The 56,694-nt window shown below is 69.1% G+C and carries 51 protein-coding genes, 3 tRNA genes and 1 riboswitch (2 of these 55 cut by a window edge); of the genes, 42 read left to right on the forward strand and 12 right to left on the reverse strand.

Features of this window, described 5'->3' with window-relative positions:
- Positions 1-786 carry the 5' portion of an alpha/beta hydrolase gene (locus A4W93_RS12820; RefSeq protein ID WP_085750973.1) on the reverse strand. 45 nt of this gene lie to the left of the window's left edge, so only the first 786 of its 831 coding nucleotides appear in the window; it begins with the start codon at positions 784-786; its stop codon lies beyond the left edge, outside the window.
- Positions 787-910: 124 nt separating this feature from the next.
- On the opposite strand from A4W93_RS12820, the gene A4W93_RS12825 reads away from it, so the two are divergent.
- A complete protein-coding gene (locus A4W93_RS12825) occupies positions 911-1,897 on the forward strand; it encodes a LysR family transcriptional regulator (protein ID WP_085750974.1) in 987 nt (328 codons plus the stop codon).
- Positions 1,898-1,981: 84 nt separating this feature from the next.
- Complete coding sequence (locus A4W93_RS29650) at positions 1,982-2,155, forward strand: hypothetical protein (RefSeq protein WP_157131648.1); 174 nt, start codon at positions 1,982-1,984, stop codon at positions 2,153-2,155.
- Positions 2,156-2,255: 100 nt separating this feature from the next.
- Here the strand turns inward: A4W93_RS29650 and A4W93_RS12830 are convergent.
- Both A4W93_RS12830 and A4W93_RS12835 read right to left on the reverse strand, forming a co-directional pair.
- Positions 2,256-2,331, reverse strand: a tRNA-Asn gene (locus A4W93_RS12830).
- 51 nt (positions 2,332-2,382) lie between these two features.
- A complete protein-coding gene (locus A4W93_RS12835) occupies positions 2,383-4,521 on the reverse strand; it encodes a TonB-dependent siderophore receptor (protein WP_085750975.1) in 2,139 nt (712 codons plus the stop codon).
- A 56-nt stretch (positions 4,522-4,577) separates the two neighbouring features.
- A riboswitch (TPP riboswitch) is annotated at positions 4,578-4,682 on the reverse strand.
- Positions 4,683-4,744: 62 nt separating this feature from the next.
- Between A4W93_RS12835 and A4W93_RS12840 the strand changes: the two genes are divergently transcribed.
- A tRNA-Leu gene (locus tag A4W93_RS12840) sits at positions 4,745-4,829 on the forward strand.
- A gap of 22 nt (positions 4,830-4,851) precedes the next feature.
- On the opposite strand, the gene A4W93_RS12845 is transcribed toward A4W93_RS12840, so the two are convergent.
- Positions 4,852-5,064 carry a hypothetical protein gene (locus A4W93_RS12845; RefSeq protein WP_085750976.1) on the reverse strand — a complete coding sequence of 71 codons (213 nt, stop codon included), beginning with the start codon at positions 5,062-5,064 and terminating at the stop codon, positions 4,852-4,854.
- 66 nt (positions 5,065-5,130) lie between these two features.
- Positions 5,131-5,952: a glutamate racemase gene (gene murI / locus A4W93_RS12850; RefSeq protein ID WP_085750977.1), complete on the reverse strand. Its 822-nt coding sequence runs from the start codon at positions 5,950-5,952 to the stop codon at positions 5,131-5,133.
- 181 nt (positions 5,953-6,133) lie between these two features.
- On the opposite strand from murI, the gene A4W93_RS12855 reads away from it, so the two are divergent.
- The 4 genes from A4W93_RS12855 (at position 6,134) to A4W93_RS12870 (ending at position 10,699) form a co-directional block, all read left to right on the forward strand.
- Complete coding sequence (locus A4W93_RS12855; protein WP_085750978.1) at positions 6,134-6,883, forward strand: electron transfer flavoprotein subunit beta/FixA family protein; 750 nt, start codon at positions 6,134-6,136, stop codon at positions 6,881-6,883.
- An 18-nt stretch (positions 6,884-6,901) separates the two neighbouring features.
- Positions 6,902-7,834 (forward strand): electron transfer flavoprotein subunit alpha/FixB family protein, encoded by a 933-nt coding sequence (locus A4W93_RS12860; RefSeq protein WP_085750979.1) that lies wholly within the window; start codon positions 6,902-6,904, stop codon positions 7,832-7,834.
- Between the two features lie 85 nt (positions 7,835-7,919).
- Positions 7,920-9,713, forward strand: a complete 1,794-nt coding sequence (locus A4W93_RS12865; protein WP_085750980.1) for an acyl-CoA dehydrogenase — start codon at positions 7,920-7,922, stop codon at positions 9,711-9,713.
- A gap of 29 nt (positions 9,714-9,742) precedes the next feature.
- Complete coding sequence (locus tag A4W93_RS12870) at positions 9,743-10,699, forward strand: NAD(P)H-dependent flavin oxidoreductase (RefSeq protein WP_085750981.1); 957 nt, start codon at positions 9,743-9,745, stop codon at positions 10,697-10,699.
- Between the two features lie 15 nt (positions 10,700-10,714).
- On the opposite strand, the gene A4W93_RS12875 is transcribed toward A4W93_RS12870, so the two are convergent.
- The gene (locus A4W93_RS12875) at positions 10,715-11,041 is read right to left on the reverse strand and encodes a hypothetical protein (RefSeq protein ID WP_085750982.1); all 327 of its coding nucleotides are present in this window, start codon (positions 11,039-11,041) and stop codon (positions 10,715-10,717) included.
- A 229-nt stretch (positions 11,042-11,270) separates the two neighbouring features.
- Here A4W93_RS12875 and A4W93_RS12880 point away from each other — a divergent pair, with 229 nt between their 5' ends.
- From A4W93_RS12880 to zapE, 4 genes are all read left to right on the forward strand, one after another.
- Entirely contained in the window at positions 11,271-14,129 is a 2,859-nt protein-coding gene (locus A4W93_RS12880) for a 2-oxoglutarate dehydrogenase E1 component (protein ID WP_085750983.1), read from the forward strand.
- A gap of 95 nt (positions 14,130-14,224) precedes the next feature.
- A complete protein-coding gene (odhB, locus tag A4W93_RS12885; protein ID WP_085750984.1) occupies positions 14,225-15,487 on the forward strand; it encodes a 2-oxoglutarate dehydrogenase complex dihydrolipoyllysine-residue succinyltransferase in 1,263 nt (420 codons plus the stop codon).
- A 10-nt stretch (positions 15,488-15,497) separates the two neighbouring features.
- Positions 15,498-16,925, forward strand: coding sequence for a dihydrolipoyl dehydrogenase (gene lpdA, locus A4W93_RS12890; protein ID WP_085750985.1), 1,428 nt, complete (start codon positions 15,498-15,500; stop codon positions 16,923-16,925).
- A gap of 14 nt (positions 16,926-16,939) precedes the next feature.
- On the forward strand, positions 16,940-18,037 hold the full coding sequence (gene zapE / locus A4W93_RS12895; protein ID WP_085750986.1) for a cell division protein ZapE: 1,098 nt from the start codon (positions 16,940-16,942) through the stop codon (positions 18,035-18,037).
- A gap of 18 nt (positions 18,038-18,055) precedes the next feature.
- Here zapE and A4W93_RS12900 read toward each other — a convergent pair whose 3' ends face one another.
- The gene (locus tag A4W93_RS12900; protein ID WP_085750987.1) at positions 18,056-18,820 is read right to left on the reverse strand and encodes a PP2C family protein-serine/threonine phosphatase; all 765 of its coding nucleotides are present in this window, start codon (positions 18,818-18,820) and stop codon (positions 18,056-18,058) included.
- A gap of 50 nt (positions 18,821-18,870) precedes the next feature.
- Here A4W93_RS12900 and A4W93_RS12905 point away from each other — a divergent pair, with 50 nt between their 5' ends.
- Complete coding sequence (locus tag A4W93_RS12905; RefSeq protein WP_085750988.1) at positions 18,871-19,074, forward strand: YdcH family protein; 204 nt, start codon at positions 18,871-18,873, stop codon at positions 19,072-19,074.
- Complete coding sequence (locus A4W93_RS12910; protein ID WP_085750989.1) at positions 19,071-21,050, forward strand: DNA repair helicase YoaA; 1,980 nt, start codon at positions 19,071-19,073, stop codon at positions 21,048-21,050. Before A4W93_RS12905 ends, A4W93_RS12910 begins: the two co-directional genes overlap by 4 nt.
- Before the next feature lie 64 nt (positions 21,051-21,114).
- On the opposite strand, the gene A4W93_RS12915 is transcribed toward A4W93_RS12910, so the two are convergent.
- On the reverse strand, positions 21,115-21,927 hold the full coding sequence (locus A4W93_RS12915) for an outer membrane protein assembly factor BamD (protein WP_099960058.1): 813 nt from the start codon (positions 21,925-21,927) through the stop codon (positions 21,115-21,117).
- A gap of 54 nt (positions 21,928-21,981) precedes the next feature.
- On the opposite strand from A4W93_RS12915, the gene A4W93_RS12920 reads away from it, so the two are divergent.
- The 19 genes from A4W93_RS12920 (at position 21,982) to A4W93_RS13010 (ending at position 41,931) form a co-directional block, all read left to right on the forward strand.
- A complete protein-coding gene (locus tag A4W93_RS12920; RefSeq protein ID WP_085750991.1) occupies positions 21,982-23,004 on the forward strand; it encodes an RluA family pseudouridine synthase in 1,023 nt (340 codons plus the stop codon).
- A gap of 425 nt (positions 23,005-23,429) precedes the next feature.
- Positions 23,430-24,314 (forward strand): SMC-Scp complex subunit ScpB, encoded by an 885-nt coding sequence (scpB, locus tag A4W93_RS12925; RefSeq protein WP_085750992.1) that lies wholly within the window; start codon positions 23,430-23,432, stop codon positions 24,312-24,314.
- Complete coding sequence (locus tag A4W93_RS30615) at positions 24,311-26,491, forward strand: pseudouridine synthase (RefSeq protein ID WP_085750993.1); 2,181 nt, start codon at positions 24,311-24,313, stop codon at positions 26,489-26,491. Before scpB ends, A4W93_RS30615 begins: the two co-directional genes overlap by 4 nt.
- Positions 26,492-26,507: 16 nt before the next feature.
- On the forward strand, positions 26,508-26,933 hold the full coding sequence (gene ndk / locus A4W93_RS12935; RefSeq protein WP_085750994.1) for a nucleoside-diphosphate kinase: 426 nt from the start codon (positions 26,508-26,510) through the stop codon (positions 26,931-26,933).
- Between the two features lie 61 nt (positions 26,934-26,994).
- Entirely contained in the window at positions 26,995-28,155 is a 1,161-nt protein-coding gene (rlmN, locus tag A4W93_RS12940; protein ID WP_085750995.1) for a dual-specificity RNA methyltransferase RlmN, read from the forward strand.
- Entirely contained in the window at positions 28,152-29,000 is an 849-nt protein-coding gene (gene pilW, locus A4W93_RS12945; RefSeq protein ID WP_085750996.1) for a type IV pilus biogenesis/stability protein PilW, read from the forward strand. Before rlmN ends, pilW begins: the two co-directional genes overlap by 4 nt.
- The gene (locus A4W93_RS12950; RefSeq protein ID WP_085750997.1) at positions 28,993-29,946 is read left to right on the forward strand and encodes a helix-turn-helix domain-containing protein; all 954 of its coding nucleotides are present in this window, start codon (positions 28,993-28,995) and stop codon (positions 29,944-29,946) included. Before pilW ends, A4W93_RS12950 begins: the two co-directional genes overlap by 8 nt.
- A gap of 42 nt (positions 29,947-29,988) precedes the next feature.
- Complete coding sequence (ispG, locus tag A4W93_RS12955; RefSeq protein ID WP_085750998.1) at positions 29,989-31,287, forward strand: flavodoxin-dependent (E)-4-hydroxy-3-methylbut-2-enyl-diphosphate synthase; 1,299 nt, start codon at positions 29,989-29,991, stop codon at positions 31,285-31,287.
- 81 nt (positions 31,288-31,368) lie between these two features.
- On the forward strand, positions 31,369-32,040 hold the full coding sequence (locus A4W93_RS12960) for a YfgM family protein (RefSeq protein WP_085750999.1): 672 nt from the start codon (positions 31,369-31,371) through the stop codon (positions 32,038-32,040).
- Complete coding sequence (bamB, locus tag A4W93_RS12965; protein ID WP_085751000.1) at positions 32,037-33,164, forward strand: outer membrane protein assembly factor BamB; 1,128 nt, start codon at positions 32,037-32,039, stop codon at positions 33,162-33,164. The genes A4W93_RS12960 and bamB overlap by 4 nt, the downstream gene beginning before the upstream one ends.
- 16 nt (positions 33,165-33,180) lie before the next feature.
- Complete coding sequence (der, locus tag A4W93_RS12970) at positions 33,181-34,518, forward strand: ribosome biogenesis GTPase Der (RefSeq protein ID WP_085751001.1); 1,338 nt, start codon at positions 33,181-33,183, stop codon at positions 34,516-34,518.
- Between the two features lie 97 nt (positions 34,519-34,615).
- A complete protein-coding gene (gene hfq / locus A4W93_RS12975) occupies positions 34,616-34,858 on the forward strand; it encodes an RNA chaperone Hfq (protein ID WP_056655222.1) in 243 nt (80 codons plus the stop codon).
- A 34-nt stretch (positions 34,859-34,892) separates the two neighbouring features.
- Positions 34,893-36,137, forward strand: coding sequence for a GTPase HflX (gene hflX, locus A4W93_RS12980; protein WP_407081708.1), 1,245 nt, complete (start codon positions 34,893-34,895; stop codon positions 36,135-36,137).
- Between the two features lie 53 nt (positions 36,138-36,190).
- Entirely contained in the window at positions 36,191-37,468 is a 1,278-nt protein-coding gene (gene hflK, locus A4W93_RS12985) for an FtsH protease activity modulator HflK (RefSeq protein ID WP_320409219.1), read from the forward strand.
- Positions 37,469-37,489: 21 nt separating this feature from the next.
- Complete coding sequence (hflC, locus tag A4W93_RS12990; protein ID WP_085751003.1) at positions 37,490-38,365, forward strand: protease modulator HflC; 876 nt, start codon at positions 37,490-37,492, stop codon at positions 38,363-38,365.
- Between the two features lie 22 nt (positions 38,366-38,387).
- A complete protein-coding gene (locus A4W93_RS12995) occupies positions 38,388-38,588 on the forward strand; it encodes a DUF2065 domain-containing protein (RefSeq protein ID WP_085751004.1) in 201 nt (66 codons plus the stop codon).
- A gap of 250 nt (positions 38,589-38,838) precedes the next feature.
- Positions 38,839-40,002, forward strand: a complete 1,164-nt coding sequence (locus tag A4W93_RS13000; protein WP_085751005.1) for an ATP phosphoribosyltransferase regulatory subunit — start codon at positions 38,839-38,841, stop codon at positions 40,000-40,002.
- Positions 40,003-40,053: 51 nt separating this feature from the next.
- Positions 40,054-41,385, forward strand: coding sequence for an adenylosuccinate synthase (locus A4W93_RS13005; RefSeq protein WP_085751006.1), 1,332 nt, complete (start codon positions 40,054-40,056; stop codon positions 41,383-41,385).
- 24 nt (positions 41,386-41,409) lie between these two features.
- Complete coding sequence (locus A4W93_RS13010; protein WP_085751007.1) at positions 41,410-41,931, forward strand: phosphoribosyltransferase; 522 nt, start codon at positions 41,410-41,412, stop codon at positions 41,929-41,931.
- A gap of 434 nt (positions 41,932-42,365) precedes the next feature.
- Here the strand turns inward: A4W93_RS13010 and A4W93_RS13015 are convergent.
- Positions 42,366-42,450: transfer RNA gene (locus A4W93_RS13015), tRNA-Leu, on the reverse strand.
- Positions 42,451-42,526: 76 nt separating this feature from the next.
- Here A4W93_RS13015 and rnr point away from each other — a divergent pair.
- Positions 42,527-44,725, forward strand: a complete 2,199-nt coding sequence (gene rnr / locus A4W93_RS13020) for a ribonuclease R (protein WP_237357775.1) — start codon at positions 42,527-42,529, stop codon at positions 44,723-44,725.
- Positions 44,726-44,731: 6 nt separating this feature from the next.
- On the opposite strand, the gene A4W93_RS13025 is transcribed toward rnr, so the two are convergent.
- Genes A4W93_RS13025 through A4W93_RS13035 form a run of 3 tightly spaced genes read right to left on the reverse strand, consistent with a single transcriptional unit; the run spans position 44,732 to position 48,908 of the window.
- Entirely contained in the window at positions 44,732-46,216 is a 1,485-nt protein-coding gene (locus tag A4W93_RS13025) for an NAD(P)H-hydrate dehydratase (protein WP_085751008.1), read from the reverse strand.
- On the reverse strand, positions 46,213-47,556 hold the full coding sequence (locus tag A4W93_RS13030; protein ID WP_085751009.1) for an FAD-dependent oxidoreductase: 1,344 nt from the start codon (positions 47,554-47,556) through the stop codon (positions 46,213-46,215). Before A4W93_RS13030 ends, A4W93_RS13025 begins: the two co-directional genes overlap by 4 nt.
- Complete coding sequence (locus tag A4W93_RS13035) at positions 47,556-48,908, reverse strand: amidase (RefSeq protein WP_085751010.1); 1,353 nt, start codon at positions 48,906-48,908, stop codon at positions 47,556-47,558. The genes A4W93_RS13030 and A4W93_RS13035 overlap by 1 nt, the downstream gene beginning before the upstream one ends.
- A gap of 210 nt (positions 48,909-49,118) precedes the next feature.
- On the opposite strand from A4W93_RS13035, the gene rpsB reads away from it, so the two are divergent.
- The 9 genes from rpsB to bamA form a co-directional block, all read left to right on the forward strand.
- Entirely contained in the window at positions 49,119-49,865 is a 747-nt protein-coding gene (gene rpsB, locus A4W93_RS13040; RefSeq protein WP_085751011.1) for a 30S ribosomal protein S2, read from the forward strand.
- Positions 49,866-49,997: 132 nt separating this feature from the next.
- Positions 49,998-50,924, forward strand: a complete 927-nt coding sequence (gene tsf, locus A4W93_RS13045; protein WP_085751012.1) for a translation elongation factor Ts — start codon at positions 49,998-50,000, stop codon at positions 50,922-50,924.
- A 114-nt stretch (positions 50,925-51,038) separates the two neighbouring features.
- Positions 51,039-51,749: a UMP kinase gene (gene pyrH / locus A4W93_RS13050; RefSeq protein ID WP_085751013.1), complete on the forward strand. Its 711-nt coding sequence runs from the start codon at positions 51,039-51,041 to the stop codon at positions 51,747-51,749.
- A gap of 10 nt (positions 51,750-51,759) precedes the next feature.
- Positions 51,760-52,320, forward strand: coding sequence for a ribosome recycling factor (frr, locus tag A4W93_RS13055; protein WP_085751014.1), 561 nt, complete (start codon positions 51,760-51,762; stop codon positions 52,318-52,320).
- Between the two features lie 44 nt (positions 52,321-52,364).
- Positions 52,365-53,093, forward strand: coding sequence for a polyprenyl diphosphate synthase (gene uppS / locus A4W93_RS13060; protein ID WP_257790075.1), 729 nt, complete (start codon positions 52,365-52,367; stop codon positions 53,091-53,093).
- A gap of 4 nt (positions 53,094-53,097) precedes the next feature.
- Entirely contained in the window at positions 53,098-53,934 is an 837-nt protein-coding gene (locus tag A4W93_RS13065; RefSeq protein WP_085751016.1) for a phosphatidate cytidylyltransferase, read from the forward strand.
- Positions 53,935-53,969: 35 nt separating this feature from the next.
- The gene (gene ispC, locus A4W93_RS13070) at positions 53,970-55,172 is read left to right on the forward strand and encodes a 1-deoxy-D-xylulose-5-phosphate reductoisomerase (RefSeq protein ID WP_085751017.1); all 1,203 of its coding nucleotides are present in this window, start codon (positions 53,970-53,972) and stop codon (positions 55,170-55,172) included.
- Complete coding sequence (gene rseP, locus A4W93_RS13075; RefSeq protein WP_085751018.1) at positions 55,169-56,524, forward strand: RIP metalloprotease RseP; 1,356 nt, start codon at positions 55,169-55,171, stop codon at positions 56,522-56,524. Before ispC ends, rseP begins: the two co-directional genes overlap by 4 nt.
- Positions 56,525-56,531: 7 nt before the next feature.
- Positions 56,532-56,694 carry the 5' portion of an outer membrane protein assembly factor BamA gene (gene bamA, locus A4W93_RS13080; protein WP_085751019.1) on the forward strand. 2,156 nt of this gene lie beyond the right edge of the window, so only the first 163 of its 2,319 coding nucleotides appear in the window; the start codon lies at positions 56,532-56,534; its stop codon lies off the right edge, out of view.

Below are 56,694 nucleotides of genomic sequence, written 5' to 3' on the forward strand. Positions count from 1 at the left end.
GCGGACACGCGTCTGCACGTCTTCCGGCCAGGCCGCGCCCGACTTGCGCGGGTCGGCCGCCACGTCGAGTTCGTCGGCCTCCACGCCCGCGCCCGTGAGGCGCGCGGCATAGCGCCGCGCGTCGTCGTGCAGCGGGTGGCCGGTGAACGAGACCAGCAGGGCCGGCGCCATGCCGGCCAGTCGCACGGCCGCGGCCGGGGCCGCGTACGGGTGGCTGATGTCGCCGGGCTGGGCGAGGTATTCCTTCCAGCCGCAGGCGATGCTGCAGCCGCCCACGCCGATGGAAGCCTGGCGCACCGAGGCCGAGGCCATGCAGGGGTCCAGCAGCGGCGAGAACAGCACCTGGCCGGCGGCCAGGTCGGGGTCGCGGTCGCGCGCCATCATGGCCACGGCCGCTGCCAGGTTGCCGCCGGCTTCCTCGCCCGCCAGCACCACGGGGGTGGGGTGGGCACGTTTGCCGCGCAGCGTGGCCAGCCATTCGAGTGCGGCGTAACCCGTGTCGATGGCGACGGGGAAGGGGTGTTCGGGCGCGAGCGGGTAGTCGACCGAGGCGACCAGCGCGCCGGCGTCGGCGAAGAGCCGCGCCACCGAGTTGCCGTCGTCCAGCGTGCCGCACGAGAACCAGCCGCCGTGGAAATGCAGCACCAGCGGCCGAGGGCCCTTGGCCTCCAGGTCGCCGTGCACGCGGACGTTGACCATGCGCCCGGCGATCGTCAGCGCCCTGTCCGAAATGGGGGGGCTGGAGGTGGTCCGTTCGATCGTGCGCGAGGTGGCGGTGTCTGTCATCCTGTGTCCTGCAGATGATGCGATGTCTGGGCGGAACGATACCCCGCCCGGTGGAGGCCGAAAAGGGCCCTGGGGCTCATGCTGTATTCCGTCACCGCAATAATCCGCGGATAGGAGAGGGTGAATGGACAAGTTTCAGGCGATGCAGGCGTTCCTGCGGGTGGTGGAGTCGGGCACCTTCGTGAAGGCGGCGGAGTCCATGCAGCTGCCCAAGCCCACGGTTACCCGGCTGATCCAGTCCCTGGAGGACCACCTGTCGGTGAAACTGCTGAACCGCACGACGCGGCGGGTGAGTGTCACGTCCGAGGGCGCGGCCTACTACGACCGGGCCAGCCGCCTGCTGGGCGAGCTGGACGAGCTGGAGGCGAGCGTGGTCGCGTCGCGCAGCGCGCCCAAGGGGCGGCTGAAGATCGACCTGCCGGGGTCGCTCGGCATCGGCGTGATCGTGCCGGCGCTCGCGTCGTTCCGCTCGAAATACCCGGACATCGACCTCGAGATCGGCGTCGGCGACCGGTCCGTGGACCTGATCGGCGACAACGTCGACTGCGTGGTGCGTGGGGGCGAGCTGCGCGACCAGTCCCTGATCGCGCGCCGCGTGGGCGATGTGCACATGGTGACTTGCGCGAGCCCGTTGTACCTGAAGGCGAACGGCCTGCCGCTCCACCCGAACGACCTCGATGCGAGCCACACGCTGATCCGTGCGTCGATCCAGCCGTCCGGCCGCCTGCTGCCCTTCGTGCTGGCCAAGGACCACGAGACCGTGGAGTCGAATGGCCGGCGCATCATCACGCTCAACGACACCAACGCGAGCGTGGCTGCGGCCACGGCGGGCCTGGGCATCGTGTGCGTGCCGTCGTTCCTCGTGCAGGAGCGCATCGGCGACGGCTCGCTCGAACTCGTGCTGCCCGAGTGGGATGCGCCGTCGATCCCGATCCACGTCGTCTACCCGCCGAATCGCCACCTGAGCGCGAAGGTGCGGGTGTTCGTCGACTGGATCGTGGAGCTGTTCGCCGCGCACGACCTGCTGCAGCGCAAGAGCACGCTGCCCGACCGTCCTGCGGCCCGCGCTCAGGGGGCCACCGAGGCGCCTGTGGCCGAAGCGGTCGGCTGAACGCTGGTTGTTGCCTTTGGCGGAACAACGTGTTCCGCCGGAACGGATTTATCCGGACGACCCTCGTCCGTACAGTTCGTTTCCATGAACACGACCTTCGAAATCGGCATGACCCTCGCGATGCTGGCGCTGTGGGCGCTGGCCATCGTGGCCACCTCGGAATCCCGCACGCCGCCGCCGATGCGGCCCCTGGTGCAGCAGGTGGCGGTGGCCACGCCCGCGACGCCGGCTTCCGCGCCGCTGGTGGCCACGCGCTGAACCGGATCCCCGGCCTCGCCGCCTGGCGGTGAGGGCCCTTCCGGATCTGGAGGCACAAAGCGAAAGGGGTCCCGTCTTGCGACGGGACCCCTTGCTGTTTTGGCTCCTCAACCTGGGCTCGAACCAGGGACCTACGGATTAACAGTCCGGCGCTCTACCGACTGAGCTATTGAGGAATTGAGCCTCGCAGTTTAGCCTGCTTTTGGTCTGCGTGGCAAGCTATTTCTTCAAAGTTCTGCGAGGACCGTGAGACGAACCGTGCGGGCCTCCATCGGGAACAGGTACACGTGCCCGTATTGCGAGGGCGATTCCTTCCACGCGCGCTTGTCGAACGCGTTGAAGAGGCCCAGCGTCCACGTGAGCGACGTGCCGTCCAGCTTGTGGGTGAAGCGGGCCGCGAGGTCGGTGCGGGTCCACGACGGCAGTTCGATCGAGCCGTCGTCCAGCACGTTGCGGCGACCTTCGTAGGTGACGTTGGCCTGCAGGTCGAGGCCGGACACGTACGGCACGCGGTAGCGGGCCTGGGCCTTCAGGGTCTGCTCGGGGACGTTGACCGGGGTGCGGCCGTTCAGCGTGGGGTCGGACGAGCCTTCGCGGCGCGCCTTGAGCCACATCGCCCCGGCCCGCAACTGCCAGGGGCCCAGCGTGTGGGTGACGTTGCCGTCGATGCCGCGGTGGTGGGCCGAGCCGTCGAGGTAGTAGTCGGCGCCGGTGTCGGTGACCGTGGGGCGGTCGATGTCGAACCAGGCGATGCCCCAGTCGGTGTTCCCGGCGCTCCCCTTCGTGCCCACCTCCCACTGCCGGCTCTTCGCCTGCAGCACCTGGCCGGCGTTCGTGTAGCCCGCGGCACCCGCGGCGCCGGGCACCACGTACGACTCGGCGCCTTCGCCCCAGCTGGCGTACACGTGCTGGCGGGGCGTCCATTCGTACGAGGCGGCGAGCCACGGCGTGGTCACGGTGTCGCCGTAGCCGGTGGCGTTGTTGCCTTCGGAGTCGACGGTGTCGCGGTGCAGGCGGGTCGTGCGCACGCCCAGCCACGTGCTGAAGCCGTGGCCCCAGTCGATCGCGTCGGTGGCGAAGAACTCGAGGTTGCGTTCCTTGCTGTTGGTGCCTGGTTCGGCCCGTGTCGGGTCTTCGGGGGTGACCTTCGTGCCGTCGATGTTGCCCACGCCGACGTAGTTGTTCGCGCCGGTCTGGACCCCGACGCTGCGCCGGTTGTATTGCACGCCGCCATGCAGCTGGTGCGAGATGCCGCCGGTGTCGACGCGGCCCTTCACCGCGGTCTGCGCGACCTGCACGCGGCGGCGCTCGCCCTCGCTGCGGAAGTCATAGACGTCGTAGTCGCCGTTCGGGCCGTAGCGGTCGCAGTAGCCGGTGGGCGTGCCGCATTCGAAGCCGAACGGGTACGCGAGGCGGTCGTCCGTCTTCAGGCTCTGCGCGCCGACGACACTCACCCAGTGCCAGCCGCCGCCGAATCCCTGGTCGAAGCGCACGGTGCCGGTCAGGCCGTCGAACACGTTCGGCTGGCTCCACGGCTGGTTGTTGAGGTTGTCGGGCTGGCGGACGGTGGGGATGCTGTCGCCGGTCAGGCTGTGGCCCGGCAGGCTCTTGCCCACCTGGTGCGACCACTCGATCTCCGCTTCGAGCAGCGAGTCCGGCGCGATGCGCCAGTCGCCCGCGAACGCGGCGACGGTGCGCTCGGCATGGTCGTAGTGGTCGATCTCGGGCTTGCTGTTCTCGTAGGCCACGTTGACCCGGTAGCCGAACACGCCGTCGTTGCCGGCGCGGCCCCCCAGGTCGATGCCGCCGCCGAGCGTGCCGCGGTCACCCACCGTCACCGCGGCGTTGCGCAGCGTCGTGTCGGTGGGGCGCTTGACGACGTAGTTGACGAGGCCGCCCGGCGAACTGGTGCCGGCCTGGATGCCGCTCGTGCCCTTCAGGATCTCGATGCGTTCCTTGTTCGCGAGCGGGATCACGGTCTCGGCCGTGATGGGCAGGCCTTCACGGCGGTAGTTGTAGCGCTGGTCGAGCACGTAGCCGCGCAGCGCGACGAAGTCCCAGTAGCCGGGCGAGTTGTAGGCGTCGGTGGCGGCGGCCTCGTACGACAGGATGTCGGCGAGGCGGCGTGCCTGCGACTCCTCGAGCTGGTCGCGCGTGACGACCGTGGCCTGCATCGGAACCGACACCAGCGGCACGTCGCCGAACCCGGTGAGGGCGCTGGGGGGCACGGGCGCCTGGGACTTGACGACCAGTGGCGCGAGGGCCGGCGCATCGGTCTGCGCGTGAGCCGCCGCGGCGGTGGCGAGGCAGGCGAGGGCGACCGCACGGCGCGGCGTGCGGAGGGAGGAATGGAGCGGATGGGCCATCGTGACGATCGTGCGATGGCAGGGGCGCGGCGTGAGGGGGGTGGAACGGCGGAGAGGCCCCTCGGCAGACGCTTCCCTGCGCGAGGATTACCTCAATCAGGTTCAAAGGGACTCTCTCAGTCGAGCGCGATGGACCGCGTTCAACACCCCCAGCGAAGGCCGCGCGTGAACGCGGCACGCGCGGATTATTGCAGAGTGCGGATCGTTGATAATCCGCAGCCCCGCCCGGGTGACGAAACTGGTAGACGTAGCGGACTTAAAATCCGCGGCCGCGAGGCGTAAGGGTTCGAGCCCCTTCCCGGGTACCACGCATGGCCCACGGCCTCCGTGTCACACGCCGTCCACGGCCTCCGGATCGTCGAAGGCCTTGTCTGCCGCGGCTTCCGGTGCCAACGCTCGCCAGCGAGGGCGCCCCGCCAGATCCATCGCGATGCGATGCACGTCCGCACCACTCAAGGTGCGATCGAGCGTGAGCATGCGCGCGGTGACGCGTTCGACCCAGTCCGCGTCGGTGAGGTCGGGGGTGGCGGCGAGGGGCAGCATGTGTCGGGTCCTCCATGGCTCGTGGCGATGTGACGTTCCGATCGTGCGCCTCGCGAGAGGTTCCCGCTAGATTTGCGAAGCGGCTGACACGTTGCAGGGGAAATCGAGCCAGCGCGACACCACGGAGCGAAGATGCGCGACATCGCCCGTGGTCTGCAGCATCACGGGTGCGGTCGACGGTGCGTCTTCGGGCGTGACACCGAGCAACCGTGCGGCCTGCCGCGAGACGGGCCATGCGGTGTCGATCAGCATGACGCCTTCGCCCATCGCGGCCTGGATGTGGTGGCGCACGAACGGGTAGTGGGTGCAGCCGAGCACCACGGTGTCGACACGCGCGTCGCGCAACGGCGCGCAGAAGGTCTCGATCATCGCCACCATGTCGGGTGCGTCGAGGTCCCCGCGTTCGATCTGTCCGGCGAGGCCGGGGCAGGGCTGCAGCACGATCGTCGCGTCACCGCCGTGGGCGTCGAGCAGGCGCTGGAACTTCGCGCTGCGCAAGGTGGTGGGCGTCGCCATCACGCCGATGCGGCCGCTGGCCGAGGTCTTCACGGCCGGCTTGATCGCGGGCTCGACGCCCACGACGGGAATCTCCGGCCAGCGCTCGCGCAGCGCGGCCACAGCCACGGCCGTGGCCGTGTTGCAGGCCACCACGATCAGGCGGGCGCCGCTGGCGACGAGGTGGCCGCCGATGGCGAGGGTGCGCGCGGCCACGTACTCGTCGGTGCGTTCGCCGTACGGCGCGTGGGCCGAGTCGGCGACGTAATGCAGCGGGTGCTCGGGCAGGGTGCGGTGCAGCACGCTCAGCACCGACAGGCCGCCGAGGCCGGAGTCGAACACGCCCACGAGGGGCTTCGGGTCGGCGGAAGAGGACGCGGCGATCGAGGTCATGGCCGCGCGGAGTCTAACGGAGCAAAAAAATGCTGGCGGTTCGTCCGAGTCGTGGCACAATCGAAAAATAGCACGATCGTTCGTTTCCTTTGTCACCCTCGCGACTTCGTGTGCTCGTCGTGGGTATGGTGCGATCCTAGAATCCGTGCAACTTCAACAGTGATCCTTGAGGAGCTTCGGCATGAAAGTCTTGGTGGCAGTCAAGCGGGTGGTGGACTACAACGTGAAGGTTCGCGTCAAGAGCGATGGCACGGGTGTGGACATCGCGAACGTGAAGATGAGCATGAACCCGTTCGACGAGATCGCCGTCGAAGAAGCGGTGCGGCTGAAGGAGAAGGGTGTGGTCACGGAAGTGATCGCCGTCTCGGCCGGCCCGACGCAATGCCAGGAAACGCTGCGCACGGCGATGGCCATCGGCGCCGACCGCGCCATCCTGGTCGAGAGCACGGATGAACTGCAGCCGCTGGCCGTGGCCAAGCTGCTCAAGGCCCTCGTGGACAAGGAACAGCCGTCGCTCGTGATCCTGGGCAAGCAGGCCATCGACGACGACAACAACCAGACGGGCCAGATGCTGGCGGCGCTCGCGGGCCTGCCGCAGGCGACGTTCGCCAGCAAGGTGGAACTGGCTGCCGATGGTGCCTCGGTCACGCGTGAAGTCGACGGGGGTCTGGAGACGCTCAAGCTCACGCTGCCGGCGGTCGTGACGACCGACCTGCGCCTGAACGAGCCGCGCTACGTGACGCTGCCGAACATCATGAAGGCGAAGAAGAAGCCGCTGGAAGTGGTGAAGCCGTCGGACCTGGGGGTGGACGTGGCCCCGCGCATCAAGACGCTGAAGGTCAGCGAGCCGCCGAAGCGGTCGGCTGGCATCAAGGTGCCGGATGTCGCCACGCTGGTCGACAAGCTGAAGAACACCGCCAAGGTCCTCTGATCCCAGGAGCACAAGAACATGACCGCACTCGTCATCGCCGAACACGACAACCAATCCATCAAGGGCGCCACCCTGAACACCGTGACCGCCGCCGCCCAGCTGGGTGGTGACGTACACGTCCTGGTCGCCGGCTCGAACGCCGCCGACGCCGCCAAGGCCGCCGCCGCCATCGCCGGCGTGGCCAAGGTGATCCACGCCGACGCCGCCGGCTTCGAGCACGGCCTCGCCGAAAACGTCGCCGCGCAAGTCATCGCGCTGGCCGGTTCGTACAGCCACATCGTCTTCCCGGCCACGGCGTCGGGCAAGAACGTCGCGCCGCGCGTGGCCGCGCTGCTGGACGTGGGCCAGGTGAGCGACATCACGAAGGTGGTGAGCCCCGACACCTTCGAGCGCCCGATCTACGCCGGCAACGCCATCGCCACCGTGCAGAGCGCCGACAAGGTCAAGGTGATCACCGTGCGTTCGACGGGCTTCGATGCCGCGGCCGCCACCGGTGGCAGCGCCGCCGTCGAGACCGCCTCGGCCACGGCCGACAGCGGCAAGTCGAGCTTCGTGGGCAGCGAGATCGCCAAGAACGACCGCCCCGAACTGACCGCCGCGAAGATCATCGTGTCCGGCGGCCGAGCGCTTGGCAGCAGCGACAAGTTCAATGAAGTGCTGACCCCGCTGGCCGACAAGCTCGGCGCTGCGCTCGGTGCCAGCCGCGCCGCCGTCGACGCGGGCTACGCCCCGAATGACTGGCAAGTGGGCCAGACCGGCAAGATCGTCGCGCCGCAGCTCTACATCGCGGCCGGCATCTCCGGGGCCATCCAGCACCTGGCCGGCATGAAGGACTCCAAGGTGATCGTCGCGATCAACAAGGACCCCGAAGCGCCGATCTTCAGCGTGGCCGACTACGGCCTCGAGGCCGACCTGTTCACCGCGGTGCCGGAACTGGTCAAGGCTCTGTAAGCCTCCGTTCCGCCCCGAGCCCGTTCGCCGATTCGAAAGGCCGACGGGCTTTTTCTCGCCCGAATTCACCTTTCCAGGAGTTGTCATGAGCTACGTCGCCCCCGTCAAGGACATGCTGTTCTGCATGCAGGAACTCGCCGACCTCGAGTCCGTCGCGAAGCTTCCGGGGTTCGAGGACGCAGGCCTCGAGACGGCGCAGGCCGTGCTCGAGGAGTGCGCCAAGTTCAACGAGGGCGTGCTCGCCCCGCTGAACTTCGAGGGCGACAAGAACCCGTCCTCGTGGAAGGACGGCAAGGTCACGACGACGCCCGGCTTCAAGGAAGCTTTCAAGCAGTTCGGTGAAGGCGGCTGGCAGGGCCTGCAGCACCCGGCCGACTTCGGCGGCCAGGGCCTGCCGAAGACCATCGGTGCGGCGTGCATCGAGATGCTCAACAGCGCCAACGTCAGCTTCGCGCTGTGCCCGCTGCTGACCGATGGCGCCATCGAGGCGCTGCTGACCGCCGGTTCGCCGGAGCAGCAGCAGACCTACCTCCCGAAGATGATCTCGGGTGAGTGGACCGGCACGATGAACCTGACCGAGCCGCAGGCCGGCTCCGACCTCGCGCTGGTGCGCACGCGTGCCGAACCGCAGGGCGACGGCACGTACAAGATCTTCGGCACGAAGATCTTCATCACGTACGGCGAACACGACATGGCGCCGAACATCATCCACCTCGTGCTGGCCCGCGTGGCCGGCGCGCCAGAAGGGGTCAAGGGCATCAGCCTGTTCCTCGTGCCGAAGTTCCGCCTGAATGCCGACGGCTCGCCGGGCGAGCGCAACGACGCCCACTGCGTCAGCATCGAGCACAAGCTGGGCATCAAGGCCAGCCCCACGGCCGTGCTGCAGTTCGGTGACCACGGCGGTGCCATCGGCGAACTGATCGGCGAGGAGAACCGCGGCCTCGAGTACATGTTCATCATGATGAACGCTGCCCGCTACGCCGTGGGCATGCAGGGCATCGCGGTGGCCGAGCGTTCGTACCAGAAGGCCGTGCAGTACGCCCGCGACCGCGTGCAGTCGAGGCCGGTGGACGGCTCGCTGCCCGGCAGCGCCCCCATCATCCACCACCCCGATGTGCGCCGCATGCTGATGACGATGCGCTCGCTGACCGAAGGCTGCCGCGCGATGGCGATCACCGCCGCCGCGGCGCATGACGCGCAGCACGCCAGCCCGGACGCGGACGCCCGCAAGCAGAACCAGGCGTTCTACGAATTCATGGTGCCGCTCGTGAAGGGCTACAGCACCGAAATGAGCCTCGAGGTCACCGACCTCGGCGTGCAGGTGCACGGCGGCATGGGCTTCATCGAGGAAACCGGCGCGGCGCAGTACTACCGCGACGCGAAGATCCTGACCATCTACGAAGGCACCACCGCCATCCAGGCGAACGACCTCGTGGGCCGCAAGACGATGCGTGACGGCGGCCAGACGGCCAAGGCCATCGCGAAGCAGATCGAGGTCACCGAGGCCGCGCTGGCGAAGTCGGGCACCCCGGCCGCGCAGGCGATGCTCAAGGCGCTGTCGGCCGGCCGCGCCGCCTTCGTCGACGTGGTGGACTTCGTGGTCGCGAACGGCAAGACGAAGCCGAACGCCGTGTTCGCCGGCTCCGTGCCGTACCTGATGCTCGCGGGCAACGTGGTGGCCGGCTGGCAGCTGGCGCGCGCGCTGCTCGTGGCCGAGGCGCAGCTCGCCAAGGGCGAGGGCGACACGGCCTTCCTGACCGCGAAGGTTGCCACGGCCCGCTTCTACGCCGAGCACATCCTGACCCGCGCCTCCAGCGTGCGTGCCGCGATCCTCGAGGGCGCCGACAGCGTCACCGCGCTCGCGCTCGACGCCTTCTGACACCGACCTTTCCGACCGGAGACCTCCCCGTGGCCCTGCCTCCCATCCTGCAGAACCTGCCGTTGCCCATCATCGGGTCGCCGCTGTTCATCGTCAGCAACCCGAAGCTCGTGATCGCGCAGTGCAAGGCCGGCGTGGTCGGGTCGATGCCGGCGCTGAACGCGCGCCCGGCCGAGCTGCTCGACGAGTGGCTCGCCGAGATCACCGAGGCCCTGGCGTCGCACAACCGCGCGAACCCGGACAAGCCCGCGGCCCCGTTCGCGATCAACCAGATCGTGCACAAGAGCAACGACCGGCTCGAGCACGACCTCGAGGTGTGCGCCAAGTACAAGGTGCCCATCGTGATCACGTCGCTGGGCGCGCGCACGGACGTCAACGACGCGGTGCACGCCTGGGGTGGTGTGGTGCTGCACGACATCATCAACAACTTCTTCGCGAAGAAGGCGATCGAGAAGGGTGCCGACGGCCTGATCGCGGTGGCGGCGGGCGCCGGCGGCCACGCCGGCGTGAAGAGCCCGTTCGCGCTGATCCAGGAGATCCGCGAGTGGTTCGACGGCCCGATCGCGCTCAGCGGCTCCATCGCCAGCGGCGGCGCGGTGCTGGCCGCCCAGGCCATGGGCGCCGACTTCGCCTACATCGGCTCGGCCTTCATCGCCACCGACGAGGCCCGCGCGGTCGACGCCTACAAGCAGATGATCGTCGACAGCACCAGCGACGACATCGTCTACAGCAACCTCTTCACCGGGGTGCACGGCAACTACCTGAAGGGCTCGATCGTCAACGCCGGGCTCGACCCCGAGAACCTGGCCGAGAGCGATTCGAGCAAGATGAGCTTCTCGGGCGGCGAGTCGAAGAAGGCCTGGAAGGACATCTGGGGCTGCGGCCAGGGCATCGGCCACATCAAGAAGGTGGTGCCGGCCGGCGAACTGGTCGCCCGCCTGGCGGCCGAGTACCACGAGGCGCGGGAGCGCCTGGCGCTGCGCTGACCTCCGGTCGGCGGGTCAGGCCGGGGAGGGCGCCTGGGGCTCCAGGTCGCAGTCGCACCCCTCGCCGGCCGCGATCCACCGCGGCGCGAAGCGCGCCGCCACCCGGGCCAGCCACGCCGGCCCGATGAACCGCTGTGGTTCGGTCACCACACCGCAGCGGTAGACCGACCCGGCCTCGTCCCAGACCAGCGCCGCACAGGCGCCGGTGCGCCGCCGGCTCACCAGCATGCCCGCCGGACACGGTTCCGCGAGGCAGCACACCCCGCAGCCATTGCAGGCGCTGCCCACCGGCGGCTTGGCCGGCGCGGTCGGATGGATCTGGATGATGCGGAAATCTGACATCGGGGTGACAGGGGACTCGCCCATTGTGCGGATGTGGTGTGAACGTGATCATTCAAACTGACGCTGCTTCCGCATCGGTGTTACAGTGCGATCCCAGACTCAGACAGGTCCTTCCCGTCCCCTTGTGTCACAGCAAGGCGGGTCGCAATCCGCAAACCGGTGCAGCCGTAACGCGGAAGGTTTATCAACCCACTACAGCGCCGGAAACCGGTGCGAAAGGTGAGCGAAAATGATGCAGGAATACAGGTCGAACTCGTACCTGTTCGGGGGCAATGCGCCTTACGTCGAAGAGATGTATGAGGCCTACCTCGACAACCCGGGCTCCGTGCCCGACAACTGGCGTGCCTATTTCGACGCCCTCCAGAACGTCCCGGCCGCCGATGGCAGCGCCTCTCGCGACGTCGCCCACGCCCCGGTCGTCGAATCCTTCGCGCAACGCGCCAAGGCCAACGCCTTCGGCAACAAGGCCAGCAACGCCGACCTCGCCATCGCGCACAAGCAGGTCCACGTCCAGTCCCTGATCGCCGCCTACCGGTTCCTCGGTTCGCGCTGGGCCGACCTCGACCCGCTCAAGCGCCAGGAACGTCCCAAGATCCCCGAACTCGAACCGGCGTTCTACGACCTGTCCGAGGCGGACATGGACCTCTCGTTCAGCGCCACGAACACCTACTTCTCCACCGCGGAGAACATGACCCTGCGCGAGATCGTGCAGGCCCTGCGCGAGACGTACTGCGGCTCCATCGGCGCCGAGTACATGCACATCACCGACCCGGCCGAGAAGCGCTGGTGGCAGCAGCGGCTGGAATCCATCCGCTCGAAGCCCAGCTTCAAGCCGGAAGAGAAGGTCAACATCCTCGAGCGCCTGACGGCGGCCGAGGGCCTCGAGCGCTACCTCCACACCAAGTACGTCGGCCAGAAGCGCTTCTCGCTCGAAGGCGGCGAGAGCTTCATCGCCTCGATGGACGAAGTGGTCCAGCGCTCCGGTGAAGTGGGCGTGCAGGAAATCGTGATCGGCATGGCCCACCGCGGCCGCCTGAACGTGCTGGTGAACACCCTGGGCAAGGCCCCGAAGGACCTGTTCTCCGAGTTCGACCACACCGCCCCCGAGAACCTCCCGTCCGGCGACGTGAAGTACCACCAGGGCTTCTCGAGCGACGTGTCCACCCGCGGCGGCCCGGTTCACCTGAGCCTGTCGTTCAACCCGTCCCACCTGGAAATCGTGAACCCGGTGGTCGAGGGTTCGGTGAAGGCCCGCCTGGACCGCCGCGGCGACCAGGAAGGCGACACGGTGCTGCCGGTGCTCGTGCACGGCGACGCCGCGTTCGCCGGCCAGGGTGTCGTGATGGAAACGCTGGCGCTGGCCCAGACCCGTGGCTACTACACGGGCGGCACGCTGCACATCGTCATCAACAACCAGATCGGCTTCACCACCAGCGACCCGCGCGACACGCGTTCCACGCTGTACTGCACCGACGTCGTCAAGATGATCGAGGCCCCGGTGCTGCACGTGAACGGCGACGATCCCGAAGCCGTGGTGCTCGCCACGCGCCTCGCGCTCGACTACCGCCAGGAGTTCAACAAGGACGTCGTCGTCGACATCGTCTGCTTCCGCAAGCTCGGCCACAACGAACAGGACACCCCGGCGCTCACGCAGCCGCTGATGTACAAGTCGATCGGCAAGCACCCGGGCACGCGCAAGCTGTACGGCGACAAGCTGGTCGCCAACGGCACGCTGAAGAACGAAGGTCCGGACGACCTCGTCAAGACGTACCGCGCCGCGATGGACGCCGGCAAGCACACGGTCGACCCGGTACTCACGAACTACAAGAGCAAGTACGCCGTCGACTGGTCGCCGTTCCTGAACAAGAAGTGGACCGACTCGGCCGACACGGCCCTGCCGTCCGCCGAGATCAAGCGCCTGGCCGAACGCCTGACGACCGTGCCGAACGGCTTCAAGCCGCACGCGCTGGTCGAGAAGGTGCTGGCCGACCGCGCCGCGATGGGCCGGGGCGAGATCAACGTCGACTGGGGCATGGCCGAGTCGCTCGCCTACGCCTCGCTCGTGGCCAGCGGCTACCCGGTGCGCCTGTCGGGTGAAGACTGCGGCCGCGGCACGTTCACGCACCGCCACGCGGTGCTGCACGACCAGAACCGCGAGAAGTGGGACGAAGGCACCTGGACCTCGCTGCAGCACGTGGCCGACGGCCAGGCTCCGTTCGTCGTGATCGACTCGCTGCTGTCCGAAGAGGCCGTGCTCGGCTTCGAATACGGCTACGCCAGCGCCGACCCGAACACGCTCGTGATCTGGGAAGCCCAGTTCGGCGACTTCACCAACGGCGCGCAGGTCGTGATCGACCAGTTCATCGCCTCCGGCGAAGTGAAGTGGGGCCGCGCGAACGGCCTGACGATGCTGCTGCCGCACGGCTACGAAGGCCAGGGTCCGGAGCACTCGTCGGCCCGCCTCGAGCGCTTCATGCAGCTCGCCGCGGACAACAACATGCAGATCGTGCAGCCCACCACGGCCAGCCAGATCTTCCACGTGCTCCGTCGCCAGATGGTGCGCATGTTCCGCAAGCCGCTGGTGGTCATGTCGCCGAAGTCGCTGCTGCGTGCCAAGGACGCGGGTTCGCCGCTGTCCGAGTTCACGAAGGGCGAGTTCCGCACCGTCATCGGTCCGGACCGTTCGGAGATCGAGGCCGACAAGGTCAAGCGCGTGATCGCCTGCTCGGGCAAGGTCGCCTACGACCTGATCAAGCGCCGCGACGAGAAGAAGGCGTGGGACACGGTGATCGTCCGCGTGGAACAGCTGTACCCGTTCCCGCACAAGGCGTTCGCCGCCGAGATGAAGCGTTTCCCGAACGCGACCGAAGTGATCTGGGCGCAGGACGAGCCGCAGAACCAGGGTGCCTGGTTCTTCGTGCAGCACTACATCCACGAGAACATGGTCGAAGGCCAGAAGCTCGGTTACGCCGGCCGTCCGGCGTCCGCTTCGCCGGCCGTGGGTTATGCCCACCTGCACCAGGAGCAGCAGAAGGCGCTGCTCGACCAGGCGTTCGGCAAGCTCAAGGGCTTCGTGCTCTCGAAGTGATGTGACGAGGCGCGGGATGGGCGCGAGGGGCGGATGCCCCCGGCCGTCCCCCGCGCCGCACCACTTCGTCTCCCCCCAAATTCTGGAAGAACAACATGGCAATCGTTGAAGTCAAGGTCCCGCAGCTGTCCGAATCCGTGGCCGAAGCCACCCTGCTGCAGTGGAAGAAGAAGCCGGGCGAAGCTGTCGCCCTCGATGAAATCCTCGTCGAAATCGAAACCGACAAGGTCGTGCTCGAAGTGCCGGCCCCCGCTGCCGGCGTGATGGCCCAGCTCGTCAAGAACGACGGCGAAAGCTGCACGAGCGATGAAGTCATCGCCAAGATCGACACCGACGCGTCGGCCCAGGTGAGCCCGCTCGAGATCAAGCCGGTGCCGGCCTCGGCACCCGCCGCCGCGCCTGCCGCCGCCGGTGGCAACAAGGGCGACGTGGCCATGCCCGCCGCCGCCAAGCTGCTCGCCGAGAACAACCTGGCCGCAAGCAGCGTCGCCGGCACCGGCAAGGATGGCCGCGTGACGAAGGGCGACGTGCTCGGCGCCATCGAAGGTGGCGCGAAGGCCGCTGCCCCGGCCGCCAAGGCCGTGTCGGCCCCGGTGCCCGCCGCCGTGTCGAAGCCGCTGCCCGCCGTGGCCGCGCCCGTCCAGCAGAACCTGGGTGATCGCCCGGAACAGCGCGTGCCGATGAGCCGCCTGCGCGCCCGCATCGCCGAGCGCCTGGTGCAGTCGCAATCCACCAACGCCATCCTGACCACGTTCAACGAAGTGAACATGGCCCCGGTGATGGAGATGCGCAAGAAGTTCCAGGAGAAGTTCGAGAAGGAACACGGCGTCAAGCTCGGCTTCATGAGCTTCTTCGTGAAGGCCGCGGTGCACGCCCTCAAGAAGTACCCGATCGTCAACGCCTCGGTCGACGGCAACGACATCGTCTACCACGGCTACTTCGACATCGGCATCGCCGTGGGCTCGCCGCGCGGCCTCGTGGTGCCGGTGCTGCGCAACGTCGACCAGATGACGTTCGCCGACATCGAGAAGAAGATCGCCGAGTTCGGCGCCAAGGCCCGTGACGGCAAGCTGTCCCTCGAGGAACTGACCGGCGGCACGTTCTCGATCTCGAACGGCGGCACCTTCGGCTCCATGCTGTCGACCCCGATCATCAACCCGCCCCAGTCGGCCATCCTCGGCGTGCACGCCACGAAGGACCGCGCCGTCGTCGAGAACGGCCAAGTGGTCGTCCGTCCGATGAACTACCTGGCGATGAGCTACGACCACCGCATCATCGACGGCCGCGAAGCCGTGCTGTCGCTCGTGGCCATGAAGGAAGCGCTGGAAGACCCGGCCCGCCTGCTGTTCGACATCTGAGGACGACACCATGAGCAAGCAATTCGACGTGGTCGTCATCGGCGGCGGCCCCGGTGGTTACATCGCGGCCATCCGCGCGGCGCAGCTCGGTTTCAACACCGCCTGCATCGACGAATGGAAGAACGAGAAGGGCGGCCCGGCCCCGGGCGGCACCTGCACGAACGTGGGCTGCATTCCCTCGAAGGCGCTGCTGCAGTCCAGCGAGCACTTCGAGCAGGCCGGCCATCATTTCGCCGACCACGGCATCGGCCTGAAGGACCTGAGCATCGACGTCGCGAAGATGCTGGGCCGCAAGGACACCGTCGTGAAGCAGAACAACGACGGCATCCTGTACCTGTTCAAGAAGAACAAGGTCACGTTCTTCCACGGTCGCGGCTCCTTCGTGAAGGCCGCTGACGGCGGCTACGAGCTGAAGGTCGCCGGCGCCGCCGAGGAAACCATCACCGCGAAGCACGTCGTGGTCGCCACGGGCTCCAACCCCCGTGCGCTGCCCGGCGCCGCATTCGACGAGGAGAACATCCTCTCGAACGACGGTGCGCTGCGCATCCCCGCCGTGCCGAAGAAGCTCGGCGTGATCGGCGCCGGCGTGATCGGCCTGGAAATGGGCTCGGTGTGGCGCCGCCTCGGCGCGGAAGTCACCGTGCTCGAAGCACTGCCGGTGTTCCTGGGCGCGGTCGACGAGACCATCGCCAAGGAAGCCCAGAAGGCGCTGAAGAAGCAGGGCCTGAACATCGAGGTCGGTGTCAAGATCTCCGAGGTCAAGAGCGACAAGAAGGGCGTGACCGTCGCCTACGCGAACGCGAAGGGCGAGGCGCAGACCCTGGCGGTCGACAAGCTGATCGTGTCCATCGGCCGTGTGCCGAACACCATCGGCCTGAACGCTGAAAGCGTGGGCCTGAAGCTCGACGAACGCGGCGCCATCGCCGTGGACGACGACTGCAAGACCAACCTGCCGAACGTCTGGGCCATCGGTGACGTCGTGCGCGGCCCGATGCTCGCGCACAAGGCGGAAGAGGAAGGTGTGGCCGTGGCCGAGCGCATCGCCGGCCAGCACGGGCACGTCAACTTCAACACCGTGCCGTGGGTCATCTACACGTCGCCGGAAATCGCGTGGGTGGGCCAGACCGAGCAGCAGCTCAAGGCCGAAGGCCGCGCGTACAAGGCCGGCAGCTTCCCGTTCATGGCCAACGGCCGTGCACGTGCGCTGGGTGACACCACGGGCCTCGTGAAGGTCATCGCCGACGCGAAGACCGACGAGATCCTGGGCGTGCACATGGTGGGGCCGTACGTGTCCGAGCTGATCGCCGAGGCGGTAGTCGCGATGGAGTTCAAGGCCTCGGCCGAGGACATCGCGCGCATCTGCCACGCGCACCCGTCGCTGAGCGAGGCGACGAAGGAAGCCGCCCTGGCGGTGGACAAGCGCACGCTCAACTTCTGACCGGCGCGTTCGAGGTGGGAGTTCGCGACCTCTACGCGCAGACGCTCGCTGAAAAGGGCTTCAAGGCGGACCCCGCGCAACTGCGCGCGGTGGACGCCCTGGAGCGCTGCGAGAACGAGTGGCTCGACTACAAGGCCCGGCGCAGCAATGCGCTGACCAAGATGTTGCGCCACCCGCCCATTCCGCGTGGCGTCTACATGCACGGCGGGGTGGGGCGGGGCAAGAGCTTCCTGATGGACTGCTTCTTCACGTCCGTCCCGCTCACCCGCAAGACCCGCCTGCACTTCCACGAGTTCATGCGCGAGGTGCACCGCGAACTGGGCGAGCTCCAGGGCGTGGTGAACCCGCTGCACGAACTGGGGCGGCGCATCTCGCGCCGCTACCGCCTCATCTGCTTCGACGAGTTCCACGTCGCCGACGTGACCGACGCGATGATCCTGCACCGCCTGCTCGAATCGCTGTTCGAGCACCGCGTGAGCATCGTGACCACGTCGAACTTCAAGCCCGACGACCTGTACCCGAACGGGCTGCACCGTGACCGCATCCTGCCCGCCATCGCGCTCCTGAAGGAGAAGATGGAGGTGCTGAGCGTCGACAACGGCACCGACTACCGCCAGCGTTCGCTGGAGCAGCTGGACCTGTACCACACGCCCCTCGACGACAAGGCCGACAAGGCGATGACCGAGGCGTTCGAGCGCCTGGCCGAGGCGCGGGACGAGGAGCCGGTGCTGCACATCGAGCACCGCGAGATCCGTGCGCGCCGCAAGGCGGGCGGGGTGGTGTGGTTCGACTTCGCCGAGCTGTGCGGCGGCCCGCGTTCCCAGAACGACTACCTCGAGATCGCCTCGCAGTTCCACACCGTGCTGCTGTCGAACGTGCCCTACATGCCGGTGCGGCTCGCCTCGCAGGCGCGGCGCTTCACGTGGTTGGTGGACGTGCTGTACGACCGTCGCGTGAAGCTGATCATGTCGGCCGAGGTGCCGGCCGAGGACCTCTACACCGACGGGCCGCTGGCCCACGAGTTCCCGCGCACGGTGTCGCGCCTCAACGAGATGCGCTCCGCCGAGTTCCTGGCGCTGGCGCGCCGGGACGTCGACACGTCGCTGACCTGAGCGGTCAGCGGCCCATCTTCAGCTGAGTGCTTCGATGCGCACCAGGGCCAGCGACAGGTTGTCGCCGGCGCCCCGGGCGCGCTGGCGCGCCTTGCTGACCAGCATCTCGCTGGCTTCGCGCGGGGGCAGGGTGTGCACGATGGCGCCCAGCTCCTTCGGCGTGAAGTAGTGCCACAGGCCGTCGCTGCAGGCCAACAGGGAGTCGCCGATTTCCAGGCGGTCGATGTGGTGCAGCGTGAGCGGCGGGTCCTGGAAGGTGCCCAGGCAGCCGGTCAGCAGGTTCGACTGCGGGTGGTTGTTGGCCTCTTCCTCGGCGATCTGGCCTTCGTCGACCAGGCGCTGCACGAAGGAGTGGTCCACCGTGCGCTTCACGAGGTCGGGGCCGCGGAAGTGGTAGACCCGCGAGTCGCCGGCGTGGATGATGTCGCATTGCCGCGACGGGCTGATCAGGTAGGCCGTGACGGTGCTGTGGGGCTCTTCCTCGGCCGTGATGGCGGTGAGCTTGATCATCAGGTGCGCCTCGAGCACGAGCTGCTTGAGCAGCTCGGCAGGGTCGTCCTGGTTGGCGCCGTGGCGCTCGAACAGCTGCCGCGCGGTGAGGATCACCTGGTCGGCGGCCTTGCGGCCACCGCTCTTGCCCCCCATGCCGTCGGCGAGTACCGCCAAGGCGCACCCGGGGACCCGGTGGTGGGCCAGGATTTCCACCTGGTCTTGCTGGTAGGCTCGGTCGCCCCGGTGGATGCCGGTGGCTGCGGACAAACGGTAACCCGGGGAGGTGCTCATGGTGGAAAACTATAATCGCTTTGCCTTGATGCCAACACACTGCCGCCGTGATGGATGACAACCTCCACTCTCCCGAGCGGCGACTGATCGAACTCCGGATCGAACACGCCGACCTCGACAGCCTGATCGACCAGGTTGGCCAGTCGAGCCCGCTCGACGACCTGGCGCTGCGGCGCCTGAAGAAGCGCCGCCTGGTCCTGCGCGATGAAATCGCGCGCCTGCGCGCCGAACTCGAACCGCCCGAACCGGCATGACCAGTCCCCTCCGCGAGGCCGTCGCCCAGGCGTTCGCGGCGGGCGGCGAGCTGTCCGAAGCCGACCCCCGCTACACCGAACGCGACGTCCAGCAGCTCATGGCCGACCACGTGGCGCTGGCCATCGACGAGCAGCGCGCGCTGGTCGCCGAGGCGGGCACCGGGGTCGGCAAGACCTTCGCGTACCTCGTGCCCACGCTGCTGTCGGGCAAGCGGGCGCTCGTGAGCACCGCCACGAAAAGCCTGCAGGACCAGCTGTTCCTGCGCGACCTGCCGCGCCTGTGCGAGTCGCTGAACCTGCCCACCACGCTCGCACTGCTGAAGGGCCGCGGCAGCTACCTGTGCCTGCACCGCATGCGCGTCGCGCGCGAGTCGGCCCAGCTGCCCGACCGCTGGGCGGTGCGCACGCTCGCGAAGATCGAGACCTGGGCGCAGGGCACCCGCACCGGCGACCTGGCCGAACTCGACGGGCTCGACGAGCGGTCCCCCGTGATCCCGCTCGTCACGTCCTCGCGCGACAACTGCCTCGGCAGCGAGTGCCCCGACTACCGCCAGTGCCACGTGATGAAGGCGCGCCGCGAGGCGATGGCCGCCGACGTGGTGGTGGTGAACCACCACCTGTTCTTCGCCGACATGGCGCTGCGCGACACCGGCATGGCCGAGCTGCTGCCGAGCGTCGAGGTGGCCGTGTTCGACGAGGCGCACCAGCTCTCCGAAGCCGGCGTGCAGTTCCTCGGCACCACGCTCGGCACCGCGCAGGTGATCGACTTCGCGCGCGACCTGCTGGGCGCCGGGCTGCAGCATGCGCGCGGCCTCGTCCCGTGGCAGGAGCTGGCCGCCGCCTGCGACCACGCCGCGCGCGACCTGCGCCTGGCCGCGGCCGGGCGGCTGCGCGAGGTGCGGGGCACGCTGAAGCTGCGCTGGGACGAACGTTCCGCGAACGCCGACTTCCTCGCCGCGCTCAACGCGGTGGGCGAGGCCTGCACCGCGGCGCGCAAGGGCATCGACCAAGTCAGCGAGACGGCTGCCGACTTCCCGAAACTCGCCGAACGCGCGATGCACTTCGTGCACCAGACCGAACTCTTCGCCGCGCCGTGCACGCCGGGCCGCGTGCGCTGGATCGACCTCACGCCCCACCAGGCGCGGCTCGTCGAATCGCCGCTCGACGTGCGCGAGGCGCTGCGCGAGCAGATGGAGCTCGCGAACAAGGCCTGGATCTTCACGTCGGCCACGCTGGGCGACGACGCGCGCCTCAGCTGGTTCACCGAATCGGCCGGGCTCGACGACGCCGACACGTTGCGGGTGGGCAGCCCCTTCGACTACCCGGCTCACGCGCGGCTCTACGTTCCGAACGCGTTCCCGAAGCCCAACGAGCCGGGCCACCCCGCGGCCGTGGCCGCGCTGGCCGCGCGCTGCGCGCGGGCACTCGGCGGGCGCACCTTCGTGCTGACCACCACGCTGCGCGCGCTGCAGACCATCGGCGAGGGCCTGCGTGCAGCCTTCGACGCCGAGGGCGACTCGATCCAGGTGCTGCTGCAGGGCAGTGCGCCCAAGCGCCAGTTGCTTCAGCAGTTCCTCGCGCAGCCGCGGTCGGTGCTCGTGGGCTCGCAGAGCTTCTGGGAGGGCATCGACGTGCCCGGCGACGCGCTGCAGTGCGTGATGATCGACAAGCTGCCGTTCCCGCCGCCGAACGATCCGCTCGTCGAGGCGCGGGTCAAGCGGCTCGAGAACGAAGGGCGCAACCCGTTCTCCGACTACTTCGTGGCCGAGGCCGCGGTGTCGCTGAAGCAGGGCGCCGGAAGGCTGATCCGCAGCGAGACCGACCGCGGCCTGCTGGTGGTGTGCGACCCGCGCATGGCGGGCATGAACTACGGCCGGCGCCTGCGCGAGGCCCTGCCACCGATGACCCGCGTGGCCACCGAGGCCGAGGCCCTCGGGTGGCTGGCCGAGCTGTCGGCCGAAACCCTGCCGTTCTGACGCGGAAACGAAAACGCGGCCGGAGGGCCGCGTGGTTCCCGGAGGGGCATCGAGGCCCCGGGGATCACTGCACCTTGGCGGGCGCCGGCGCCGGCAGCTGCGCGAGGTAGGTGCTGTTCGGGAAGTTCTGGCGCAGCACGCGGGCGGCGTCGTCGCGCAGTTCCACGAGTCCCAGGCGGTCGTAGCTCTGGGCCATCAGCGACAGGGCTTCCTCGGTGGACGGCGAGGTCTGGAACTCCTGGATGGCCTGCTGCGCGCGGTTCGCCGCGGCGATGTAGGCCGAGCGGCGGAAGTAGTAGCGCGCCACGTGCACTTCGTAGGCGGCCAGCGAGTTCACGATGTAGCGCATGCGCACGACGGCGTCGTCGGCGTACTTCGATTGCGGGAACTGCTCGACGAGCTGCTTGAACGACTGGTACGAGTCGCGCGAGGCCTGCTGGTCGCGTTCGGAGAGGTCCTGTTTCGCGAGGCGCCCGAACAGCCCGAGGTTGTCGTTGAAGTTGATGACGCCCTGCAGGTACAGTGCGTAGTCGAACGCGGGGCTCGTGGGGTGCAGCTTCATGAAGCGCTCCACCACCGACAGGGCCTGTGCCTTTTCGCCGGTGCGGTAGAGCAGGTAGGCCCGCTCCAGCTGGGCCTGCTGCCCGAGCAGCGTGCCCGAAGCGCGACCTTCGAGCCGCTCGTAGAGCTTGATGGCGCGTTCGAACGAACCCGCTTCCACCTCGTCGCGGGCCTCTGCATACAATTTCTCGGTGCTCATGCCGGCGGTGTCGTCGGCGGGCGTCGAGCCGCAGGCCACCAGCACACTCGCGGTCAGTGCAACGGCGGCGATGCGCCAGAGGCGGGACGGGTGGCCAGGGCGGGAAATCCGGATCATCAGCATGTGGCGCCGCAACAGGCGCGTCCGTCAGAAGAGAAGAGCGACGATTATATGGTTCACCCCGTGACGCAGCCCGAGGCCCAGGGCCTTCCCGAAGCCGAGGACGACGCGGTCGACACACCTTCGGGCGAGCCGCACGAGCGGCGCAGCGTGCTGCTGGGCCGCGAGTTCCATGGCGGCCGCCTCGACAAGGCCGTCGTGTCGATGGCGCCCGAGTTCTCGCGCAACTACCTGCAGACCCTCATCGAGCAGGGGCATGTGCAGTTGAACGGCCGGGTCGTCGACAAGCCCTCGGGCAAGGTGCAGGCCGGCCAGGAGGTCATCCTCGAGATCGTGCCCACGCCCGAGAGCCGCGCGTTCCGTGCCGAGCCCATCGCGCTGCCCATCGTGTTCGAGGACGAGCACCTGATGGTGATCGACAAGCCCCCCGGCATGGTGGTGCACCCGGCTGCGGGCAACTGGTCGGGCACGCTGCTGAACGGCGTGCTGCACCACCACCCGGCCGCCGCCACGCTGCCGCGCGCGGGCATCGTGCACCGCCTCGACAAGGACACCTCGGGCCTGATGGTGGTGGGCAAGACCCTCGCGGCCGTGACGGCGCTCGTGCGGGCCATCGCTGCGCGCGACGTGCACCGCGAGTACATCGCGATCGCCAATGGCGCCGTGCGCGGCGAGCCCTTCACGGTCGACGCGCCGCTCGGCCGCGACCCGCAGTCGCGGGTGCGCATGGCCGTGCTGTCGCAGGGGCGGCCCGCGCGCACGGACGTGACGCCGCTCGCGGTGCTCGAGCCCGGCGACGGCCCGGCGCTGTCCGCGGTGCGCTGCAAGCTGCACACGGGCCGCACGCACCAGATCCGCGTGCACCTGGCATCCCGCGGCCATCCGCTGGTGTCCGATGCGCTCTACGGAGGCCGTCCCGCGCTCGGCCTCGCGCGGCAGGCCCTGCATGCGGCCCGGCTCGGCTTCGCTCACCCCGACCATGGCGACTGGGTGTGGTTCGACGCGCCGCCGCCCGCCGACCTCGCGGCAGCCTGGGAAACGGTGCTCGGCGGGGTCTCCGCGACAGACTCGTGAAAGCCCGGATGTGGTCCTTCCGCACGGGGCCGCCCATTGCCTGTAGAATGTCACCAGACCGGCCCCAGGGCGCACACGGATGTCGTGTGCCGACAGCATCACTGCCCGAGGCGTCGATCGTGCCGCCGAGGATGGATTCCGGGCACGAGATGTGGAACCCGCGGCGACCCCTGCGGTAACTCCTGCTGGCAAGCCAGCCAACGAAACTGAAAGACCGGCGGATGGGGTTCATCCGCCAACAGTGGTCCGCGCCGTCCGGTTCGCCGGGGCTCGTGCCGCCGCGACACCTTCGACCGTCCACGGCCCCGGTCCGCGAACCGGGTGCCAGGTCAGCAGTCAACCGCTGAAATCGAACGCTGCTTTGAAAGCAACCACCCCCGTTCCAGCCAGCCGGATCGCCCGGCCGAGAACCAGTACGAACGCCCATGAACACACAGGATGCAAAGCGCGTCCTTGAAACCGCGCTCATCTGCGCGCAGCAGCCCCTCCCGCTGAGGGACATGCGCACGCTGTTTGCCGACGAACTCGGCGCCGACACCCTGCGAAACCTGCTCGACGAACTCACGCGCGACTGGTCCGACCGGGGCGTGGAACTGGTGGCCCTGTCCACCGGCTGGCGCTTCCAGAGCCGGCCGGAGATGCGCGACTACCTCGACCGGCTCAATCCCGAGAAGCCCCCGAAGTACTCGCGGGCCGTGATGGAAACGCTGGCGATCATGGCGTACCGGCAGCCCGTGACCCGGGGCGACATCGAAGACATCCGCGGTGTCACCGTCAGCTCGCAGATCATCAAGCAGCTCGAGGACCGCGGCTGGATCGAGGCCATCGGGTACCGCGAGGCCCCGGGCCGGCCGGCGCTGTACGCCACCACCCGGCAGTTCCTCGACGACCTGGGCCTCGCGAGCCTCGAGCAGCTGCCGGCCCTCGACACGGCCGCGTTCGGCGCGGCGGCGGCCCTGGTCGAGGCCGAGGACCAGGCCTCGCTGATCGAGGCGCAGGCCTCCCTGGTGCTCGACGGCGGTGAAGCGCCGGCGGAGGCGCTGCCGGCCGTGACGCCGGACGAGGCCGAGCCGGCCGCCGTGGAGGTGGCCGCCGAGGCCACCGCCGAGCAGCCGGCCGAGACTGCCACCGAACTCCCGGCCGAAGTCGCTCCCGAGGCACCGGCCCTCGAAGAAGAATCCGTCCCGTCGTCCGCCGAAGCGGCTTCCGGCGACACCCCCTCCCGCGGCGAGCGCAGCGCGCCGTCCTCCAACTCTCCTCTCGATTCCGAGCCTGCGGCCGATGCCGCCCCGATGGACCCCGAAGCATGAAACAACCCGAAGACACCACGGCGACCGCGCCGGACGCCCACACCGAGGTGCCGGCCGCCGACGCGAAACCGGTCCGCAAGCGCCGCACCACGAAGGCCGCGGCGGCTGCGGCGGAGGGGGCTGCCCCGGCCGTGGCCGAGGTGACCGCTCCGGCTCCTGAAGCGGATGCGGGCGCGGAGGCTGCCGAAGCCAAGCCCGCGCGCAAGCGCCGTGCCCCGGCCAAGAAGGCGGCCGTGGCGGACGAGGCTGCGGTGTCCGAGGTCCCGGCCGAGGCCGCGCCTGTCGAGGCGCCGGCTCCCGCGCCGGCCCCGGCCGTGGCGTCTGCGCCCCGGGTCGAGGCGCAGCCCGCTGCCGCCGAGGCCTCCGCCCCGGCCGATGGCGAAGGCGATGCGTCCGAAGCGCGGGCCGAAGGGGAGGGCGAGGGCGAGGGTGAAGGCCGTTCGGGCCGCAACCGCCGCCGCAACCGCAAGGACCGCAACCGTGGCGAGGCCCGGGAAGGCGGCGAACCGCGCGCCGACGTCGCGAACCTCGTCGCGCCGGCCGCGCTGGAGGCGGGCGAGGTGTTCGCCCAGGTGCTGTCGGGCGACTTCGACGTCGAGCCGGAGGGTGAGGCGCCCGAGGCCGCGGCCGAGGGCGACGACACCGCCGCCGAGGAGGTGGCCGATGCTGCTGCCGAAGGCGAGGAAGAGGCTCCCGGCGCGCCGAAGCGCGTGCTGCAGCCCGACGCCGATGCACCGAAGCTGCACAAGGTGCTGGCCCAGGCCGGCATCGGTTCGCGCCGCGACATGGAGGAGCTGATCCTCGACGGCCAGATCACCGTCAACGGCGAGCCGGCCCACATCGGCCAGCGCATCTCGTTCGGCGATCGCATCCAGGTCAAGGGCAAGCCGGTGCGCGTGCGCATCGTGCCGCCGCCGCCGCGCATCATCGCGTACCACAAGCCGGTGGGCGAGGTCGTCACGCACGACGACCCCGAGCATCGCCCCACCGTCTTCCGCCGCCTGCCGCGCCTGCAGCAGGGCAAGTGGCAGTCGGTCGGCCGACTCGACCTGAACACCGAAGGACTGTTGCTCTTCACGAACTCGGGCGAGCTGGCGAACCAGCTGATGCACCCGCGCTTCGGCGTCGAGCGCGAGTACGCCGTGCGCGTGCTCGGCACGCTCGAGCCGCACGCGAAGGCCAAGCTGCTCGAGGGCGTCCAGATCGACGGCCAGGCCGCGGCCTTCAAGTCCATCGAGGACGGCGGCGGCGAGGGCGCGAACCACTGGTACCGCGTCGTCATCACCGAAGGCCGCAACCGCGAGGTGCGCAAGCTGTTCGACGCGGTGGGCCTCACGGTCAGCCGCCTGATCCGCATCCGCTATGGCACCGTCGTGCTGCCGCGCGGCCTCAAGCGCGGCGTGTGGGTCGACCTGAGCGACAACGACGTCAAGACCATCCGCCGCCTGGCCGGTGGCAACGACGGCCAGCAACAGCAGCAGCGCGGCGAAGGGCGTGGCAACGGCCAGCCTCAGCAGCAGCGTGGCAACGAGCAGCGCCAGGGCAGTGCCCAGAACCGCAACGATCGCAACGACCGCAATGTCCGGGGCGGCAACAACCAGAACAACCGCGGTGATCGCAACGACCGGGGCCCGCGTGGCAACCGGGGCAACGGCCCGCAGCAGAACCCGATCCCGGCACAGGTGCGCGAGCCCCGTGCCGAGCGGGATTACGACGACGACGACCTCGACTTCGACCCGAGCAAGATCCCCAACCCGCTCGAGCAGACCTTCGACAAGCGCTTCGTGCAGGGCAAGTCGCGCGGTCCGGTGGGCGGCGCGGGCTTCGGCCGGGGCGGTGGCGGCTTCGGCGCGGGTGGCAGCGCGCCGCCGCGCGCGCCCCAGCAGAAGAAGGGCGGCCCGAAGGAGCCCGATCCCCTGCAGACCTCCATGGGCTACCTGGGCGCCGACGCGTACCATGGCCGCAAGGGCGGCGGTGGCCGCGGCGGAAACCGGGGGGGGGTGGCGGGGGTGGCTACGGCGGCGGTGGCGGTGGTGGCAACCGGGGCGGTGGTGGCGGTGGTCGCCGCGGCCGCTGAAACGGTTCGGAAACCCCCCGTTTTTGAAGATTCGCCGGCGTTCCGACATCAGGGAACCCGGCTTCACGAGCTAGAATCCAAGGCTTTGCCAAGTGCTTGATTCAGGAGAAAAAATCATGGCCATCGAACGCACCCTTTCCATCATCAAACCCGACGCCGTCGCCAAGAACGTGGTCGGCCAGATCCTGTCGCGCTTCGAAGGCGCCGGTCTGAAGATCGTGGCCACCCGCATGGCCCACCTGTCGCGCAACGAAGCCGAAGCCTTCTACGGCGTGCACAAGGCCCGTCCGTTCTTCAAGGACCTGGTTGACTTCATGATCTCCGGCCCGGTCGTGATCTCGGTGCTGGAAGGCGAAGGCGCCATCCTCAAGAACCGTGACCTGATGGGCGCCACGGACCCGAAGAAGGCCGAGAAGGGCACCATCCGCGCCGACTTCGCCGACAGCATCGACGCGAACGCCGTGCACGGTTCCGACGCCGCCGAAACGGCCGCCGTCGAAATCGCGTTCTTCTTCCCGTCCTCCAACGTCTTCAGCCGCTGATGCGGTTGGCCTTGCGCCGGGCAGCGGCGTCGACCCCGCCCCGCGCAAGGACTGCGACACCATGACTCCGGCCAACCTCCTCGAATACGACCTCGACGGTCTGGCCGCGTACTGCGAGAAACTCGGCGAGAAGCGCTTCCGCGCGACCCAGCTGTTCCGCTGGATCCACCAGAAGGGCGCCGCCGATTTTTCCGCCATGTCCGACCTGGCGAAATCGCTGCGCGACAAGCTCGCGGGCATCGCCGAGATCCGCCCGCTCGAGATCATCAGCGAGCAGGCCTCCACCGACGGCACCATCAAGTGGCTGTTCGACGTGGGCGGCGGCAATGCCGTCGAAACCGTGTTCATCCCCGAGACCGACCGCGGCACGCTGTGCGTGTCCTCGCAGGCGGGCTGCGCCGTGGGCTGCCGCTTCTGCTCGACGGGGCACCAGGGCTTCAGCCGCAATCTCACCACCGGCGAGATCATCGCCCAGCTGTGGTTCGCCGAGCACCACCTGCGCCGCCGCCTGGGCCTGGCCGCCGGTGAACGCGCCATCACGAACGTGGTGATGATGGGCATGGGCGAGCCGCTGCAGAACTACAACGCCCTCGTGCCGGCGCTGCGCATGATGCTCGACGACCACGGGTACGGGCTCTCGCGCCGCCGTGTCACCGTCTCCACGTCCGGCGTGGTTCCGATGATCGACCGGCTGCGTGTCGACTGCCCGGTGGCGCTCGCCGTTTCGCTGCACGCGCCGGTGGACCCGCTGCGCGACGACCTCGTGCCGCTCAACCGCAAGTACCCCATCGCCGAGCTGCTGGAAGCCTGCGAGCGCTACCTCGAGGCGGCCCCGCGCGACTTCATCACCTTCGAGTACTGCATGCTCGACGGTGTCAATGACCTGCCCGAACACGCCCGGGCGCTGGTGAAGATCAGCCAGCAGGTGTCGTGCAAGTTCAACCTCATCCCGTTCAATCCGTTCCCCGAGTCCGGCCTGAAGCGGTCGCCGCGCGAGCGCGTCAGCGCCTTCGCACAGGTGCTGCTCGATGCCGGCGTGGTCACCACCGTGCGCAAGACCCGCGGCGACGACATCGACGCCGCCTGTGGCCAGCTGGCCGGCGAGGTTCAGGACCGCACCAACGCCGCCAAGCGCATGACCCGCGCCCCCATCCGCGTGCACCGCTCGCCGAGCGATGCCGATCCCGCTCCCTTCACACCCCCCGAGGAAAATCGCCCATGACCCGTGAGCGCCTGAGGTCGTTCTGTCTCGTTGCCGGGTGGGTGTCGGCGCTTCTGCTGGTTTCGGGCTGTGTGAACGTACCGGACCCCAATCGGGCGGCTCCGAATCCCGAGGCTGCACCGTCGTTCGACTCCCGCGATGCCAAGGCGCCGGTGAACGAAGACACCGCCCGCACGCGTCGCGCGCGGGCGCGGCTCGAGCTGGCTGCGGCGTACTTCCAGCGGGGGCAGTCGGACATCGCGCTCGAGGAGGTCAAGCAGTCGATCCAGGCCGACCCGAACAGCCCGGAGGCCTACAACCTGCGCGGCCTGATCTACTCGGGCATGGGTGACGACGCCCAGGCGGAGGAGAGCTTCCGCCGCGCCCAGGTGCTCAACCCGCGCGACCCCGACACCATGCACAACTACGGCTGGTTCCTGTGCCAGCGCCGGCGCTTCGACGAGGCGGCGGCCCAGTTCAACCAGGCGCTGGCGATTCCGCAGTACGCCGGCGTGCCGCGCACGCTGCTCACGTCCGGCATCTGCGAATGGCGCGCCGGCCACCTCGACACGGCCGAGGCCACGCTGAAGCGGGCCTACGACGCCGCCCCGTCCAACCCGGTCATCGGGATCAACCTGGCGGAAGTGCTCTACCAGCGTGGCGACTACGAACGTGCCCGCTTCTACATCCGGCGCGTCAACCAGTCCGAAGAAACCTCGAATGCGCAGAGCCTGTGGCTCGGCGCCCGCACCGAAATGAAACTCGGCAACCAGCAAGGCGCGAACGAGCTCGGCCTCCAACTGCGCAACCGCTTCCCGAAGTCGCGTGAATCGCTGTCTTTCGACAGGGGCAGCTTCAATGAGTGAGTCCCTGGACCGCAACGACGCGCCGCCCGCAGCGACCCCGCCGGCCGCGCCGCTGACGGCGGGCGGCCTGCTGCGCCAGGCCCGCCAGGCCCGCGGCATGCACATCGCCGCGCTCGCCAACGCGATGAAGGTCACGCCGCAGAAGCTCGAGGCGCTCGAGTCCGACCGCTTCGACGAACTGCCCGGGGCCACGTTCACCCGCGCGCTCGCGCAGACGGTGTGCCGCACGCTCAAGATCGATGCCGCGCCGGTGCTCGCGCTGCTGCCGTCCGTGAACGGGCAGGGTCTCGAGCAGATGAGCCGCGGCCTGAACGAACCTTTCCGCGACCGCCCGGGCCGCCAGCCGCCCACCGAGTACCTGTCGTTCCTGAAGAACCCGGTGCGCCTCGGCGCCATCGCGCTCGTGGTGCTCGCCGTCGCGGTGTACCTGCTGCCCGCGGGCTGGGTGTCCGAACACCTGCGGCTGCCGAGCATCGCCTCGGCGCCGGTGAACGGTGCCGGCCCTGCGGCGAGCGAGCCGGCGGTCTCCAACGTCGTCACCGAGACCGTGGTCGGCGTGGCCGAACCCGTGATGCCGGAAGGTGCTGCCTCCGGCGCACTCGAAACCGTGCATTCGGCCCCGGCCGAAACGGGCGCCACCGCGGAGCCCCAGCCGGCGGTGGCCGCCGCCGCCAGCTCCGCCACACCGGCCTCCGCGACCAGCGCCACCGGGGTGCTGCAGCTGCGCGCCACGTCCGAATCGTGGGTCGAGGTGCTCGACCAGCGCGGTGTCCCGCTCTTCTCGCGCATGCTGCAGCCGGGAGAAACCGTCGGCCTCGACGGGGTTTCGCCGCTGCGCGTCAAAATCGGCAACGCCGCCGCCACCGAGGTCACGTACAAGGGCAGCCGGGTCGACCTGGCGCCGGTGACCTCCCGCGGCAACGTCGCCAAACTGGAACTCAAGTAGGCCGGGCCTCCGGTCCGGCCTTCCTTCACGGCAGCACGCACCATGTCAGACGCAGCAGACTCCGCATACGACGAGTTCATCGAACCGGCCCGCCCGGTCCAGCGCCCCTCGCGGCAGGCCACCGTGCGGTGGGGCTCGCGGGTCGTCACCCTCGGCGGCGGCGCGCCGGTGCGCGTGCAGTCCATGACCAACACCGACACGGTGGACGTCATCGAGACGGCCATCCAGGTCAAGGAACTCGCGGTGGCCGGGTCGGAGATGGTGCGCATCACCGTCAACACGCCCGAGGCCGCGGCCGCCGTGCCGCACATCCGCGAGCAGCTCGACCGCATGGGCATCGACGTGCCGCTGGTGGGGGACTTCCACTACAACGGCCACCGCCTGCTGACCGACTTCCCGGCCTGTGCCGAGGCGCTGTCGAAGTACCGCATCAACCCGGGCAACGTGGGCAAGGGCGACAAGGGTGACAAGCAGTTCGCCCAGATGGTCGAGATCGCCGCGCGCCATGACAAGGCCGTGCGCATCGGCGTGAACTGGGGCAGCCTCGACCAGGAGCTCCTCGCGCGCCTGATGGACGAGAACGGCCGCCGTGCCGAGCCGTTCGAGCCGCAGCAGATCATGTACCGCGCCATCGTCACGTCGGCCCTCGAGTCGGCGAAGCGCGCGGTCGAGGTGGGCCTGAACCCGGACAACGTGATCCTGTCGTGCAAGATGTCCGCCGTGCAGGACCTGGTCACCGTGTACCGCGCGCTCGCGAAGCGCTGCGACCATTCGCTGCACCTCGGCCTCACCGAGGCGGGCATGGGCACGAAGGGCACCGTGGCCTCGGCCACCGCGCTCGCGCTGCTGCTGCAGGACGGCATCGGCGACACCATCCGCGTGTCGCTCACACCCCAGCCGGGCGAGGCCCGCACGCAGGAAGTCGTGGTCGCCCTCGAGATCCTGCAGTCGCTCGGCCTGCGCTCGTTCAACCCGAGCGTCACCGCCTGCCCGGGCTGCGGCCGCACCACCAGCACCACGTTCCAGGAGATGGCCAAGTCCATCGACGACTACCTGCGGGCCCAGATGCCCGTGTGGCGCGCGCGTTACCCCGGCGTCGAGAAGATGAAGGTGGCCGTCATGGGCTGCATCGTCAACGGCCCGGGCGAAAGCAAACACGCGGACATCGGCATCAGCCTGCCGGGCAACGGCGAGGCGCCCGCCGCCCCGGTGTTCATCGACGGCGAGAAGGCACTGACCCTCCGCGGCGACCGCATCGCCGAGGAGTTCCAGGCCCTCGTCGAAAGCTACATCGACAAGCGTTACGGAACGGCGGCCCAGCCGCAGAGTCAACCGGCCTGACCGGCGGCCGGTCCCCACGCACCGCATGGAGCCGCGTCCGCGGCTCGACGCATAATCCTGCCTTCGTCTGAAAGCACCATCATGGCCACCCAACTCGACCTCGAAGAACAAGAACAGCTCGACCAGCTCAAGGCATTCTGGAAAAAGTACGGCAATGCGATCACGTGGGTGCTGATCGCGGTGCTGGCCGCCTTCGCCGCGTACACCTTCTGGGAGAACCGCCAGCGCGAGCAGGCCGCCAAGGCCGGCGTGCTGTACGACGAACTCGACCGCGCCGCCCGTGCCGGTGACGTCGAGAAGGCCGCCCGCGTGTTCGGTGACCTGAAGTCGAATTTCCCCGGCACCGGGTTCGCCCAGCAAGGCGCGCTGCTGGCCGCCAAGGTGCAGGTCGAGAAGGCCCAGCCGGATGCCGCCGTGGCCACGCTCACCTGGGCCGCCGAGAACGCGGCCGAAGCCGAGTACAAGACCGTGGCCCGCCTGCGCCTGGCCGGCGTGCTGCTCGACCAGAAGAAGCCCGACGAAGCGCTGAAGCAGCTTGCCGGTGCCGACGCCCCGTCCTTCGCCGGCCTCGTGGCCGACCGCCGTGGGGACATCCTGGCCGCGCAAGGCAAGGCCGACGAGGCCAAGGCCGCGTACCAGCAGGCGTGGAAGGCGCTCGACGCCAAGCTCGAGTACCGCCGCCTGGTCGAAGCCAAGCTCACCGCGCTGGGCGCCGCCCCCGAGGCCGAAGAGAAGGCCAAGGCCACGTCATGACCGGACGCCTCTCCCGACACCTCCTTCCTCTCGCGCTGGCCGGTGCCGCGCTGGCCGGTTGCTCGAGCGGCCCGACCCGCCCCGATCCCACGCCGCTCGCCCAGTTCGAATCCACCCTGGTGGTGGCCGATGCCTGGAAGCAGAAGATCGGTTCGGTCAGCTTCGCGCTGGCGGTGCCGGTCAAGGACGACACCTTCACGGTGGCCAGCGACGACGGCACGGTGCTCGCGCTCAAGGCGACCACCGGCGCCCAGGTGTGGCGTGCCGACGTCGGCTCGAAGATCTCGGCGGGCGTGGGCAGCGACGGGCGTTTCGCCGCCGTCGTCACCCGTGACAACGAGTTGGTGACCGTCGACAACGGCAACGTGACCTGGCGCAAGAAGCTGCCGTCGCGTGTCGTGTCGGCGCCGCTCGTGGCCGGCGAACGCGTCTTCGTGGTGACGGTGGACCGCACCGTCCTCGCCTTCGACGTCCTCGACGGGCGCAAGCTCTGGGCCTACCAGCGCCCGAACGACCCGCTCACGCTCGCGCAGGCGAGCGTGCTGCAACCGTACCGCGACACGCTGCTGGTGGGGCAGGGCGGCAAGCTCGTCGGCCTCGATCCGCTCGCGGGCCAGGTGCGGTGGGAATCCACCGTCGCGTCGCCGCGCGGCACCAACGAGGTCGAGCGCCTCGCCGACCTCGTGGGCCCCGCCGTCCGCACCGGTGAACTGGTGTGCGTCCGCGCGTTCCAGGTCTCGGTGGGCTGCGTGAACGCCGAACGGGGCACGCTGATGTGGTCCCGCAACGCCTCGGGCAACGACGGCGTCGCCGGCGACGACCGCATGGTGATCGGTGCCGACAACATCGACCGCCTCACCGCCTGGCGCACGATCGACGGTTCCGTCGCGTGGTCGGGTGATTCGATGCTGTACCGCGGCCTGTCGGGTCCGGCCATGGCCGGCCTCGCGGTGGTCTTCGGCGACAGCGAAGGGTACGTGCACTGGTTCGGCCGCGACAGCGGCACGCCGGTGGCCCGCACGCGCACCGATGGCAGTGCCATCCACGTGACGCCGGTGCGCGCCGGCAACGTGACGCTGGTCGTCACGGAAGACGGCGGGCTGTTCGCCTTCCGTTCCGAATGACACGAGGCTGTTCCTGATGAAACCCGTCATCGCCGTGGTCGGCCGGCCCAACGTCGGCAAGTCCACGCTGTTCAACCGCATGACGAAGACGCGCGACGCCATCGTCGCGGACTTCTCCGGCCTCACCCGCGACCGCCACTACGGTGACGGCCGCCTGGGCGACCGCGAGTTCATCGTCGTCGACACCGGCGGCTTCGAGCCCGACAGCACCACCGGCATCGTCAAGGAGATGGCCAAGCAGACGCGCCAGGCCGTGGCCGAGGCCGATGCCGTCGTGTTCGTGGTCGACGTGCGTGCCGGGCTGTCGGCCCAGGACCACGACATCTCGCGCTACCTGCGCTCGGTCAACAAGCGCGTGTTCCTCGCGGTCAACAAGGCCGAGGGCATGAGCGAGTCGCCGCTGCTCGGCGAGTTCTACGAGCTGGGCATGGGCGAGCCCCATCCCATCTCGGCGGCGCACGGGCAGGGCATCCGCAGCCTGCTCGACGCGGTGCTCGCCGACTTCGACTTCGGCGACGAAGACGAGCTGGCCGACGACGTCGAGGACAAGCCCATCCGCCTGGCCGTGGCCGGCCGGCCCAACGTGGGCAAGTCCACCTTGATCAACACGTGGCTCGGCGAGGAGCGCCTGGTGGCGTTCGACATGCCGGGCACCACGCGTGACGCCATCACGGTGCCGTTCGAGCGCCATGGCCAGAAGTTCCAGCTGATCGACACGGCCGGCCTGCGCCGCAAGGGCAAGGTGTTCGAGGCGATCGAGAAGTTCTCGGTGGTCAAGACGCTGCAGGCCATCGCCGACGCCAACGTCGTGCTGCTGCTGCTCGACGCCACGCAGGGTGTGTCCGAGCAGGACGCCCACATCGCCGGCTACGTGCTGGAGAGCGGCCGCGCCGTGGTGCTGGCCGTGAACAAGTGGGACGCCATCGACGACTACCAGCGGGAAACGCTGGAGCGTTCCATCGCCCAGCGCCTCGCGTTCCTGAAGTTCGCCCCGGTGCTGCGCATCTCCGCCATCCGCCGCCAGGGCCTGGGCCCGGTGTGGCAGTCCATCGCCGATGCCCACGCCTCGGCGTTCCGCAAGATGTCCACCCCGGTGCTGACCCGCCTGCTGCACGAGGCGGTGGAGGCGCAGGCACCGAAGCGGGCGGGGGCCTTCCGTCCGAAGCTGCGCTACGCGCACCAGGGCGGCATGAACCCGCCGGTCATCGTGATCCACGGCAACTCGCTGGAACACGTGTCGTCCGTCTACAAGCGCTACCTGGAAGGCCGCTTCCGGGAACACTTCAAATTGACGGGGACGCCGCTGCGCATCGAGATGAAATCGTCGCAGAATCCCTTCACCGACAAAGACTGAGGTGCAATTGTTCAAAGTCGGCTGACGCGGCGCAGCACTGTGTTAACGTGCAGTCTCCTCCCTCTCTCCCACGTCTCTCTCAAACACGGAGCATATCGTGAGCAACAAAGGCCAACTTCTCCAAGACCCGTTCCTCAACCTTCTGCGCAAGGAACACGTGCCGGTCTCGATCTACCTCGTCAATGGCATCAAGTTGCAGGGCCACATCGAGTCGTTCGACCAATACGTCGTGCTGCTCCGGAACACCGTGACCCAGATGGTCTACAAGCACGCCATCTCCACCGTCGTGCCGGGCCGCGCGGTCAACTTCAGCACGGCGGACGCCCCTGAACAGGCCTGACGCCAGCTCGGCCTCACCCGGGAACCCTCGCACCTTGGCTGCGGTGAGCGACCTTCCTCGGGCGATCCTCGTCGGGGTCGACTTCGGCGGCAATTCGCCGTTCGACGGCACCCTCGACGAACTCGCGTTGCTGGCCGAATCGGCCGGCGACCTGCCGGTCGCCCGTGTCACGGCGCGCCGCAAGTCGCCCGATCCGGCGCTCTTCGTGGGTTCCGGCAAGGCCGACGAGATCAAGGCCCTGGTCGAAGGCCACCGCGCCGAAGCGGTGCTGTTCGACCAGGCGCTCTCGCCGGCGCAGCAGCGCAACCTCGAGCGGCACCTCGGTGTCGCCGTGGCCGACCGCACCATGCTCATCCTGGAGATCTTCGCCGCCCGGGCGCAGAGCCACGAGGGCAAGCTGCAGGTCGAACTCGCCCGGCTGCAATACCTCTCCACCCGCCTCGTGCGCCGGTGGAGCCACCTCGAACGCCAGCGTGGTGGCATCGGCAACCGCGGGGGGCCGGGTGAAGCCCAGATCGAACTCGACCGCCGCATGATCGGCGAGCGCATCAAGTCCGTGAAGGAACGCCTCGTGCGCGTGAAGAAGCAGCGCGGCACGCAACGTCGCGCGCGCGAACGCAGCGGCACGTTCCGCATCTCGCTCGTGGGCTACACGAACGCGGGCAAGTCCACGCTGTTCAACGCGCTCGTGAAGGCCAAGACCTACGCGGCCGACCAGCTCTTCGCCACGCTCGACACCACCACGCGCCAGCTCTACATCGAGGAGGCGGCCCGGTCGGTGTCGCTGTCCGACACCGTGGGGTTCATCCGCGACCTGCCGCACAAGCTGGTCGACGCCTTCGAGGCCACGCTGCAGGAGGCCGCGGACGCCGACCTGCTGCTGCACGTCGTCGACGCGTCGAGCCCGGTGCTCCAGGAGCAGATGGCCGAGGTGACACGGGTGCTCGGCGACATCGGCGCCGGCGACATCCCGCAGGTGCTCGTCTACAACAAGCTCGACAACCTCGCCGGCGACCGCCGCCCGCACGACCTGGTCGACGTGCTCGAACTCGACGCCGGCGTGCGCGTGCCGCGCGTGTTCGTCAGCGCCCTCGACGGCACCGGCCTGCCGGAGCTGCGGCGGCTGCTCGCGTCCGCTGCCGCGGGAACCTTGTCGGGGGACTTGAACTCGATGCACTCGTCCTTCAACTGGGACCCGGCGGTGAACGCACTCGCCGGGGAGACCGGCGAGGATCGCACCGGGGCGCCCCAGGACCACCACACTCAACAACCACAATGACCATGAGCCGATCCTCCTCATCGCCCGACTCCTTCACGGCCCGGACCTCCGCCGTGACGACGGCGCTTGCGGCGCTGATCGCCGGCCTCGGAGCCCATGCGCGCTGGCGCCTGGCCGGGCGCCCCCAACCCATCCTGAACAACGGCGGCAACCGTGGCGACGGCCCGCCGGACATGGAAGAGATGTGGCGTGACTTCAACCGCCGCCTGAGCGGCCTGTTCGGCGGGAAGGGCGGCGGTCCGCGTCCCACCGGCCCGAACGGCGGCGGCAACAACTTCCAGCCCGACATGCGCAACGCGGGCGTCGGCATCGGCCTGATCGCCGGCGTCGTCGTGCTGATCTGGCTCGGCAGCGGCTTCTTCATCGTGCAGGAAGGCCAGCAGGCCGTGGTGACGTCGTTCGGCAAGTACGACCACACCGCGAACGCCGGCTTCACCTGGCGCTTCCCTTACCCGTTCCAGGCGCACGAGACCGTCAACGTGACCCAGGTCCGCACCGTGGAAGTGGGGCGCAACAGCGTGGCCCAGTCCACCGGCCTGCGCGAATCGTCGATGCTCACGCAGGACGAGAACATCGTCGACATCCGCTTCACCGTGCAGTACCGCCTGAAGGACGCCCGTGCGTTCCTCTACGAGAACCGTGACCCCGAGGCCTCGGTGGTGCAGGCCGCCGAGTCGGCCGTGCGCGAGATCGTGGGCCGCAGCGTGATGGACTCGGTGCTCTACGAGCAGCGCGACGCCATCGCCGTCGACCTGATGAAGTCGCTGCAGGCGCAGCTCGACCGGCTCAACACCGGCATCCTCGTGGTCAACGTGAACGTGGGCAGCGTGCAGGCCCCCGAGCAGGTGCAGGCCGCGTTCGACGACGCCTTCAAGGCCAACGCCGACCGCGAGCGCTTCAAGAACGAAGGGCAGGCCTATGCCAACGACGTGATCCCGAAGGCCAAGGGCAGCGCCGCCCGCCTGAAGGAACAGGCCGAGGGCTACCGGTCCCGCGTGATCGCCGAGGCCGAGGGTGATGCCGAACGCTTCAACCAGGTGCTCGCCGAGTACCAGAAGGCACCGGGCGTGACCCGCGACCGCCTCTACACCGACGCCATGCGCCAGGTCTTCTCGAACGTCACGAAGGTGATGGTCGACACCAAGAGCAACTCGAACCTGCTGTACCTGCCGCTCGACAAGCTGATCGCCCAGACCGCCGGCACCACCGTGCCCGCGTCCACCGCGCCGGCCGCTCCGGCGGCGGAAACCCTGCCCAGCGCCATGGGGGGGAACACCATCGACAGCCGTTCGCGCGACAACGCGCGCAGCCGTGACCGCGAAAGCCGCTGAGCGCCCGGGAGAACAACAAACATGAATCGCATCGGTCTTATCGTCGCCAGCGCCCTGATCGCGCTGATGGTGCTGTCGTCCACCCTGTTCATCGTCGACCAGCGCCAGTTCGCCGTGATCTACGCCCTGGGCGAGATCAAGGAAGTCATCAACGAGCCCGGCCTGAAGTTCAAGCTGCCGCCGCCGGTCCAGAACGTCGTGTTCCTCGACCGCCGCGTGCAGACGCTCGACAGCCCCGAGACCCGCCCCATCTTCACCGCCGAGAAGAAGAGCCTGGTGGTCGACTGGCTCGTGAAGTGGCGCCTGATCAACCCGAAGGAATTCATCCTCAGCAACGGCGCGGCCGACATGCGGAACTTCGAGAGCCGCCTGAGCCCCATCGTGCAGGCCGCGTTCAACGAGGAAGTCACCAAGCGCACGGTGCAGGCCATGCTGGCCACCGACCGCGACGCGGTGATGCAGGGCGTGAAGAGCCGCCTGGCCGACGAGGCGAAGTCGTTCGGCATCGAGATCATCGACGTGCGCATCAAGCGCGTCGACTTCTCGGCCAACATCACCAGCGCCGTGTACCAGCGCATGGTGTCCGAACGCACCCGGGTGGCGAACGAGCAGCGCTCCACCGGCTCTGCCGAAGGTGAACGCATCCGTGCCGATGCCGACCGCCAGCGCGAGGTCATCCTGGCCGACGCCTACCGCGACGCCCAGAAGGTGATGGGTGACGGCGATGCCAAGGCGTCGGCGCTGTACGCCGAGGCCTTCGGCCGCGACGCCCAGTTCGCCCAGTTCTACCGCAGCCTGGACGCCTACAAGGCAGCCTTCCGCAGCAAGGCCGACGTGATGGTCGTCGACCCGGACACGGAATTCTTCAAGGCCATGCGCGGCGCCGGCAAGAAGTGACAGTGACACCGCGGCGCGCCTGATGGACGGATCGCTCGGCGACCTGCTCGTCGGCGCGTTCGCGCTGATGCTCGTGTGCGAAGGGCTGCTGCCCTTCGTCAACCCGGGCCTGTGGCGCCGAATCTTCGAGCGCGCCACGCAGCTGAACGACGGCCAGATCCGCTTCCTCGGGCTCGGCAGCATGATCGCCGGCCTGCTGATGCTGGCTTTCTTCCTGCACTGAGAAGCTGTGAACGAATCGGTCACACCCGCTCGTGCCGCCAGAGGGCGCCCCCTCTGCGTTGCAAATGCTCGCCGTAGCCCGGGCTACGGCTGCGCTTTGCGCCTTGATGGGCCTCCCTCTGGCGACCCGCTCGGGCGCGCCCGATTCATTCACAGCTTCTGAGGCTTCAGACCACCCGCGGCGGTCAATTTTTGCGGTCGCCCCCGCGGTGACCGGTACAATCTCGTTTTTAATCCCCCGGTCATTTCTCATGTCGTCTGCTTGGCTGCTGCCCGAGCACATCGCTGACGTCCTGCCGTCCCAGGCTCGACGCATCGAAGAACTCCGCCGCGAACTGCTGGACGGAGCACGGGCTTATGGTTTCGAACTCGTGATGCCGCCGCTGCTGGAGCATCTCGACTCGCTGTTGTCCGGCACGGGCAGCGCGCTCGACCTCAAGACGTTCAAGCTGGTCGACCAGCTGAGCGGCCGCACCCTGGGGGTGCGGGCTGACACCACGTCGCAGGTCGCCCGCATCGATGCACACCTGCTGAACCGCCACGGCGTCACCCGCCTGTGCTACTGCGGTCCGGTGCTCCACACCCGCCCCGACGGCCTGCACGGCACCCGCGAACCGCTGCAGTTCGGCGCCGAGATCTACGGCCACGCCGGCCTCGAGGCCGACCTGGAAGTGATGGAACTCGCGCTCGACGCGTTGCAGCGCGCCGGTGTCGCCAAGCTCACGCTCGACCTGGGTGATGCCCGCATCGTGCGCGGCGTGCTCGCCGACGTGTCCCTCGACGCTGCCAGCCGCGATGCCGTGTACGCCGCGCTGGCCGCGAAGGACCAGTCCGGCCTCGAGGAGCTCACCGCGTCGTTCCCGGCCGAGTCGCGCGCCGCGGTGCTCGCGCTGTTGCGCCTGTACGGTGGCGACGACGTGCTCGTGGCGGCCCGCCGTGAACTGCCGGCCCGTCCGCTCATCACGGCCGCGCTCGACGACCTGCAATGGCTCACGTCGCACCTGCGCGCCGCCTATCCGGGCGTGCGCATCGGCTTCGACCTGGCCGACCTGAGCGGCTACGCGTACTACAGCGGTGCCCGGTTCGCGATCTTCGCCGCCGGTTCGGCCGATGCGCTGGTGCGCGGCGGCCGCTACGACGAGGTCGGCGCCATCTTCGGCCGCAACCGTCCGGCCGCGGGGTTCAGCACCGACCTGAAGCAGCTCGTCGTGCTGGCGTCCGCCCATCCGCTGCGTCCGGCCGTCCGGGCGCCCTGGGGCGAGGATGCCTCGCTGCGCAACGCCATCCGCCAGCTCCGGGAGCAGGGCGAGTCGGTCGTCTGCGTGCTGCCCGGCCACGAACACGAAGGCCAGGAATTCGACTGCGACCGCGAGCTGGTTGCCTCGGGCGGACAGTGGGTCGTGCGCGCGCTCTGAGCGCGTGCCCCTGCTGACGCGTTACCCATTTCTAGAACCGGAATCTCTGACATGCAACAGAAACGCAGCGGCCACAACGTGGTCGTCGTCGGCACCCAATGGGGTGACGAGGGCAAGGGCAAGGTCGTCGACTGGCTGACCGACCACGCGCAGGCCGTGGTGCGCTTCCAGGGCGGCCACAACGCGGGCCACACCCTCGTGATCAAGGGCGTGAAGACGGCGCTGCAGCTGATTCCGTCGGGCATCATGCGCGACGGCGTGAAGTGCTACATCGGCAACGGCGTGGTGGTCGATCCCACCCACCTGCTGAGCGAGATCGAACGCCTGGAGGCCATCGGCCTCGACGTGCGCTCGCGCCTGTTCATCAGCGAATCGTGCCCGCTGATCCTGCCGTTCCACGTGGCCGTGGACAAGGCCCGCGAGGCCCTGCGCGAAGACAGCGGCGCCGGCAAGATCGGCACCACGGGCAAGGGCATCGGCCCGGCCTACGAAGACAAGGTGGCCCGCCGCGCACTGCGCGTGCAGGACCTGAAGCACCCCGAGCGCTTCGCGAAGAAGCTGCGCGAGCTGCTCGACCTGCACAACTTCGCGCTGACCGGCTACCTGAAGTCGGATGCGCTCGAGTTCCAGCCCATCTTCGACCACGCGATGAAGGTGGCCGAGCAGCTCAAGCCGATGCTGGCCGACGTGGGCTACACGCTGCACACCGCGCACAAGCAGGGCGACAACATCCTGTTCGAAGGCGCGCAGGGCACGCTGCTCGACATCGACCACGGCACGTACCCGTACGTCACGTCGAGCAACTGCGTGGCCGGCAACGCCGCCGCGGGCGCGGGTGTGGGGCCGGACCTGCTGCACTACATCCTCGGCATCACCAAGGCCTACACCACGCGCGTGGGCAGCGGTCCGTTCCCCACCGAACTCGACTGGAACACGCCGGGCACCGTGGGCTACCACCTCTCGTCGGTGGGCCAGGAGCGTGGCACCGTGACCGGTCGTCCGCGCCGCTGCGGCTGGCTCGACGCCGCGCTGCTCAAGCGCTCGGTGATCATCAACGGCATCTCGGGCCTGTGCCTGACGAAGCTCGACGTGCTCGACGGCCTGGCCGAGATCAACGTGTGCGTGGGCTACGAGCTCGACGGCAAGCAGATCGACATCCTCCCGCTGGACGCCGACGAGATCGAGGCCTGCAAGCCCGTCTACGAAGTGTTCCCGGGCTGGACCGAAAAGACGTTCGGCCTCACGAAGTGGGACGAACTGCCGCTGAACGCGCGCCGCTACCTGGAGCGTGTGCAGGAACTCATCGGCGCGCCGATCGACATGGTGTCCACCGGCCCCGACCGCGAGCACACCATCCTCCTGCGCCATCCGTACCAGGCCTGAATTACCGAAGGACCCCGCAGCACCATGCTCACCGACGACGGCAAACACCTCTACGTCTCCTGGGACGAATACCACATGCTGATCGAGCGCCTCGCGCTCAAGGTCGACGCCTCGGGTTGGCAGTTCGACCAGATCCTGTGCCTGGCCCGCGGTGGCCTGCGTCCGGGTGACGTGATGTCGCGTGTGTTCGACAAGCCGCTGGGCATCATGTCCACGAGCTCGTACCGCGCTGAGGCCGGCACCATCCAGGGTCGCCTCGACATGGCCAAGTACATCACGATGCCGAAGGGTGACCTCGCCGGCCGCGTGCTGCTGGTCGACGACCTCGCGGACTCGGGTGTCACGCTCAAGGCCGTGGTCGAGCGCCTGCGCGGCATGCCGGCCATCACCGAGCTGCGCTCGGCGGTCATCTGGACGAAGGGCGTGTCCACGTACACGCCGGACTACTACGTCGAACTGCTGCCCACGAGTCCGTGGATCCACCAGCCGTTCGAGGAGTACGACGAGCTGCGTCCGGAAGGCCTCGCCAAGAAATTTGCCATCTGAGCAAAGTCATCAATAATGAAGGCCCGCACTTCGCAGGCCTTCGACATGGACCACGACGAGGTACCGATCGCTTCTGAAGCCGATCGCCAACCCGGGCAGCCCCTTCGCGGGCGGCCGAGGTCGTCGTCTCCCTCGCGAAGGGCAGGGCGCTTCTCCCGAAGCGTGCTCTCGTGGTTCTCGCGGGATGCGCTTGCATCAGCATCTGCATCCCGCTTCGCCCGGCACACGCTCGTGTGCCGATCCAACCCAGGTGCGCGCCGCACCGGGTTCGAAATTCCTCCTCCTGTTCGCCTGCCTGCAATGCCGTCACGACGTGTCGTCGTGGTTGATGCGCGCGTGTTCGTTCGCGTGTGCATCGAAGGTGTCGCAGGCTCGAAAACATCGGGCCGCACAAAGCAAAAGGCCCTGCGATTTCTCGCAGGGCCTTGCTATTTTGGTGCCCAGAAGAGGACTCGAACCTCCACGGAGTTACCCGCTAGTACCTGAAACTAGTGCGTCTACCAATTCCGCCATCTGGGCATCTCAGGAAGACTTGGATTCTATCATCAAAAAATCAAACGCACAACACTCTTCTTCAACAATCAGCACGGAGCTGATGAATGAAGTCGAAGGCACGGTGCAAGGTCACCGTGATGGACACGGGTTCCTGGTCCGCGACGACCACCAACCCGACCTCTATCTCTCGCCTCAGGAGATGCGCGCGGTGCTGCATCGCGACCGCGTGCGCGCACGCATCGTTCGCTATGACCGCAAGGGCCGGCCCGAAGGCCGCGTGATCGAGATCATCGAGCGGCGCAAGGCGCCCATCATCGGCCGCCTGCTGCACGAGAGTGGCATCTGGCTCGTCGCACCCGAAGACAAGCGCTACGGCCAGGACATCATGGTCCCGAAGAACGCGATCGCGAACGCGACCGCGGGCCAGGTAGTGGCCATCGAGCTCACCGAGCCGCCGTCGCTCTACTCGCAGCCCATGGGCCGCGTGACCGAGGTGCTCGGCGAGATCGACGACCCGGGCATGGAGATCGAGATCGCGGTGCGCAAGTACGAGGTGCCGCACCAGTTCACGCCCGAGACGCTGGCTCAGGCCGCGAGCCTGCCCGACAAGATCCGTCCGGCCGACCGCAAGGACCGCATCGACCTCACCGACGTGCCGCTCGTCACCATCGACGGCGAGGACGCGCGCGACTTCGACGACGCGGTGTACTGCGAGCCGCTGAAGACGGGCCGCGGCAAGACCGCGTTCGACGGCTGGCGCCTCGTGGTCGCCATCGCCGACGTGAGCCACTACGTGAAGCCGGGCGAGCCCATCGACGAGGATGCGTACGAGCGCGCCACGTCGGTGTACTTCCCGCGCCGCGTGATCCCGATGCTGCCCGAGAAGCTTTCGAACGGCCTGTGTTCGCTCAACCCGAACGAGGACCGCCTCGCGATGGTGTGCGACATGCTGATCACGAAGGAGGGCGCGATCCACGCATACCAGTTCTTCCCGTCGGTGATCTGCTCGCACGCGCGCTTCACCTACACGGAAGTGGCGGCCATCCTCGGCAACACGCGCGGGCCCGAGGCCGCGCGCCGCAAGGACCTCGTGCCGAACCTGCTCGACCTCCACGACGTGTACCGCGCGCTGCTGAAGGAGCGCGGCAAGCGCGGCGCGGTGGACTTCGAGACCACCGAGACGCAGATCGTGTGCGACGACAACGGCCGCATCGAGAAGATCGTCCCGCGCACGCGCACCGATGCGCACCGCCTCATCGAGGAGGCCATGCTCGCGGCGAACGTGTGCTCGGCCGACTTCATCGCGACGAACAAGCACCCGTCGCTGTACCGCGTGCACGAAGGCCCGACGCCCGAGAAGAAGACGCTGCTGCAGAACTACCTGAAGGCCCTGGGCCTCGGGCTCTCGATCAGCGACGACCCCGAACCCGGCGAATACCAGGCCATCGCCGCCGCCACGAAGGACCGGCCCGACGCGCAGCAGATCCACACGATGCTGCTGCGCTCGATGCAGCAGGCCATCTACACCGGCACGAACAGCGGGCACTTCGGGCTCGCGTACGAGGCCTACACGCACTTCACGAGCCCCATCCGGCGCTACCCCGACCTGCTGGTCCACCGTGTGATCAAGGCGCTGCTCGCGGGCAAGCGCTACAGCCTCGTCACCGGCACCGTCGAAACGGCCGCGAAGGCAAAGAAGGGTGCGCACGCCGAAGGCGAGCAGTGGGAGGTCACCGGCGCGCATTGCAGCGCGAACGAACGCCGGGCCGACGAGGCCTCGCGCGACGTCGAGGCGTGGCTCAAGTGCCGCTTCATGCGCGAGCACCTGGGCGAGGAGTACGCCGGCACCGTCACCTCGGTCACGAGCTTCGGCCTCTTCGTCACGCTCGACTCGCTGTACGTCGAAGGACTGATCCACATCACCGAACTCGGTGGCGAGTACTTCAAGTTCGACGAGGTGCGCCAGGAGCTGCGCGGCGAACGCTCCGGCGTGCGCTACACGGTGGGCGCGCGCGTGCGCGTGCAGGTCATCCGTGTCGACCTCGACGGTCGCAAGATCGACTTCCGCATGGTGCGCGAGGGCGAGGATCCCGCGACGGCCCCGCGTGCCCGCCGGGGCGAGAAGGCCGCCGAGAAACACGCCAGCGCCGTCGCCGAACTCGCGTCGGTGAAGGAGACGGACCGTGCCGTGAAGAACGCCACCAAGGCGCGCAAGACGAGCGCGGCCGGCCATCCGGTGAAGGCTGCCAAGTCGGCGGCCCGCAAGACCGCCGGGGGCAAGGCGCCGCGCCGTCGCTGAGGCGTTTCAGCGGCGCGACAGGGCGTGCAGGGCCTCGACGAGGTCCGCCGCCCGCAGCGGGGTGAGCGGGCTGCGGTCCGCCGCCTCGCCGTGCTGCCACGTGCCTCGTTCGGCGGCTTCCACGGCCGTGAGGCCGTGGGCTGCCCACAGGCCTGCGATCCAGCCCGCCAGCACGTCGCCGGTGCCCGCCGTGGCCAGGGCCGCGTTGCCGGTCGGGTTGATCGCCGGTGCCGTGTCCGGTGACGCGACGACGCTGCCGGAGCCCTTCAGTACCACCACGCACGCGAACCGGCGGGCGAGCTGGAGCGCGGCCGCGAGGCGGTCGCGTTGCACCGTGGCCGTGTCGGTGCCGAGGAGCCGTGCCGCTTCGAGTGGATGCGGCGTGAGGACCGTGCCGAGGCCGAGGCCACCGCGGGCCGTGAGGGCCGCCTGGAGCGTCGGGTCCGTGGCCAGCGCGTTCAGCGCGTCGGCGTCGAGCACGAGGCGTTCGGACACGGTCAGCAGCCGGGGCAGGGCGGCGGCGATCGGGTCGCCTCCGCCGCAGCCGGCCACCACCGTGGCCGAGGCGGGCAGCGCCGCGCGCCGCTCGGACGGGCGGAACATCAGTTCGGGCCGCACGAGGTCGTGTGTGAAGGCGTTGTCGTCGAGCAGGTCCACGTGCACCCGCCCGGCACCCGCCGCGTGCGCGGCGCGGGCGGCCAGCACCGCGGCCCCGGCCATGCCGTGGCTGCCGCCCACCACCAGCACGTCGCCGAAGCTGCCCTTGTGCTGGGCATGCTGGCGTGTGGTGGCGACCGGCGGCGCCGGCAGCCAGGCCGTGGCGGGCTCGTTCCCCCGTGGGGTGTCGAGGTCGTCGAACCAGACCTCTCCGGTGTGGTCGCGGCCCGCGCCGGTGAACAGTCCGGGCTTGAGCGTCAGCAGGCTCAGCGTGTGCGTGGCGTGCACGCAGTCGGGGCCGAGCGGCTGGCCGGTGTCGGCGTCGAGCCCGGACGGCAGGTCGATGGCCAGCACGGCGCACGGCTGGGCGTCGAGGTGCCGCACGAGCGCGGCGAGGTCGCCGGCCGGCGCACGGGTGGCGCCCACGCCGAGCAGGGCGTCGATCGCGAGGTCCTGCGGGCCGAGCGGTGCGGGCAGGCCGGTGCCGATGGGCACGCCGGCCGCCACCGCGCGCTGGTGGGCCGTGCGGGCATCGGCCGGCAGCCGGGCAGGATCCGCGAGCAGCGTGACCTCGACGGCGATCCCTGCCTCGTGCAGCAACACGGCCACCTCCAGGCCATCGCCGCCGTTGTTGCCCGGGCCTGCCGCGATCCAGACGCGTCGCGCGTGGGGGGCGATGGCCCGCGCGAGCGCCGCGACGGCGCGGCCCGCCCTCGACATCAGCGTGAAGGGCGGCAACGCCGCCTGGGCCGCGTCCTCGACGCGGCGCGTGGCCTCCCGCCCGAACAGCGGCTCGCGCTGCGGGAGAGGGCGCAGGCGCCGCAGCCGGCTCATCGTGCGAGCCGTTCGATGCCGAGGCCGTCGATCTCGACCTCGGGTGACCGCGCGGCCAGCGCGTCGGCCACGAGGCGCGCGGAGCCGCAGGCCATCGCCCAGCCCGCGCCGCCGTGGCCCAGGTTCAGCCAGACCCCCGGGATGCCGCTGCCGCCGAGCACCGGCGGGCCGTCGGGCAGCATCGGGCGCGCGCCGCTCCAGCGCTGCGCCTGGCTCACGCGGGCCGCGCCCGGGAACCAGTCGTCGAGCACCTGGTAGAGCCGCGCCAGTTCGTCGGTGTGGCCGCCCTTGGGCGGCGGGCCCATGCGGGCGCCTCCCGAGACGCGCAGGCGCGACCCGAGCCGGTTGATCACCACGCGGTGCCGGTGGTCGGTCACGGCCGACTTCGGGCCGATGTCGGGGTGGGCCTCGTGGTGGCGGATGGGCGTGGTGACCGACTGCCCGTACACCGCGGCCATCGGCAGCTTCAGGCCGTGGGGCGCGAGCAGCGGGTTCGACCCGAGCGCGGCGCACACCACGACGGCGTCGAACGTTTCATCGACGGGGCCGTCGAGCGGCACGGTGGGCTGGAACGCGGGGGTGTTCGGCGTGTCGCCGTGCGAGGCGATGCGGCTCGTCGTCTCCTCGTGGGGCGAGTGCATCACGGTGAGAACCGGGCGGCGGCCCGGCTCGAGCGACTGCACGGTCGAATGGAAGCGGAACTCCGCACCCATCTGCTCGGCCGCGGCGCGCAGCAGCAGCGCGAACTGCCGGCAGTTGCCCACCTCGTCGGCCGGCAGGTGGATGCCCGCGTGCAGTGGCGTCTCGGTGTTGAGGCCGGGTTCCACGGCGAGGCAGCCCGCCGCGTCGAGCGTGTCGAAGCGGATGCCCTGTTCCGTCAGCAGCCCCAGCGCGGGCTGGACCTGGTCGAGCTCCTTGCGTGTGCGCAACAGCACGAGGTGGCCGTCGCTGCGCTCGTAGTCGAGCTTGAGCGACGCGGCCAGGCCGTGGAGGCGGTCGCGGCTGTAGGCGGCCAGGCGCTGCATGCGCAGCTGGTTCGTGCGGTGTGCGGCGGGCTTGCCGGCGCGCCACCAGCGCCACATCCAGCCCCAGGCGCCGGCGTTCGCGCCCACGCGCCACGGGTTGCGGCGGTCCGTCAGCGTGCGCAGCAGCCGTCCGGCCGAGCCCGGGCCGGTCCAGGGACCCACGGCCCCGGGCGACGCGAGGCCGGCCTGGGCGAAGCTCGATTCGACCGCGACACTGCCGCGGCGCTCGAACACGACCACCTCGTGGCCGTCGGCGGCGAGTTCGTATGCGGTGGTGACGCCGACGACGCCGGCTCCGATCACGGCGACCCGCATCAGGCGGCTCCCGCGCCGGCCAGCGCCCGTTCGATGGCGAGCGAGGTGTCGAGCACGGTGTCGTCGGCCAGCGCCGGGCCCCACACCATCAGGCCCATGGGCAGTTCGCCCGCCGCATGGCAGGGCAGGGACAGCGCGCAGCCGTCGAGGAAGTTGATCACGGACGGGTTGCGCAGGAGCAGGGCGTTCATGGCGAAGAAGGCGTCGTCGGTCGCGAGCGACGCGATGGAGGGGGCGACCACGGGGACCGTGGGCGAGAGGAGGGCGTCGTAGGGCCGCAGGCGGTGTTCCACCCGGGCGATCCAGTCGCGCCGGGCGTCGATGAGCTTCAGGTGGTCGGCCGCGGAAATGGTGGCGCCGCGGCGGATGCGGGAGACGACCCGGGGATCGTACCGGGCTTCGTCGCGGGCGAGGAGGTCGCGGTGCCACGCCCAGGCCTCGGCCGCCGGGAAACCGCCCAGCGCGTTCATCGAACGCAGCTCGGCCAGTTCGTCGAGGGCGATGTCGTCGATGCGGGCGCCGGCCTGCCGGAGCGTCGCGAGGGCACGCTCGAACGCGGCGGCCACGGCGGGCTCCAGCCCGTCGAGCAGGGTGGTGGACGGCACGGCGAGGCGCAGCGAGGCCGCGGGCCGGTGCCGCAGCGTCACCTTGCGGTCGGCCAGCACCTCGTGCAGCAGCACGGCATCGCGCACGGAGCGGGTGATGGCGCACGCGGTGTCGAGCGTGGGCGACAGCGGCACCGTGCCGGCCGTCGGCGTGAGCCGCGACGTGTTCTTGAAGCCCACGAGTCCCTGCAGCGCGGCCGGGATGCGGATGGAGCCGCCCGTGTCCGAGCCGAGCGCCGCGAAGGCCGCGCCCGAGGCGACGGACACCCCGCCGCCGGACGTCGACCCGCCCGGGATGCGCGGCGTGCCGTCGAGGGCGGCCGTGGCCGGGTTCGGGGGCGTGCCGAGGTGCGGGTTCAGGCCCACGCCCGAAAACGCGAACTCGGTCATGTGGGTGTGGCCGGTGAGGGCGGCGCCCGCGCGGCGCAGGCGGGCGACCACGGGGGCGTCGGCGGCGGCCGGAGCCTGGTCGCGCAGCACGAGCGACCCCGCGGTGGTGGGGAAACCCGCCACGTCGAACAGGTCCTTGATGCTGACGGCGAGGCCCGCGAGCGGAGGGAGCGGGATGCCGGCGCGGTGCTGCAGGTCGACCGCGGTGGCGGTGGCTTCGGGCTGGCCGGCGAAGCGGCGCACGTAGGTTTCGGCGGGGGCCGCCCGGGCAGCCTCCGTGCAGCGGGCAAGGGCGTCGGAGGCGCTGTGCTGGCCGAGGAGGATGGCTTCGCGCGCGGCGCTCAAGTCATGGGTCATGGAGAAAGGGTCGAAGGCCGTGCTACACTCTACGGGTTTATCTGAGGGCCGCCCTGTCGGCTGCCCCGGTGAAACCGCAATCCTGCGAAATCGCGAATCCGGTCATTCAAGGTGTTGAGCGCCCCTCGCTGCTCGGTGTTTCACCGCACTGCAGCTGATACAGAGGCTTTCAATTCAAGCCGGATTCTAGAACCAACCTTTGGAGTAAACATGTCTGTCACCATGCGTGAGATGCTGGAAGCCGGCGTCCATTTCGGCCACCAAACCCGCTTCTGGAACCCGAAGATGGCCCCGTACATCTACGGCCATCGCAACAAGATCCACATCATCAACCTCGAGAAGACGCAGCCGCTCTTCAACGACGCGATGAAGTTCATCAAGCAGCTCGCCGCCCGCCGCGGCACCGTGCTGATGATCGGCACGAAGCGCCAGGCCCGCGAAGTGATCGCCGCCGAAGCCCAGCGCGCCGGCATGCCCTACGTCGACCAGCGCTGGCTCGGCGGCATGCTGACCAACTTCAAGACGGTCAAGGGTTCGCTGAAGAAGCTCAAGGACATGCAGGCTCAGGTCGAGTCCGGCACCGAGATCCGCATCAAGAAGGAAGCGCTGCTGTTCCAGCGTGACCTGGCCAAGCTCGAGAAGGACATCGGCGGCATCCAGCACATGAACGCGCTGCCCGACGCCCTGTTCGTGATCGACGTCGGCTACCACAAGATCGCCGTCCTCGAAGCCAAGAAGCTCGGCATTCCCGTCATCGGCGTGGTCGACTCCAACCACTCGCCGGACGGCATCGACTACGTGATCCCGGGCAACGACGACTCGTCGAAGGCCGTGGCGCTGTACGCGAAGGCCGTGGCCGACGCGGTCCTCGACGGCAAGGCCAACGCGACGAACGACGTCGTGCAAGCCGTGTCCGCCGGTGGCGACGAGTTCGTGGAAGTCAACGAAACGGCCTGAGGCCCTGAGCCCCGGCTCGCCTGAAAAGGCGTGCATTGAAAGGGGCTGATTCAGCCCCTTTTTCACACCCCCGATTCAATACTCCGGCACGCGGGCGCCCCGCGCGCGTGCCGAACCTCACGGAGATTCAAGATGTCCGCTATCACCGCAAGCATGGTCGCCGCTCTGCGCGCCAAGACCGACGCGCCCATGATGGAATGCAAGAAGGCCCTGACCGAAGCCGCTGGCGACATGGACAAGGCCGAAGAGCTGCTGCGCGTCAAGCTCGGCACGAAGGCCGGCAAGGCCGCCGACCGCATCACGGCTGAAGGCGTCGTCGCCGCCGCCGTCGAAGGCAACACCGGTGCCCTGGTCGAAGTGAACTGCGAAACCGACTTCGTCTCGAAGAACGACGACTTCCTCGCCTTCACGAACGCCGTCGCCAAGCTGGTCGCCGAGAAGAACCCGGCCGACGTGGCCGCCATCGGCGCCTACGAACTGTCGCAAGCCGGTTTCGGCCCGACGGTGGAAGACGTGCGCAAGGGCCTGATCGGCAAGATCGGCGAGAACATGTCGATCCGCCGCTTCAAGCGCTACTCGGGCGGCGGCCAGCTGGCCAGCTACCTGCACGGCACCCGCATCGGCGTGCTCGTCGAGTTCACCGGTGACGCCGTCGCCGCCAAGGACGTCGCGATGCACATCGCCGCGATGAAGCCGGTCTCGCTGTCGTCGGCCGACGTGCCCGCCGAGCTGATCGAGAAGGAACGCGCCGTGGCCGCCGGCAAGGCCGCCGAGGACGCGAAGGCTGCGGAAGCCGCCGGCAAGCCGGCCCAGTCCGCCGACATCGTGACGAAGCGCATCGAAGGTTCGGTCCAGAAGTACCTGAAGGAAGTCAGCCTGCACAACCAGGTCTTCGTGAAGGCCGCCGACGGCAAGGCCACGGTCGAGCAGCACCTGAAGGGTGTGAAGACCGAGGTCAAGGGCTTCACGCTGTACGTCGTGGGCGAAGGCATCGAGAAGAAGGTCGACGACTTCGCGGCCGAAGTGGCGGCCCAGGTCGCCGCCGCCAAGGGCGCCTGATCTCCCGGCGACCCTCTGGAACAAGGGGCTCGATGCCCCTTGTTCCATCTTCACGGATAGACTTCGAAAGGCACCACCCGCGTGCCTGAACAGCCAACACAGGGAGATCCCCGCATGCCGGCGTACAAGCGCATCCTGCTCAAACTCTCGGGCGAGGCCCTGATGGGCGACGATGCCTATGGCATCAACCGCGCCACCATCGTGCGCATGGTCCGCGAGGTCCAGGAAGTCACGAAGCTCGGCTGCGAAGTGGCCGTCGTGATCGGCGGCGGCAACATCTTCCGCGGCGTGGCGGGCGGCTCGGTCGGCATGGACCGCGCCACCGCCGACTACATGGGCATGCTGGCCACGGTGATGAACTCGCTGGCCCTGGCCGACACCATGCGCCAGGAAGGCATGACCGCCCGCGTGATGTCCGCCATCGCCATCGACCAGGTCGTCGAGCCGTACGTGCGCCCGAAGGCGCTGCAGTACCTCGAGGAAGGCAAGGTCGTCGTGTTCGCCGCCGGCACCGGCAACCCGTTCTTCACCACCGACACCGCCGCCGCGCTGCGTGGCGCCGAGATCGGTGCCGAGGTGGTGCTGAAGGCCACGAAGGTCGACGGCGTCTACACCGCCGACCCGAAGAAGGACCCCACGGCCACCCGCTACAGCAAGATCAGTTTCGACGAAGCCATCAGCCGCAACCTGCAGGTGCTGGACGCCACGGCGTTCGCCCTGTGCCGCGATCAGAAGCTGCCCATCAAGGTGTTCAGCATCTTCAAGGAAGGTGCCCTGAAGCGCGTGGTGATGGGTGAGGACGAGGGCACGCTCGTCCACGTTTGAGGAAAAAGCCATGAGCATCGCAGACATCCGCAAGAATGCCGAACAGAAGATGACTCGCTCGATCGAGTCCTTCAAGAACGAACTCCAGAAGATCCGCACCGGCCGCGCCCACCCGGGCATCCTCGACCAGGTCCAGATCGACTACTACGGCTCCATGGTGCCGATCAGCCAGGTGGCCAACGTGTCCCTGCTCGACGCTCGCACCATCACGGTCCAGCCGTGGGAGAAGGGCATGGGCCCGAAGATCGAGAAGGCCATCCGCGAGTCCGACCTCGGCCTGAACCCCTCGGCCCAGGGTGACCTGCTGCGCGTGCCGATGCCCGCGCTGACGGAAGAGCGCCGCCGCGACCTGACGAAGGTCGTGCGCAACGCCGGCGAAGACTCCAAGGTCGCCATCCGCAACCTGCGCCGTGACGCCAACGACCAGGCCAAGAAGCTGACCAAGGACAAGGAAATCTCCGAGGACGACGAGCGCCGTTCGCTCGACGACCTGCAGAAGCTGACCGACCGCTACATCGCCGAGGTCGACCGGCTGATCGCCGCGAAGGAAGCGGAAATCCTGGCCGTCTGATGGCCCTCATTCCCACTGGCCGCAGTTTCTTCCAGAAACCTCCCTTGGACGCCACCCCTCACATCCCCCGCCACGTGGCCATCGTGATGGACGGCAACGGCCGGTGGGCGAAGAAGCGCTTCATGCCCCGGTTCTTCGGGCACAAGCAGGGGGTCGACGCGCTCGTGCGCACGGTCCAGGCCTGCGCCGACCGCGGCATCGAGTACCTCACCGTCTTCGCGTTCTCGAGCGAGAACTGGAAGCGTCCCACCGAGGAAGTGTCGGGCCTGATGGACCTGGTGCTCGTCGCGGTGTCCAAGTACCTGGCCAAGCTCGCGTCCGAAGGGGTGCGCATCCGCATCGTGGGCGACCGCTCCCAGGTCTCCGACAAGGTGCGCAACGCCTGGGACCAGGCCGAGCGCGCCACGGAACACAACCGGCGCATCACGCTGTCGGTGGCGTTCAACTACGGCGGCCGCTGGGACATCGTGCAGGCCTGCCAGCAGGCGCTGCGCGACGGCGTGCCGGCCGACGAACTCGACGAGGCCCGCCTGTCGCGCTACATGGCGATGAGCTACGCCCCCGATCCCGATCTTTTCATCCGCACCGGCGGGGAAGTGCGCATCAGCAACTTCCTGCTCTGGCAGGTGGCGTACGCCGAACTCGTGTTCAGCGACTGCCTGTGGCCGGAGTTCGGTGACGCCCAGCTCGACGCGGCGCTCGCCGACTTCGCCGGCCGCGACCGGCGGTTCGGCGGGGTGAAGCCCACCGAACCGCAAACCGCGAAGGCCTGACCCCATGCTCAAGCAGCGCGTCATCACCGCAATCGTCCTGTTGCTCGTGCTGCTCCCCGCCGTGTTCGCCCCGGTGGCCTGGCCGTTCGCCCTGCTGACGCTGGTCATGGTGGCCGCCGCCGGCTGGGAGTGGGGGCGCCTGAACGGTGCCTCGTCCGCGGCCTCCGTCTCGATGGGGGTCGTCGTCGCCGTGCTGTGCCTCGCCGCCTACCTGGCGGGCTGGGTCGGCGTGGGCGGAAGCCCCGCGTGGTGGATCGCCTGCGCCGTCTGGGTGCTCGGCGGTGCGCTCGCCGTGAAGGTGGGCCCGTCGTCCTGGCCGCAACTGCCGAAGGCCGGCCGCTGGGTGCTCGGTGTCGCGATGCTCTTCACCGCGTGGCTGGCACTCGCGAGCGCCAAGGTCGTGGGCCTGAACTTCCTGCTGTCGGTGTTCTGCCTCGTGTGGGTGGCCGACATCGCCGCGTACTTCGGCGGACGCACGTTCGGCCGCCGCAAGCTGGCGCCGTCCATCAGCCCCGGCAAGAGCTGGGAAGGCGTCTGGAGCGGCATGGTCGGCGTGATGGTGCTCGCCGCCGTGTGGATCTGGATCGACAAGACCTGGGCCACCGGCTCGCCCAGCCTCTTCACGCTGCTGTGGCAGCGCTTCGACGCACCGGGGCTCCTGCTCGCCCTGGTGTTCCTCTGTGCCATGAGCGTGATCGGCGACCTGGTCGAATCGCTCGTGAAACGTGCGGCGGGGGCCAAGGACAGCAGCCAGCTGCTGCCCGGCCACGGCGGTGTGCTCGACCGTGTCGACGCGCTGCTCCCCGTGTTCCCGATCGCGCTCGCGCTCAGCTCGATCTGACTTGGCGGGTCGTCCCGTCCCTCCTGGTAGTCCTCATGTCCACGACACCTTCGGCCCGCCTGCGGGTCTGCGTCCTCGGTGCCACCGGCAGCATCGGCACCAACACGCTCGACGTGCTGGCCCGCCACCCCGAACGTTACGAGGTCGTCGCGCTGACGGCCCACGGCCGCGTGCCCGAACTGCTGGCCCAGTGCCTGCAATGGAAGCCGCGTTTCGCGGTGATGTCCTCCGCGGACGCGGCGGCCGCGCTCCAGCGAGAACTGCGCGGCGCGGGCCTTCGCACCGAGGTGCTGCACGGCCCTGACGCGCTGTGCCACGTGTCGGCCCATGCCGACGTCGACGTGGTCATGGCCGCCATCGTCGGTGCTGCCGGCCTCGAGCCGTGCCTTGCCGCGGCGCGCGCGGGCAAGCGGCTGCTGCTCGCGAACAAGGAAGCCATCGTCGTGGGCGGCGCGCTGTTCATGGACGCCGTGCGCGAGGGCGGGGCCACGCTGCTGCCCATCGACAGCGAACACTCCGCCATCTTCCAGTGCCTGCCGGAAGACCGCGGCACGTGGGCGCAGCGCATCGACCACATCGTGCTGACCGCCTCCGGCGGCCCGTTCCGGGACCGCGACCCGGCCACGCTGGCGGCCGTGACGCCCGACGAGGCCTGCGCACATCCCAACTGGGTGATGGGCCGCAAGATCTCGGTCGACTCGGCCACGATGATGAACAAGGCGCTCGAGGTGATCGAGGCCCGCTGGCTGTTCAACCTGAAGCCCGAGCAGATCAAGGTGGTGGTGCACCCGCAGAGCATCATCCACTCGATGGTGGTGTGCCGGGACCGCTCGGTGCTGGCCCAGCTGGGCACGCCCGACATGCGCGTGCCCATCGCATATGGCCTGTCGTTCCCCGAGCGCATCGAATCGGGCGCATCTTTGCTCGACTTTACACAGCTGCCCGGCCTGACATTCCGCCCGGCCGACACGGCCCGCTACCCCGGCCTGCAACTCGCCTGGGACACGCTGCGCGGCCCCGAGGGCAGCACCGCCGTGCTGAACGCCGCCAACGAGGTGGCCGTGGCCGCGTTCCTCGCGGGAACCATCCGGTTCGACCAGATTCACAGCGTGAATGCACGCTGCCTCGATGCCGTCTCCCCCTCGTCCGACGCCTGTCGCAGCGTCGCCGGTCTGCTCGCCCTCGACGCGGACGTGCGCCGCCACGCCGAGTCCGTGGTCGGAACGCTGAACGCATGAGCACGCTGCTGGCCTTCATCGTCACGCTCGGCCTGCTCGTGACCATCCACGAGTACGGACACTACCGCGTGGCGCTCGCTTGCGGCGTGAAGGTCGAGCGGTTCTCCTTCGGCTTCGGCCCCGTGATCTGGCGCTACCAGCGCTCGCCCGACAGCACCGAATTCACGCTGTCGGCGGTGCCGCTCGGCGGGTACGTGCGCATGCTCGGCCACGGGCCGGACCCGGTGCCGCCGGGCCTGCAGGACCAGGCCTTCCGGAACAAGACCCTCTGGCAGCGCACCGCCATCGTGGCCGCCGGCCCCGCGGCCAACCTGATCCTCGCCGTGCTGCTGTACGCCGGGTCGAACTGGATCGGCATCGACGAACCCCAGGCGCGCCTGGGCACGCCGGCCGCCGCCACGCTCGCCGAGCGCGCCGGGTTGCGCGCGGGCGACTGGGTCCGCGCCACGTCCACGGACGGGCAGGACTGGAGCGAGGTGCGCTCGATGGCCGACCTCCGCTGGTCGCTGACCCAGGCCGTGCTCAACGGCGAACCGCTGCACCTGAACGTGAGCAACGAACGGGGGCAGGGCGCCCGCACCGTCGTGCTCGACATCGACAGCCTCGGCACCCGCGAGGTCGACGCCGGCGTGTTGCGCCGCATCGGCATCGCGCTGTCGATGGGCGACCCCGTGCTGGGCGAGCTGGGCGCCGGCCCGGCCCGCGCCGCGGGTCTGCACACCGGCGACCGCGTGCTCTCCGTGGACGGCGTGTCCATGGTCGACAGCAACCAGCTGCTGGCGGCCATCCGCGCCAACGGCGGCGGCGCCCCGATGGCCTGGCGTGTCGAGCGGGCCGGGCAGGTGCTCGAGATCGAGGTGCACCCCGACAGCGTGGTGGAGCAGGACCGCACCATCGGCCGCATCCAGGCCGGGCTGGGCCAGGCGCCGCAGACGGAGCGTGTCTCCTACGGGTTCGTGGAAGGCCTGACCAAGGCGGCGGCCCACACGTGGAGCATGTCGGCGCTGACCGTGAAGATGCTCTGGCGCATGGTCACGCTCGACGCGTCCTGGAAGAACCTGAGCGGCCCGCTGACCATCGCCGACTACGCCGGCAAGTCCGCCCGGCTGGGCCTGTCGTACTACCTGGGCTTCCTCGCGGTGGTGAGCGTGAGCCTCGGGGTGCTGAACCTGCTGCCATTGCCGATGCTCGATGGCGGGCACCTGATGTATTATCTTTTCGAGGCAGTGACTGGGCGCCCCCCTTCAGACGTGTGGCTGGACCGGCTCACACGCGGCGGCCTTGCCATCATGATCGTGATGATGTCGCTCGCTTTCTACAACGACGTGGCCCGGTACCTGGGCCTGCACTGATCACCCGATGCGAACTCCCTCCGCTTTCACTCTGTCCTGCCCGAGTCCTGCCCGCCTTTCCGTCGTTTCCATCGCCGTGGCTGCGGCATTCGCCGCGGCGCCTGCGTACGCGGTCGAACCGTTCGTGCTCAAGGACATCCGCGTCGAGGGGCTGCAGCGGTCTGATGCCG

This window comes from Piscinibacter gummiphilus, assembly GCF_002116905.1.
GTDB classification, from domain to species: domain Bacteria; phylum Pseudomonadota; class Gammaproteobacteria; order Burkholderiales; family Burkholderiaceae_C; genus Rhizobacter; species Rhizobacter gummiphilus.

What these genes read in the sequence shown, in the direction of transcription:
- A4W93_RS12825 (WP_085750974.1), top strand. Translation starts at nt 911, where the DNA reads ATGGACAAGTTTCAGGCGATGCAGGCGTTCCTGCGGGTGGTGGAGTCG.
- A4W93_RS29650 (WP_157131648.1), top strand. Translation starts at nt 1,982, where the DNA reads ATGAACACGACCTTCGAAATCGGCATGACCCTCGCGATGCTGGCGCTG.
- A4W93_RS12835 (WP_085750975.1), bottom strand. Translation starts at nt 4,521, where the DNA reads ATGGCCCATCCGCTCCATTCCTCCCTCCGCACGCCGCGCCGTGCGGTC.
- A4W93_RS12845 (WP_085750976.1), bottom strand. Translation starts at nt 5,064, where the DNA reads ATGCTGCCCCTCGCCGCCACCCCCGACCTCACCGACGCGGACTGGGTC.
- murI (WP_085750977.1), bottom strand. Translation starts at nt 5,952, where the DNA reads ATGACCTCGATCGCCGCGTCCTCTTCCGCCGACCCGAAGCCCCTCGTG.
- A4W93_RS12855 (WP_085750978.1), top strand. Translation starts at nt 6,134, where the DNA reads ATGAAAGTCTTGGTGGCAGTCAAGCGGGTGGTGGACTACAACGTGAAG.
- A4W93_RS12860 (WP_085750979.1), top strand. Translation starts at nt 6,902, where the DNA reads ATGACCGCACTCGTCATCGCCGAACACGACAACCAATCCATCAAGGGC.
- A4W93_RS12865 (WP_085750980.1), top strand. Translation starts at nt 7,920, where the DNA reads ATGAGCTACGTCGCCCCCGTCAAGGACATGCTGTTCTGCATGCAGGAA.
- A4W93_RS12875 (WP_085750982.1), bottom strand. Translation starts at nt 11,041, where the DNA reads ATGTCAGATTTCCGCATCATCCAGATCCATCCGACCGCGCCGGCCAAG.
- A4W93_RS12880 (WP_085750983.1), top strand. Translation starts at nt 11,271, where the DNA reads ATGATGCAGGAATACAGGTCGAACTCGTACCTGTTCGGGGGCAATGCG.
- odhB (WP_085750984.1), top strand. Translation starts at nt 14,225, where the DNA reads ATGGCAATCGTTGAAGTCAAGGTCCCGCAGCTGTCCGAATCCGTGGCC.
- lpdA (WP_085750985.1), top strand. Translation starts at nt 15,498, where the DNA reads ATGAGCAAGCAATTCGACGTGGTCGTCATCGGCGGCGGCCCCGGTGGT.
- A4W93_RS12900 (WP_085750987.1), bottom strand. Translation starts at nt 18,820, where the DNA reads ATGAGCACCTCCCCGGGTTACCGTTTGTCCGCAGCCACCGGCATCCAC.
- A4W93_RS12905 (WP_085750988.1), top strand. Translation starts at nt 18,871, where the DNA reads ATGGATGACAACCTCCACTCTCCCGAGCGGCGACTGATCGAACTCCGG.
- A4W93_RS12910 (WP_085750989.1), top strand. Translation starts at nt 19,071, where the DNA reads ATGACCAGTCCCCTCCGCGAGGCCGTCGCCCAGGCGTTCGCGGCGGGC.
- A4W93_RS12915 (WP_099960058.1), bottom strand. Translation starts at nt 21,927, where the DNA reads ATGATCCGGATTTCCCGCCCTGGCCACCCGTCCCGCCTCTGGCGCATC.
- A4W93_RS12920 (WP_085750991.1), top strand. Translation starts at nt 21,982, where the DNA reads ATGGTTCACCCCGTGACGCAGCCCGAGGCCCAGGGCCTTCCCGAAGCC.
- scpB (WP_085750992.1), top strand. Translation starts at nt 23,430, where the DNA reads ATGAACACACAGGATGCAAAGCGCGTCCTTGAAACCGCGCTCATCTGC.
- A4W93_RS30615 (WP_085750993.1), top strand. Translation starts at nt 24,311, where the DNA reads ATGAAACAACCCGAAGACACCACGGCGACCGCGCCGGACGCCCACACC.
- ndk (WP_085750994.1), top strand. Translation starts at nt 26,508, where the DNA reads ATGGCCATCGAACGCACCCTTTCCATCATCAAACCCGACGCCGTCGCC.
- rlmN (WP_085750995.1), top strand. Translation starts at nt 26,995, where the DNA reads ATGACTCCGGCCAACCTCCTCGAATACGACCTCGACGGTCTGGCCGCG.
- pilW (WP_085750996.1), top strand. Translation starts at nt 28,152, where the DNA reads ATGACCCGTGAGCGCCTGAGGTCGTTCTGTCTCGTTGCCGGGTGGGTG.
- A4W93_RS12950 (WP_085750997.1), top strand. Translation starts at nt 28,993, where the DNA reads ATGAGTGAGTCCCTGGACCGCAACGACGCGCCGCCCGCAGCGACCCCG.
- ispG (WP_085750998.1), top strand. Translation starts at nt 29,989, where the DNA reads ATGTCAGACGCAGCAGACTCCGCATACGACGAGTTCATCGAACCGGCC.
- A4W93_RS12960 (WP_085750999.1), top strand. Translation starts at nt 31,369, where the DNA reads ATGGCCACCCAACTCGACCTCGAAGAACAAGAACAGCTCGACCAGCTC.
- bamB (WP_085751000.1), top strand. Translation starts at nt 32,037, where the DNA reads ATGACCGGACGCCTCTCCCGACACCTCCTTCCTCTCGCGCTGGCCGGT.
- der (WP_085751001.1), top strand. Translation starts at nt 33,181, where the DNA reads ATGAAACCCGTCATCGCCGTGGTCGGCCGGCCCAACGTCGGCAAGTCC.
- hflC (WP_085751003.1), top strand. Translation starts at nt 37,490, where the DNA reads ATGAATCGCATCGGTCTTATCGTCGCCAGCGCCCTGATCGCGCTGATG.
- A4W93_RS12995 (WP_085751004.1), top strand. Translation starts at nt 38,388, where the DNA reads ATGGACGGATCGCTCGGCGACCTGCTCGTCGGCGCGTTCGCGCTGATG.
- A4W93_RS13000 (WP_085751005.1), top strand. Translation starts at nt 38,839, where the DNA reads ATGTCGTCTGCTTGGCTGCTGCCCGAGCACATCGCTGACGTCCTGCCG.
- A4W93_RS13005 (WP_085751006.1), top strand. Translation starts at nt 40,054, where the DNA reads ATGCAACAGAAACGCAGCGGCCACAACGTGGTCGTCGTCGGCACCCAA.
- A4W93_RS13010 (WP_085751007.1), top strand. Translation starts at nt 41,410, where the DNA reads ATGCTCACCGACGACGGCAAACACCTCTACGTCTCCTGGGACGAATAC.
- rnr (WP_237357775.1), top strand. Translation starts at nt 42,527, where the DNA reads ATGAATGAAGTCGAAGGCACGGTGCAAGGTCACCGTGATGGACACGGG.
- A4W93_RS13025 (WP_085751008.1), bottom strand. Translation starts at nt 46,216, where the DNA reads ATGAGCCGGCTGCGGCGCCTGCGCCCTCTCCCGCAGCGCGAGCCGCTG.
- A4W93_RS13030 (WP_085751009.1), bottom strand. Translation starts at nt 47,556, where the DNA reads ATGCGGGTCGCCGTGATCGGAGCCGGCGTCGTCGGCGTCACCACCGCA.
- A4W93_RS13035 (WP_085751010.1), bottom strand. Translation starts at nt 48,908, where the DNA reads ATGACCCATGACTTGAGCGCCGCGCGCGAAGCCATCCTCCTCGGCCAG.
- rpsB (WP_085751011.1), top strand. Translation starts at nt 49,119, where the DNA reads ATGTCTGTCACCATGCGTGAGATGCTGGAAGCCGGCGTCCATTTCGGC.
- tsf (WP_085751012.1), top strand. Translation starts at nt 49,998, where the DNA reads ATGTCCGCTATCACCGCAAGCATGGTCGCCGCTCTGCGCGCCAAGACC.
- pyrH (WP_085751013.1), top strand. Translation starts at nt 51,039, where the DNA reads ATGCCGGCGTACAAGCGCATCCTGCTCAAACTCTCGGGCGAGGCCCTG.
- frr (WP_085751014.1), top strand. Translation starts at nt 51,760, where the DNA reads ATGAGCATCGCAGACATCCGCAAGAATGCCGAACAGAAGATGACTCGC.
- A4W93_RS13065 (WP_085751016.1), top strand. Translation starts at nt 53,098, where the DNA reads ATGCTCAAGCAGCGCGTCATCACCGCAATCGTCCTGTTGCTCGTGCTG.
- ispC (WP_085751017.1), top strand. Translation starts at nt 53,970, where the DNA reads ATGTCCACGACACCTTCGGCCCGCCTGCGGGTCTGCGTCCTCGGTGCC.
- rseP (WP_085751018.1), top strand. Translation starts at nt 55,169, where the DNA reads ATGAGCACGCTGCTGGCCTTCATCGTCACGCTCGGCCTGCTCGTGACC.